The sequence below is a fragment of the Blastococcus sp. SYSU DS0753 genome (assembly GCF_054051175.1).
In genome coordinates, this window is record NZ_JBJHAT010000011.1 from 55,393 (window position 1) to 110,055 (window position 54,663).

62 protein-coding genes (2 of these 62 cut by a window edge) are annotated in these 54,663 nt (G+C 74.0%); 35 read left to right on the plus strand and 27 right to left on the minus strand.

Annotated elements, in window-relative coordinates:
• From ACI799_RS10830 to ACI799_RS10850, 5 genes are all read right to left on the minus strand, one after another.
• On the minus strand, window positions 1–43 hold the 5' end (the start) of the coding sequence (locus tag ACI799_RS10830) for a carboxymuconolactone decarboxylase family protein (protein ID WP_456613063.1). Its footprint begins 551 nt before the window's first position; 43 of the gene's 594 nt are visible here — the first part of the coding sequence; its start codon is at window positions 41–43; its stop codon lies beyond the left edge, outside the window.
• An 81-nt stretch (window positions 44–124) separates the two neighbouring features.
• The gene (locus ACI799_RS10835; RefSeq protein ID WP_456613064.1) at window positions 125–400 is read right to left on the minus strand and encodes a hypothetical protein; all 276 of its coding nucleotides are present in this window, start codon (window positions 398–400) and stop codon (window positions 125–127) included.
• Window positions 401–566: 166 nt separating this feature from the next.
• Entirely contained in the window at window positions 567–1,067 is a 501-nt protein-coding gene (locus ACI799_RS10840; protein WP_456613065.1) for a hypothetical protein, read from the minus strand.
• Between the two features lie 124 nt (window positions 1,068–1,191).
• On the minus strand, window positions 1,192–1,428 hold the full coding sequence (locus ACI799_RS10845) for a hypothetical protein (RefSeq protein ID WP_456590916.1): 237 nt from the start codon (window positions 1,426–1,428) through the stop codon (window positions 1,192–1,194).
• A gap of 71 nt (window positions 1,429–1,499) precedes the next feature.
• Entirely contained in the window at window positions 1,500–2,039 is a 540-nt protein-coding gene (locus tag ACI799_RS10850) for a dihydrofolate reductase family protein (protein ID WP_456613066.1), read from the minus strand.
• 149 nt (window positions 2,040–2,188) lie between these two features.
• On the opposite strand from ACI799_RS10850, the gene ACI799_RS10855 reads away from it, so the two are divergent.
• The 6 genes from ACI799_RS10855 to ACI799_RS10880 all read left to right on the plus strand — a co-directional run bounded on the left by ACI799_RS10855 (window position 2,189) and on the right by ACI799_RS10880 (window position 8,269).
• A complete protein-coding gene (locus ACI799_RS10855) occupies window positions 2,189–2,641 on the plus strand; it encodes a nuclear transport factor 2 family protein (RefSeq protein ID WP_456613067.1) in 453 nt (150 codons plus the stop codon).
• Window positions 2,642–2,735: 94 nt separating this feature from the next.
• Window positions 2,736–3,077 (plus strand): PspC domain-containing protein, encoded by a 342-nt coding sequence (locus ACI799_RS10860; protein ID WP_456613068.1) that lies wholly within the window; start codon window positions 2,736–2,738, stop codon window positions 3,075–3,077.
• A gap of 109 nt (window positions 3,078–3,186) precedes the next feature.
• Complete coding sequence (locus ACI799_RS10865) at window positions 3,187–3,804, plus strand: hypothetical protein (protein WP_456590912.1); 618 nt, start codon at window positions 3,187–3,189, stop codon at window positions 3,802–3,804.
• A 142-nt stretch (window positions 3,805–3,946) separates the two neighbouring features.
• Entirely contained in the window at window positions 3,947–4,936 is a 990-nt protein-coding gene (locus ACI799_RS10870) for an LLM class flavin-dependent oxidoreductase (RefSeq protein WP_456590911.1), read from the plus strand.
• Window positions 4,937–4,982: 46 nt separating this feature from the next.
• Entirely contained in the window at window positions 4,983–5,888 is a 906-nt protein-coding gene (locus ACI799_RS10875) for a DUF1028 domain-containing protein (RefSeq protein WP_456590910.1), read from the plus strand.
• A 92-nt stretch (window positions 5,889–5,980) separates the two neighbouring features.
• On the plus strand, window positions 5,981–8,269 hold the full coding sequence (locus ACI799_RS10880) for a putative bifunctional diguanylate cyclase/phosphodiesterase (RefSeq protein ID WP_456613069.1): 2,289 nt from the start codon (window positions 5,981–5,983) through the stop codon (window positions 8,267–8,269).
• On the opposite strand, the gene ACI799_RS10885 is transcribed toward ACI799_RS10880, so the two are convergent.
• The 4 genes from ACI799_RS10885 to ACI799_RS10900 form a co-directional block, all read right to left on the minus strand.
• On the minus strand, window positions 8,253–9,212 hold the full coding sequence (locus ACI799_RS10885) for a hypothetical protein (RefSeq protein WP_456599716.1): 960 nt from the start codon (window positions 9,210–9,212) through the stop codon (window positions 8,253–8,255). The genes ACI799_RS10880 and ACI799_RS10885 overlap by 17 nt on opposite strands.
• Before the next feature lie 107 nt (window positions 9,213–9,319).
• Window positions 9,320–10,117: a succinate dehydrogenase/fumarate reductase iron-sulfur subunit gene (locus tag ACI799_RS10890; protein WP_456590907.1), complete on the minus strand. Its 798-nt coding sequence runs from the start codon at window positions 10,115–10,117 to the stop codon at window positions 9,320–9,322.
• 20 nt (window positions 10,118–10,137) lie between these two features.
• Entirely contained in the window at window positions 10,138–12,084 is a 1,947-nt protein-coding gene (locus tag ACI799_RS10895; RefSeq protein WP_456590906.1) for a fumarate reductase/succinate dehydrogenase flavoprotein subunit, read from the minus strand.
• A gap of 13 nt (window positions 12,085–12,097) precedes the next feature.
• Window positions 12,098–12,760: a succinate dehydrogenase cytochrome b subunit gene (locus ACI799_RS10900; protein WP_456590905.1), complete on the minus strand. Its 663-nt coding sequence runs from the start codon at window positions 12,758–12,760 to the stop codon at window positions 12,098–12,100.
• 207 nt (window positions 12,761–12,967) lie between these two features.
• On the opposite strand from ACI799_RS10900, the gene ACI799_RS10905 reads away from it, so the two are divergent.
• Together ACI799_RS10905 and ACI799_RS10910 are read left to right on the plus strand one after the other, a co-directional pair.
• Complete coding sequence (locus ACI799_RS10905) at window positions 12,968–13,576, plus strand: sulfite oxidase-like oxidoreductase (RefSeq protein WP_456590904.1); 609 nt, start codon at window positions 12,968–12,970, stop codon at window positions 13,574–13,576.
• On the plus strand, window positions 13,569–14,306 hold the full coding sequence (locus ACI799_RS10910; protein ID WP_456613070.1) for an FAD-binding oxidoreductase: 738 nt from the start codon (window positions 13,569–13,571) through the stop codon (window positions 14,304–14,306). The genes ACI799_RS10905 and ACI799_RS10910 overlap by 8 nt, the downstream gene beginning before the upstream one ends.
• A gap of 34 nt (window positions 14,307–14,340) precedes the next feature.
• Here ACI799_RS10910 and ACI799_RS10915 read toward each other — a convergent pair whose 3' ends face one another.
• On the minus strand, window positions 14,341–15,798 hold the full coding sequence (locus ACI799_RS10915) for a M1 family metallopeptidase (protein WP_456613071.1): 1,458 nt from the start codon (window positions 15,796–15,798) through the stop codon (window positions 14,341–14,343).
• Window positions 15,799–16,001: 203 nt separating this feature from the next.
• On the opposite strand from ACI799_RS10915, the gene ACI799_RS10920 reads away from it, so the two are divergent.
• A complete protein-coding gene (locus ACI799_RS10920; protein WP_456613072.1) occupies window positions 16,002–16,217 on the plus strand; it encodes a hypothetical protein in 216 nt (71 codons plus the stop codon).
• An 18-nt stretch (window positions 16,218–16,235) separates the two neighbouring features.
• Here the strand turns inward: ACI799_RS10920 and ACI799_RS10925 are convergent, their stop codons facing one another.
• The 4 genes from ACI799_RS10925 to ACI799_RS10940 are packed head-to-tail and all read right to left on the minus strand — an operon-like array spanning window position 16,236 to window position 19,892.
• Window positions 16,236–16,841, minus strand: a complete 606-nt coding sequence (locus ACI799_RS10925) for a response regulator (protein ID WP_456587270.1) — start codon at window positions 16,839–16,841, stop codon at window positions 16,236–16,238.
• Entirely contained in the window at window positions 16,838–18,040 is a 1,203-nt protein-coding gene (locus tag ACI799_RS10930) for a sensor histidine kinase (RefSeq protein ID WP_456613073.1), read from the minus strand. Before ACI799_RS10930 ends, ACI799_RS10925 begins: the two co-directional genes overlap by 4 nt.
• A gap of 38 nt (window positions 18,041–18,078) precedes the next feature.
• Window positions 18,079–18,906, minus strand: a complete 828-nt coding sequence (locus ACI799_RS10935; RefSeq protein WP_456587272.1) for an ABC transporter permease — start codon at window positions 18,904–18,906, stop codon at window positions 18,079–18,081.
• Window positions 18,906–19,892: an ABC transporter ATP-binding protein gene (locus ACI799_RS10940; protein WP_456587273.1), complete on the minus strand. Its 987-nt coding sequence runs from the start codon at window positions 19,890–19,892 to the stop codon at window positions 18,906–18,908. Before ACI799_RS10940 ends, ACI799_RS10935 begins: the two co-directional genes overlap by 1 nt.
• A gap of 245 nt (window positions 19,893–20,137) precedes the next feature.
• On the opposite strand from ACI799_RS10940, the gene ACI799_RS10945 reads away from it, so the two are divergent.
• Window positions 20,138–20,551: a DoxX family protein gene (locus ACI799_RS10945; RefSeq protein WP_456587274.1), complete on the plus strand. Its 414-nt coding sequence runs from the start codon at window positions 20,138–20,140 to the stop codon at window positions 20,549–20,551.
• On the opposite strand, the gene ACI799_RS10950 is transcribed toward ACI799_RS10945, so the two are convergent.
• Window positions 20,460–21,041, minus strand: coding sequence for a DUF6817 domain-containing protein (locus ACI799_RS10950; RefSeq protein ID WP_456613074.1), 582 nt, complete (start codon window positions 21,039–21,041; stop codon window positions 20,460–20,462). The genes ACI799_RS10945 and ACI799_RS10950 overlap by 92 nt on opposite strands.
• A 133-nt stretch (window positions 21,042–21,174) precedes the next feature.
• Here ACI799_RS10950 and ACI799_RS10955 point away from each other — a divergent pair, with 133 nt between their 5' ends.
• Genes ACI799_RS10955 through ACI799_RS10965 form a run of 3 tightly spaced genes read left to right on the plus strand, consistent with a single transcriptional unit; the run spans window position 21,175 to window position 23,702 of the window.
• Window positions 21,175–22,005 (plus strand): formate/nitrite transporter family protein, encoded by an 831-nt coding sequence (locus ACI799_RS10955; protein ID WP_456587276.1) that lies wholly within the window; start codon window positions 21,175–21,177, stop codon window positions 22,003–22,005.
• Window positions 22,006–22,053: 48 nt separating this feature from the next.
• Window positions 22,054–22,956, plus strand: a complete 903-nt coding sequence (locus tag ACI799_RS10960; protein ID WP_456613075.1) for an ABC transporter ATP-binding protein — start codon at window positions 22,054–22,056, stop codon at window positions 22,954–22,956.
• Window positions 22,953–23,702, plus strand: coding sequence for an ABC transporter permease (locus ACI799_RS10965; protein WP_456587278.1), 750 nt, complete (start codon window positions 22,953–22,955; stop codon window positions 23,700–23,702). Before ACI799_RS10960 ends, ACI799_RS10965 begins: the two co-directional genes overlap by 4 nt.
• On the opposite strand, the gene ACI799_RS10970 is transcribed toward ACI799_RS10965, so the two are convergent.
• Window positions 23,699–24,244, minus strand: coding sequence for a DUF1990 family protein (locus ACI799_RS10970; protein WP_456613076.1), 546 nt, complete (start codon window positions 24,242–24,244; stop codon window positions 23,699–23,701). The two genes, ACI799_RS10965 and ACI799_RS10970, sit on opposite strands and share 4 nt — an antisense overlap.
• A 151-nt stretch (window positions 24,245–24,395) precedes the next feature.
• On the opposite strand from ACI799_RS10970, the gene ACI799_RS10975 reads away from it, so the two are divergent.
• Both ACI799_RS10975 and ACI799_RS10980 read left to right on the plus strand, forming a co-directional pair.
• Entirely contained in the window at window positions 24,396–25,253 is an 858-nt protein-coding gene (locus ACI799_RS10975; protein WP_456587280.1) for a HipA family kinase, read from the plus strand.
• Window positions 25,250–25,639: a DUF3037 domain-containing protein gene (locus tag ACI799_RS10980; protein WP_456587281.1), complete on the plus strand. Its 390-nt coding sequence runs from the start codon at window positions 25,250–25,252 to the stop codon at window positions 25,637–25,639. Before ACI799_RS10975 ends, ACI799_RS10980 begins: the two co-directional genes overlap by 4 nt.
• Window positions 25,640–25,648: 9 nt before the next feature.
• Here the strand turns inward: ACI799_RS10980 and ACI799_RS10985 are convergent, their stop codons facing one another.
• A complete protein-coding gene (locus ACI799_RS10985) occupies window positions 25,649–26,278 on the minus strand; it encodes a hypothetical protein (RefSeq protein ID WP_456587282.1) in 630 nt (209 codons plus the stop codon).
• 201 nt (window positions 26,279–26,479) lie between these two features.
• On the opposite strand from ACI799_RS10985, the gene ACI799_RS10990 reads away from it, so the two are divergent.
• Window positions 26,480–28,738, plus strand: coding sequence for a PhoX family protein (locus ACI799_RS10990; RefSeq protein WP_456587283.1), 2,259 nt, complete (start codon window positions 26,480–26,482; stop codon window positions 28,736–28,738).
• Window positions 28,739–28,784: 46 nt separating this feature from the next.
• Here ACI799_RS10990 and ACI799_RS10995 read toward each other — a convergent pair whose 3' ends face one another.
• From ACI799_RS10995 to ACI799_RS11015, 5 genes are all read right to left on the minus strand, one after another.
• A complete protein-coding gene (locus ACI799_RS10995) occupies window positions 28,785–29,075 on the minus strand; it encodes a 4a-hydroxytetrahydrobiopterin dehydratase (RefSeq protein ID WP_456613077.1) in 291 nt (96 codons plus the stop codon).
• A 102-nt stretch (window positions 29,076–29,177) separates the two neighbouring features.
• Window positions 29,178–29,888: a phosphoadenylyl-sulfate reductase gene (locus ACI799_RS11000; protein ID WP_456613078.1), complete on the minus strand. Its 711-nt coding sequence runs from the start codon at window positions 29,886–29,888 to the stop codon at window positions 29,178–29,180.
• Window positions 29,885–30,058, minus strand: coding sequence for a hypothetical protein (locus ACI799_RS11005; RefSeq protein ID WP_456587286.1), 174 nt, complete (start codon window positions 30,056–30,058; stop codon window positions 29,885–29,887). The genes ACI799_RS11000 and ACI799_RS11005 overlap by 4 nt, the downstream gene beginning before the upstream one ends.
• The gene (locus ACI799_RS11010) at window positions 30,055–31,728 is read right to left on the minus strand and encodes a nitrite/sulfite reductase (protein WP_456587287.1); all 1,674 of its coding nucleotides are present in this window, start codon (window positions 31,726–31,728) and stop codon (window positions 30,055–30,057) included. The genes ACI799_RS11005 and ACI799_RS11010 overlap by 4 nt, the downstream gene beginning before the upstream one ends.
• Before the next feature lie 230 nt (window positions 31,729–31,958).
• Window positions 31,959–32,495, minus strand: coding sequence for an RrF2 family transcriptional regulator (locus ACI799_RS11015; protein ID WP_456587288.1), 537 nt, complete (start codon window positions 32,493–32,495; stop codon window positions 31,959–31,961).
• A gap of 27 nt (window positions 32,496–32,522) precedes the next feature.
• On the opposite strand from ACI799_RS11015, the gene ACI799_RS11020 reads away from it, so the two are divergent.
• Window positions 32,523–33,281, plus strand: a complete 759-nt coding sequence (locus tag ACI799_RS11020) for a (deoxy)nucleoside triphosphate pyrophosphohydrolase (RefSeq protein ID WP_456613079.1) — start codon at window positions 32,523–32,525, stop codon at window positions 33,279–33,281.
• A 114-nt stretch (window positions 33,282–33,395) separates the two neighbouring features.
• On the opposite strand, the gene ACI799_RS11025 is transcribed toward ACI799_RS11020, so the two are convergent.
• Window positions 33,396–33,566, minus strand: coding sequence for a CsbD family protein (locus ACI799_RS11025; protein WP_456587290.1), 171 nt, complete (start codon window positions 33,564–33,566; stop codon window positions 33,396–33,398).
• Window positions 33,567–33,912: 346 nt separating this feature from the next.
• On the opposite strand from ACI799_RS11025, the gene ACI799_RS11030 reads away from it, so the two are divergent.
• The 7 genes from ACI799_RS11030 (at window position 33,913) to ACI799_RS11060 (ending at window position 41,216) form a co-directional block, all read left to right on the plus strand.
• Entirely contained in the window at window positions 33,913–35,568 is a 1,656-nt protein-coding gene (locus tag ACI799_RS11030; RefSeq protein ID WP_456587291.1) for a peptide ABC transporter substrate-binding protein, read from the plus strand.
• 148 nt (window positions 35,569–35,716) lie between these two features.
• Entirely contained in the window at window positions 35,717–36,640 is a 924-nt protein-coding gene (locus ACI799_RS11035; RefSeq protein ID WP_456587292.1) for an ABC transporter permease, read from the plus strand.
• Complete coding sequence (locus ACI799_RS11040; RefSeq protein WP_456587293.1) at window positions 36,633–37,574, plus strand: ABC transporter permease; 942 nt, start codon at window positions 36,633–36,635, stop codon at window positions 37,572–37,574. The genes ACI799_RS11035 and ACI799_RS11040 overlap by 8 nt, the downstream gene beginning before the upstream one ends.
• A complete protein-coding gene (locus ACI799_RS11045; RefSeq protein WP_456587294.1) occupies window positions 37,571–38,623 on the plus strand; it encodes an ABC transporter ATP-binding protein in 1,053 nt (350 codons plus the stop codon). The genes ACI799_RS11040 and ACI799_RS11045 overlap by 4 nt, the downstream gene beginning before the upstream one ends.
• Complete coding sequence (locus ACI799_RS11050) at window positions 38,616–39,731, plus strand: ABC transporter ATP-binding protein (RefSeq protein WP_456587295.1); 1,116 nt, start codon at window positions 38,616–38,618, stop codon at window positions 39,729–39,731. Before ACI799_RS11045 ends, ACI799_RS11050 begins: the two co-directional genes overlap by 8 nt.
• A gap of 148 nt (window positions 39,732–39,879) precedes the next feature.
• Entirely contained in the window at window positions 39,880–40,773 is an 894-nt protein-coding gene (gene mshB, locus ACI799_RS11055) for an N-acetyl-1-D-myo-inositol-2-amino-2-deoxy-alpha-D-glucopyranoside deacetylase (RefSeq protein WP_456587296.1), read from the plus strand.
• Window positions 40,770–41,216, plus strand: a complete 447-nt coding sequence (locus ACI799_RS11060) for a hypothetical protein (RefSeq protein WP_456587297.1) — start codon at window positions 40,770–40,772, stop codon at window positions 41,214–41,216. The genes mshB and ACI799_RS11060 overlap by 4 nt, the downstream gene beginning before the upstream one ends.
• Before the next feature lie 41 nt (window positions 41,217–41,257).
• Here the strand turns inward: ACI799_RS11060 and ACI799_RS11065 are convergent, their stop codons facing one another.
• Window positions 41,258–44,119, minus strand: a complete 2,862-nt coding sequence (locus ACI799_RS11065) for a bifunctional diguanylate cyclase/phosphodiesterase (protein WP_456613080.1) — start codon at window positions 44,117–44,119, stop codon at window positions 41,258–41,260.
• A 219-nt stretch (window positions 44,120–44,338) separates the two neighbouring features.
• On the opposite strand from ACI799_RS11065, the gene fdxA reads away from it, so the two are divergent.
• The 4 genes from fdxA (at window position 44,339) to ACI799_RS11085 (ending at window position 46,511) form a co-directional block, all read left to right on the plus strand.
• Window positions 44,339–44,665 carry a ferredoxin gene (gene fdxA / locus ACI799_RS11070; RefSeq protein WP_012947287.1) on the plus strand — a complete coding sequence of 109 codons (327 nt, stop codon included), beginning with the start codon at window positions 44,339–44,341 and terminating at the stop codon, window positions 44,663–44,665.
• On the plus strand, window positions 44,662–45,798 hold the full coding sequence (gene dapC, locus ACI799_RS11075) for a succinyldiaminopimelate transaminase (RefSeq protein ID WP_456599743.1): 1,137 nt from the start codon (window positions 44,662–44,664) through the stop codon (window positions 45,796–45,798). Before fdxA ends, dapC begins: the two co-directional genes overlap by 4 nt.
• Window positions 45,799–45,927: 129 nt before the next feature.
• The gene (locus ACI799_RS11080) at window positions 45,928–46,062 is read left to right on the plus strand and encodes a hypothetical protein (RefSeq protein WP_456599705.1); all 135 of its coding nucleotides are present in this window, start codon (window positions 45,928–45,930) and stop codon (window positions 46,060–46,062) included.
• Window positions 46,059–46,511: an anthrone oxygenase family protein gene (locus ACI799_RS11085; protein WP_456613081.1), complete on the plus strand. Its 453-nt coding sequence runs from the start codon at window positions 46,059–46,061 to the stop codon at window positions 46,509–46,511. Before ACI799_RS11080 ends, ACI799_RS11085 begins: the two co-directional genes overlap by 4 nt.
• 13 nt (window positions 46,512–46,524) lie before the next feature.
• On the opposite strand, the gene ACI799_RS11090 is transcribed toward ACI799_RS11085, so the two are convergent.
• Together ACI799_RS11090 and ACI799_RS11095 are read right to left on the minus strand one after the other, a co-directional pair.
• The gene (locus ACI799_RS11090; RefSeq protein WP_456613082.1) at window positions 46,525–47,073 is read right to left on the minus strand and encodes a hypothetical protein; all 549 of its coding nucleotides are present in this window, start codon (window positions 47,071–47,073) and stop codon (window positions 46,525–46,527) included.
• 53 nt (window positions 47,074–47,126) lie between these two features.
• Window positions 47,127–47,840: a hypothetical protein gene (locus ACI799_RS11095; RefSeq protein WP_456613083.1), complete on the minus strand. Its 714-nt coding sequence runs from the start codon at window positions 47,838–47,840 to the stop codon at window positions 47,127–47,129.
• A gap of 162 nt (window positions 47,841–48,002) precedes the next feature.
• On the opposite strand from ACI799_RS11095, the gene ACI799_RS11100 reads away from it, so the two are divergent.
• The gene (locus ACI799_RS11100) at window positions 48,003–49,112 is read left to right on the plus strand and encodes an alpha/beta fold hydrolase (RefSeq protein WP_456597431.1); all 1,110 of its coding nucleotides are present in this window, start codon (window positions 48,003–48,005) and stop codon (window positions 49,110–49,112) included.
• Window positions 49,113–49,238: 126 nt separating this feature from the next.
• Here ACI799_RS11100 and dapD read toward each other — a convergent pair whose 3' ends face one another.
• Window positions 49,239–50,222 carry a 2,3,4,5-tetrahydropyridine-2,6-dicarboxylate N-succinyltransferase gene (dapD, locus tag ACI799_RS11105; protein WP_456599702.1) on the minus strand — a complete coding sequence of 328 codons (984 nt, stop codon included), beginning with the start codon at window positions 50,220–50,222 and terminating at the stop codon, window positions 49,239–49,241.
• Between the two features lie 138 nt (window positions 50,223–50,360).
• Between dapD and dapE the strand changes: the two genes are divergently transcribed.
• From dapE to ACI799_RS11135, 6 genes are all read left to right on the plus strand, one after another.
• The gene (gene dapE / locus ACI799_RS11110; RefSeq protein WP_456613084.1) at window positions 50,361–51,473 is read left to right on the plus strand and encodes a succinyl-diaminopimelate desuccinylase; all 1,113 of its coding nucleotides are present in this window, start codon (window positions 50,361–50,363) and stop codon (window positions 51,471–51,473) included.
• On the plus strand, window positions 51,470–52,303 hold the full coding sequence (locus ACI799_RS11115; protein WP_456587305.1) for an LOG family protein: 834 nt from the start codon (window positions 51,470–51,472) through the stop codon (window positions 52,301–52,303). Before dapE ends, ACI799_RS11115 begins: the two co-directional genes overlap by 4 nt.
• Before the next feature lies 1 nt (window position 52,304).
• Window positions 52,305–52,673, plus strand: coding sequence for a DivIVA domain-containing protein (locus tag ACI799_RS11120; RefSeq protein ID WP_456613085.1), 369 nt, complete (start codon window positions 52,305–52,307; stop codon window positions 52,671–52,673).
• The gene (locus ACI799_RS11125) at window positions 52,666–53,118 is read left to right on the plus strand and encodes an SRPBCC family protein (protein WP_456587307.1); all 453 of its coding nucleotides are present in this window, start codon (window positions 52,666–52,668) and stop codon (window positions 53,116–53,118) included. The genes ACI799_RS11120 and ACI799_RS11125 overlap by 8 nt, the downstream gene beginning before the upstream one ends.
• Window positions 53,119–53,188: 70 nt before the next feature.
• Window positions 53,189–54,091 (plus strand): DMT family transporter, encoded by a 903-nt coding sequence (locus ACI799_RS11130; RefSeq protein ID WP_456613086.1) that lies wholly within the window; start codon window positions 53,189–53,191, stop codon window positions 54,089–54,091.
• 60 nt (window positions 54,092–54,151) lie between these two features.
• Window positions 54,152–54,663 carry the 5' portion of a DNA-3-methyladenine glycosylase I gene (locus ACI799_RS11135; RefSeq protein WP_456597425.1) on the plus strand. The gene runs 52 nt beyond the window's last position, so the window shows 512 of its 564 coding nt (coding positions 1–512); the start codon lies at window positions 54,152–54,154; the stop codon falls past the right edge of the window.

Genomic DNA, 54,663 nt, shown 5'->3' on the forward strand with positions numbered 1-54,663 from the left:
TGCCGGTGACCTCGGTCGCGGGGACCCGCGTGCTGCTCGCCATGTCTCCTCCAGGTGTGTCGATCCGACGACATGGAGACACCGGCCGCGCCGCCGGTGTGACAGGGCGAGGAAGTCCACGGAGTCACACGGCGACGGCGAGACCGGCGGCGGTCGCGAGCAGCGCCAGGCCGCCCAGCCACGCCGACCGGACCCCGGTGCGCCGGCCGGCGGCGCTCCCTCGCCCGGCCAGCACGGCGCCGCCGACCACCGCGGCCGCCCCGGCTGCCACCGCCGCGAGCTCCATGACCAGCCACGGCGACGCGGTCGGGTGGACCCACCGGGTGGGCGGCGTCCACCCGAGGAGCCAGCTGTAGGAGGCGGCCCAGCACACGACGGCGAGGACCGCCAGGGTGCGCACGGGCCACCGCCACCGGTCGGCCCGGACCGGTCGTGAGCTCTCGCGGGCATCGAGCACGCCGGGAGAGCAGGGGAGGAGGCCACCCAGCGGCGGTGGACCGGACGCCGTGCGTCGGCGAGGGGCGCCGGGGGGGACCCGGCGGCCCTCGCCGACGGAGCGCGCCCCGTCAGGTCGTGACGAGCCCGCGCACGCTCTCGGTCAGGGTCAGCGCCAGCCGGCGGGTCACGCGCAGCCCCTGGTCGGCCAGGGCGTAGGTGGTCTCGATGACCTCCTCCGGCCGGACGAGCACGGCGGGCACGAAGCTGCGCACGATCGTCGTCACCCCCTGCACGAGGCCGACGACGGCGTCCTCGCTGCTGTCCGCCGCCGCGGCGAGCTGCCGGCGGGCCTGCTCCTGCTCCTGCTCGCGCAGCTCCACGAGGAGGTCGCGGCGGACGGCGAGGACCAGCTGGCGGGCCCGCTCGTCGTGGGATCCGTTGCGGGCCTCCTGCAGGACCTGGGCGGCCAGCAGCTCCCGGGCCCGGTCCTCGGCCTCCTCGCGGGTACGGGCCAGCTCGTCGAGCTCCGGCGTCGTCGGCTCGGTGCCGGCCGCGTCCTCGTCGGACTGCTTGCGGTTCTTCGGCTCGGTGGTGGACGTGGCCGGCGGCTTGGCTGCGGGCGTGGTCATGGCTTCCTCCTGGATCGTCTCCGTCCGGACAGCACCAGGCTCCGGCCGGAAGGTGACCCGTGGGGGAGCAGCGCGCGCACGGCAGGGGAGCGACCCGGTAACAGTCGTACCGCGGCCGCCGGGATCAGCCGGCGAGGCGGGCGCACTCCCCGCACCGCGCCGTGCCGTGCTGCGTGGGCCAGTCCTGCGCGGCGGTCGCCCGCACCAGCTGCCCGCACAGCGACGCCTCCAGCCCGTCCACCACCGGCTTGGCGACCGCGTGCACGACGTCGTCCGCGCGACCGGCCCCGGCGTCGTCCGACCGGACGTCACGCCCGATCCAGCCGACCCGGATCCCGATCACGAAGAGGCTCGCCGTCATGGCGCCAGCGTGGGCACCGAAGGTGTCCGCCCGGTGACGCGGTCCGGAACACCTGGCGGCGACCGGGCGTCTCAACCCTCCCGGGCGGGCCGGTAGACCAGGTGCAGGACGCCGGTCGGGAAGGCCTCCGAGGACAGCAGCTCCAGCGGGGTGCGGCCCAGCTCGTCGGTCCAGCGGCGCTCCCCGGCGACCACGACCGGGTCCACCAGCAGCACCAGCTCGTCGAGCAGGCCGGCCTCCAGCAGCGACCGCACGGTCGTCAGGCTGCCGGACATGCCGATGGTGCCGGCGGTGCGCTCCTTCAGCGCCCGCACCTCGTCGAGGGAGCGCAGCACCGTCGTCCCGGCCCAGTCGGAGCCCTGGAGCGTCGTCGACAGCACGTACTTGGTGGCCGGGTTGATGAACTCGGCGAACTCGTCGCTGTCGTTGCCGGGCCAGTACCGGGCCCACTGGTCGTGCAGGACGCGGCCCATCAGGTAGGCCTCGCACCGGCCCAGGTGCCGGTCCATGGCCGCGCCCATCGCCTCGTCGAAGTACGGCCCGTGCCACTGGTCCGGGCGCTCGGCCGAACCGTCGACGGTGGTGAACAGGGCGGCGGCGATGCGTCCCACGGGATCTCCTTCGGTGAACCGGTCGTCGAGAACCTAGACGGGCCGGCCGCGGCGAACTCATCGGCCGGCGTGCGAGGGGGCCCGCACCCCCGGCAGGCTGGCACCCGGTGGCCGGCAGGCGGCCGCCGCTGCGCCCGAGGAGGCACCGCGTGTCCCGACCACCGTTCCCGCCGTTCACCCTGGAGACCGCCCAGCAGAAGGTGCGCGCCGCGGAGGACGCGTGGAACACCCGCGACCCGGTCCGGGTGGCGCAGGCCTACACGGAGGACACCGTCTGGCGGAACCGCGCCGAGTTCCTGCGGGGCCGTGACCAGGTGGTGGACTTCCTGACCCGCAAGTGGCAGCGCGAGCTGGACTACGCGCTGCGCAAGGAGCTGTGGGCCTTCACCGACGACCGCATCGCGGTGCGCTTCCAGTACGAGTGGCAGGACGCCGAGGGCCGCACGTGGCGCTCCTACGGCAACGAGAACTGGGAGTTCGCCGCCGACGGCCTGATGCGCCGGCGGGAGGCCAGCATCAACGACGTGCCCATCGCCCTCGAGGAGCGCTGGATCCTCGGCCCGCGGGAGGCCGGCGACACGACGCCGCTCCCGCTGCGGTGAGGTCCGGCCGGGGGAGACCCCGAGCGCCGTTCTCGGGGACGGATCCGGGTGTCACCGGATGTCGCGCCGGCGGCGCCGCGCGCAGGCTCGTGGCATGACGAACTCAGTTCCCCTCCCTCCGCCCGCGGACGCCCCCGACGGCGGGCAGCAGCGCCCGCCGCGGCGACCGGAGCTCCGGCGCAGCACCACCGACCGCATGGCCGGCGGGGTGTGCGGCGGGCTCGCCGAGTACACCGGCATCGACGCCGTGCTGTGGCGGGTCGGCTTCGTCGGCCTGACCGTCGCCGGTGGTGCCGGCATCCTCGTCTACCTGCTGCTGTGGGTGCTGATGCCCGCGGGGCCGATGCGGGACGACGAGAATCCCAGCCCTCTGGAGCGGCAGGTGCAGCGGCTGCACGACGTCCTCACCGGTGGGCGGGCGGCGTCCCCGCGGTGAGCCCGGTCGCCCTCCCGCGGGCCGGCCGACGGTCGGCACCGGCCCGCGAGGGGCGCCGATCCGACAGGATGGGCCGACCCCAGCCGTCGACCACTGTTGGAGCACCGTCGTGACCGTTCCCCCCGCGCCCCAGCCGGCCCCTGTGGTCGTGCCGAAGTTCTTCGTCCGGCAGCGAGTCACGATGATGGTCAACCGCTACGAGGTGCGCTCGGCGAACCCCGACGGCAGCGAAGGGCAGCTCCTCGCCCTCGCCGAGCAGAAGCGGATGAAGCTGCGGGAGGAGGTCACCTTCTTCGCCGACGAGTCCAAGAGCCGGCGGGTGTTCTCCTTCAAGGCCCGCCAGCGGCTGGACGTCGGCGCCGAGCACGACGTCCTCGACGAGCACGGGCAGCCCGTCGGCTACTTCCGGAAGGCGTTCGGCGCCAGCCTGCTGCGCTCCACCTGGCATCTGTCGGCGCCCGGCATCGACGCCGTCGGCCAGGAGCGCAACCGGTTCATCGCGCTGCTGCGCCGGGTGTGGGGCCTCATCCCGTTCCTCGACAGCATCCCGGTGCCGTTCCTCTTCCACTTCGACTTCACCGACAGCCGGACCGGGGCGCTGGTGATGAGCAGCGAGAAGCGGATCGCGCTGCGCGACCAGTACACGGTGACCGTTCCCGACGACCGCCTGGACTTCCGGGTGGCGGCGGCGATGGCTGTCGCGCTGGACGCGCTGCAGAGCCGCTGACCCACGCTCTGGGGGTGTTCGCGGCGCTCCACGGCCACTGCAGGACCCGCGGAGCGGTCGGAACGCTCCCAGGGCGCAGGGGAAGGTGCGGCGGGCAGGCGGCGTTGCGCCAGGCAACCGACGTGAAAGGCCCGTACCGCACATGAGCATCACCCTGTCCGTCCTCGACCTGGCACCCATCCCGCGCGGGGAGACCGCGAACAGCGCCATCGCCGCGAGCGTGGCCCTCGCCCAGCGCGCGGAGGAGCACGGTTACGCGCGCGTCTGGTACGCCGAGCACCACAACATGCCCTCGATCGCCTCGTCGGCCACCAGCGTGCTGATCGCGCACGTCGGCGCGCAGACCAGCAGCATCCGGCTGGGTGCCGGCGGGGTCATGCTGCCCAACCACTCGCCGCTGACGATCGCCGAGCAGTTCGGCACGCTCGACGCGATGTACCCCGGCCGCATCGACCTGGGGCTGGGCCGTGCCCCGGGCAGCGACCAGAACACCATGTACGCGCTGCGCCGCGACCCGCGTTCGGCCGACAGCTTCCCGCAGGACATCCTCGAGCTGCAGGCCTACCTGGCCGGTGAGAGCCGGGTGCCCGGTGTCGACGCGATCCCCGGCAAGGGCTCGCGGGTGCCGCTGTACGTGCTCGGGTCGTCGATGTTCGGCGCCACGCTCGCCGCGGCGCTCGGGCTGCCCTACGCGTTCGCCTCGCACTTCGCGCCGGCCATGCTCGAGCCGGCCGTCGCCGCCTACCGCCGGGAGTTCAAGCCCTCCGAGCAGCTGGCGGAGCCCTACGTCATCGCCGGGGTCAACGTCGTCGCCGCCGACAGCACCGCGGCCGCGCAGGAGCAGCTGCAGGCCGTCCGGCGGAACCTGGCCGTCGGCCTGTTCGGCCGTGGCCGGGCGCTCACCGACGAGCAGGCCGACCAGCTGCTCGCGCAGGGAGCCGGTCAGCACGTCTCCACCATGCTGACCCACACCGCCGTCGGCACCCCGGCCGAGGTGCGCGAGCACCTCGAGGGGTTCGCGAAGCTGGCCGACGCCGACGAGCTGATCGTCGCCCACCAGTCGGCGTCCCTCGACGGACGGCTGCGGTCGGTGGAGCTCCTGGCCCAGGCCATGGGGGACCGCGCACTGTGACGCACCGGGGTTTCGGGTCCCGGGGAGCCGCGGGTAGGCCGCCGCGGTGACCTACTCGATCGTGGCCCGCGACCCCGAGACGGGGGAGATGGGCGTCGCCACCCAGTCCCAGGCCTTCGCGGTCGGCAACAGCGTCCCCTTCGCCCTCCCGGGGCACGGGGTCATCGCCACGCAGTCGATGGCCGAGCCCATGTACGGCTCCGTCGGTCTCGACCTCCTGCGCGGCGGGTTCACCGCGCAGGAGGTGCTGACGGCGCTCAGCAGCGTCGACCCCCAGCCCGAGCGCCGGCAGGTCGCCGTCCTCGGTCTCGCCGGCGACTTCGCCGTGTACACGGGCACCAGCTGCGTCGACGCCGCCGGTCACCTCGTCGGCGACAACTGCGTCGCGCTGGCCAACATGGCGAGCTCGCCCGCGGTGTGGGAAGCGATGGTGGAGCGGTTCGAGGGCTCCGCCGGTCTGCTCGCGCAGCGCCTGCTCAGCGCGCTGGTGGCGGGGGAGGAGGCCGGCGGTGACTTCCGGGGACGCCGGTCGGCCGCGATCATGGTCGTCCGCGCGACCACGACCGGGCGTCCCTGGCACGACATGGTGGTCGACCTGCGGGTCGACGACTCCCCGGACCCGCTGGGCGCCCTGGCCGAGCTGACCGTGACCCGCGCCCGCTACCAGGACGTCGTCCGCGCCTTCCAGCAGGCCATCGACGGGGACCCCGTCACGGCCGACCGGGAGCTGGAGCTGCTGCGCCCCATGGACCCGGTCACCGAACCCGACCAGCTGATGTGGCGGGCCGTCGTCGCGGCCCTCGCGGGCCGGGAGGACGACGCCCGGGCGATGCTCGTCGAGCTTGCCGCCTCCGCGCCGCAGTTCATCGAAGCGGCCAGCCGCTTCGGCAAGGCCGGGCTGATGCCGGCCGACGTCGTCGACCGGATCATCCCGCCGGTGCCTCCCGCCTGACGCTCCCGGCGCGGCCCCGGCCTCCCCCCGGCGGGGGAGGAGGGACGTGAGCTGCGTTTCAGCCGATCTCGTACCGCGCCGATCGTCCGGTCATGGATGAGCGGCGCACCGGGAGCACGCGGGGGCGCGACGCGGACCGGGCGCTGCGTGCCGTGCGGGTCACGGCCGCCGTCGCGTCCGCCGCCTGGGTGCTCTGCCTGGTGATGGCCGCCCTCGGGATCCCGTACGTCGGGGAGTACCTGGCCGCGGGCGGGAAGCTGGTCTTCCTCGCCGCCCTCACGGTCGTGCTCGTGCTGCGGGCACGCGTGACCTCGGTCGCACGCCGGGCGTGGCTCTGCTTCGCCGGCGCGGTCGGGGCCTACCTGCTCGGTGGCGCGGTCTACGAGCTGCACTACCGCGGGCTGGAGACGGTGGCCCGGCCGTCGTGGGCCGACGCCCTCCAGCTGGGGTTCTACCCGCTGGCCTTCCTCGCGCTGCTGCTCATGATCCGCGGCCGGGTGCGGCGGCTCACGGCCGACCTCTGGCTCGACTGCCTGGTCACCGGGCTCACCGCCGGGGCCCTGGCCGCGTCCCTGGCCCTCGGGGACCTGCTCCGCACCGCGGCGGACGGGCACGGCGCCGCCTTCGTCGGCATCGCCTACCCGGTGGGTGACCTGCTGCTGCTCAGCCTGCTGGCCGCCGGCCTGGTCGTCATCGGGCGGCGCGGCGGGGGCGGCTGGTGGTGGGTCGTCACCGGGCTCCTGCTGTTCGTCACCGGCGACACCGTGTACGCCTACCAGGTCGCCCACGACACGTACTCCGTGGGCAGCGCGCTCGACGTGGTCTGGGGTCTGGCGTTCCTGTGCTTCGGGTTCTCGGCCTGCCACGCCCCCGCCGGGGGCATCTCCGACCCCGCCGCGGTCCGCGCGCCGCTGCTCGTCCCCGCGGTGTGCACCCTGACCGCGGTCGGGCTGCTCGTCCACGGGTACTTCCGTGGCGGCGACCCGATGACGGGGGCGCTCGCCTTCGGCGCGGTCCTCGCCGCCCTGGCGCGGACCGCGCTCACCTTCCGCGCCGTCCGCGCGCTGGCCGACAGCCGCCGCCAGGCGCGCACCGACGAGCTGACCGGGCTGCCCAACCGGCGCTGCGTCTTCGAGGCGCTCGACGCCCTGGACACGCGGCTCCTCGCCGGTGAGGAGCTCGCCGTCCTCGTCCTCGACCTCGACCGGTTCAAGGAGATCAACGACTCGCTGGGCCACGGTGTCGGCGACGCGCTGCTGCGGGAGGTCGGCACCCGGCTGCGGGCGCAGGTGCGCGACGGTGACCTGCTGGCCCGGCTGGGCGGGGACGAGTTCGTCGTCCTGGCCCAGGACCTGGACGTCGACGGCGCCCTCGTCCTGGCCGACCGCCTCCGCGACCACCTGCGGCGCCCGTTCCGGCTCGCCGGCATGGAGCTCGGCCTGGACGCCGCCGTCGGTGTCGCCGTGGGCCCCGAGCACTCGCGCAGCGCCGTGGAGCTGCTGCAGCTGGCCGACCTGGCGATGTACTCGGCGAAGTCCGGCCGCCTCGGCGCCGCCGTGTACGACGAGGACCGGGACGGGCACGGTCGGCACCGGCTGGAGGACGTCTCGGCGCTGCGGCGGGCCCTCGAGACCGGTGAGCTGGTGCTGCACTACCAGCCGAAGCTCGATCTCCCCACGGGCACGGTGGCAGGCGTCGAGGCGCTCGTCCGCTGGCAGCACCCGACGCGGGGGCTGCTCTACCCGGACGCGTTCATCGACCTGGCGGAGTCGGCCGGGCTCATGGGCCAACTGACCGCCCGGGTGGTCGACATGGCCCTGGCCCAGTGCCGCCGCTGGGCCGACCAGGGCCGGTCGCTCACCATGGCGGTCAACGTCAGCCCCTCGAACCTGGTCGACCAGTCCTTCCCGGACGACGTCGCCCGCCTGCTCGCCGCGCACGGGCTGACCGCGGGCAGCCTGGTCCTCGAGGTCACCGAGAGCCTGCTGATGGAGGACCGGGAGCGCGCCGTCGGGGTGCTCGGCCGGCTGCGGGACGACGGCGTCGGCGTGGCCATCGACGACTACGGCACCGGCCACTCCAGCCTGGCCTACCTCGCCGCGCTGCCGGTCACGGAGCTGAAGCTGGACCGCACGTTCATCGCGGCGATGACCGGGAGCGCCCGAGCGGCTTCGATCGTCACCTCCACCCTGCAGCTGGCGCACGCGCTGGGCCTGGTGCTGGTGGCGGAGGGCGCGGAGGACGCGGCGACGGTCGCGGCCCTCGCGGAGCTGGGCTGCGACGTCGTCCAGGGGTACCACCTGAGCCGGCCGCTACCGCCGGACGAGCTGTGGAGCTGGCTGGACGAGCGGGAGCAGGCGCCGCTCACCAGCCGGGCGTGAGCCCTTCGTCGAGCCAGGTCTCGTACTCGTCCTCGGTCATCGGGCGAGCCGCGGCCAGCGCCGCCTCGAGCACCGGCAGCGCGACGACCGGGTCGGCCGTCACGCCGATCCGGACGTCGGGGTCGAAGCGGACCAGCTCCTGCCAGTACCCGGACGAGCGCAGCCAGCGCCCGTCGCCGAGGGCGGTGCAGGAGGTCATCGGCTGGTCGCCGCCCGGCGTCCAGAGCGAGGTCGCTGCGCACGGGTCGGCCGCCGCGGGATCCACCGGCTGGGCGCGGAACAGCCAGAGCACCGCGTCGGCCCGGTGGTCGGCGCGTTCCAGCCGCGTCCAGATCAGCGGGCTGCCGGTCGCCTGGGACGCGGAGACCCGGTAGCCGTCGACCGCGGTGACCCACGGGTGGTCAGTGGTGCCCACCTCCGTGAGGATCCGCTGCTGCTGGGCGTCCTGGGCCGCCTCCGTCCCGCGCGGCACGAGGACCGCCGCGGCGCATCCCGCGAGGAGCACCGCCGTGACGATCCGGACCACGCCGGGCCACTGCAGGCCGGCGACCGCGGCGAACGGCAGACCGGCGGCCGCGTAGCGGAGCAGCACGGGCACGCCGTCGCCGACGTCCAGGCGCAGCGCCACCCCCGCGAGCACGACGACGGCACCGGACGCGACCACGCCCAGGGTGACGCCCCGCAGCACCGAGCCGGGCCGGCCGCAGCCACCCGGTCCCGCGGTGCGGTCCACGGCGACGGCGAGCCCGCAGGCGACGGCGGTGAGCACGGCGACCGCGATGCCCACGGCGGTCCAGCCGCCGAAGAGCGAGGCGATGACGACGGGCGCGCCCACGACCGCCATCAGGATGCCGAGCCCACCGGCCAGCAGGACGTGCAGCAGCGCGCGGACCGGGGACGCCGTCGGGGGTGCCACGCGGTCTTCGGCGGTCGTGGGCGGCACGCGCGCAGTGTGCCAGCCGGCGTGCGGCCTCGGAGTGCACGACAGCCCCCCTCCGGTGTCCGGAGGGGGGCTCTCGTGCAGTTCCGCGCCAGGGGGGCGCGGTGAGGTCAGCTCTTCGGCCGCGCCCCGGCGCGCAGGGCGCCGAGCAGGTCGTGGTTCAGCCGGGAGATCGTCTCCATCGAGATGCCCTTCGGGCAGGAGGCGGAGCACTCGCCGATGTTCGTGCAGCCGCCGAAGCCCTCGCGGTCCTGCTGCGCCACCATGTTGACCACGCGGTCGTTGCGCTCGGGCTGGCCCTGGGGCAGCAGCCCCAGGTGCGTCACCTTGGCGGCGGTGAACAGCATCGAGGAGGCGTTCGGGCAGGCCGCCACGCAGGCACCGCAGCCGATGCAGGTGGCGGCGTCGAACGCGGCGTCCGAGTCGGCCTTCGGCACCGGGGTCGCGTGCGCCTCGGGCGCGGTGCCGGTGGGCACGCTGATGTAGCCGCCGGCCTGGATGATCCGGTCGAACGCCCGTCGGTCGACGGCGAGGTCCTTGATCACCGGGAACGCGGTGGCGCGCCACGGCTCGATGTCGATCGAGTCGCCGTCCTTGAAGGAACGCATGTGCAGCTGGCACGTGGTCGTCTGCTGCGGGCCGTGCGCCTGACCGTTGATCATGACGCCGCACATGCCGCAGATGCCCTCGCGGCAGTCGTGGTCGAAGGCGACCGGGTCGTCGCCCTGCATGATCAGCTGCTCGTTGAGCACGTCGAGCATCTCGAGGAACGACATGTCGGGGGAGATGTCGGTGATCTTGTAGGTCACCATCTTGCCCTTGGCCGTCGGCCCCTGCTGGCGCCAGATGCGCAGCGTCAGGTTCATCCCGCGCTTCTCGGCCGCGGGGTTGCCGACGCTGGAGCGCATCGGGCCTTCGTGTGTGGCTGTCACTTGTAGCTCCGCTGGGCGAGGTGGACGTACTCGTACTCGAGGTCTTCCCGGTGCAGGACCGGGGGCTGGCCCTCCGGCGTCCACTCCCAGGCGGCGACGTAGGCGAAGTTCTCGTCGTCGCGCAGCGCCTCCCCGTCGGGCGTCTGGCTCTCCGCGCGGAAGTGGCCACCGCAGCTCTCGCGGCGGTGCAGGGCGTCGATGCACATCAGCTCGGCGAGCTCGATGAAGTCGGCGACCCGGCCGGCGTGCTCCAGCGTCTGGTTGAAAGAGTGCCAGTCGCCGGTCACCTTCAGGTTGGTCCAGAACTCCTTGCGGATCTCCTGGATGCGGTCGATGGCCTTGCGCAGGCCCTCGTCCGTGCGCTCCATGCCGCAGAGGTCCCACATCAGCTGGCCGACCTCGCGGTGGAAGGACGCCGGGGTGCGGTTGCCGTTGATGCTCAGCAGCTTCTGCACCTGCTCCTGCACGCCGGTGAGCGCCTCGACGGCGGCGGGGTGGCTCTCGTCGACCTTCTCGAACGGCCCGTCGGCGAGGTAGCTGCTGATCGTCGACGGGAGCACGAAGTAGCCGTCGGCCAGCCCCTGCATCAGCGCGGAGGCGCCGAGCCGGTTCGCGCCGTGGTCGGAGAAGTTGGCCTCCCCGATCACGAACATGCCCGGGATCGTCGACTGCAGGTCGTAGTCGACCCACAGCCCGCCCATCGTGTAGTGCACGGCGGGGTAGATCCGCATCGGGACCTCGTAGGGGTCCTCGCCCGTGATCTGGGCGTACATGTCGAAGAGGTTCCCGTACTTGGCCTCGACGGCCGGACGCCCGAGGCGCTCGATCGCCTCGGCGAAGTCCAGGTAGACGCCGAGCCCACCCGGGCCCACGCCGCGGCCCTCGTCGCAGACGTTCTTGGCCTGGCGCGAGGCGATGTCGCGGGGCACCAGGTTGCCGAACGAGGGGTAGAGGCGCTCGAGGTAGTAGTCGCGGTCGGACTCGGGGATGTCCCGCGGGTCGCGGTCGTCGCCGCGCTCCTTGGGCACCCACACGCGGCCGTCGTTGCGCAGCGACTCCGACATCAGGGTCAGCTTCGACTGGTAGTCGCCCTTGACCGGGATGCAGGTGGGGTGGATCTGCGTGTAGCAGGGGTTGGCGAAGTACGCGCCCCGCTTGTGCGCCCGCCAGATCGCCGTGGTGTTGGAGCCCTTGGCGTTGGTGGAGAGGTAGAAGACGTTGCCGTAGCCACCGCTGGCGATGACCACCGCGTCGGCGAAGTGCGTGCTGATCTCGCCGCTGACGAGGTCGCGGGCGACGATGCCGCGGGCGCGGCCGTCGACGACGATCAGGTCGAGCATCTCGGTGCGCGAGTGCTCCTCGACGGTCCCGGCCGCGATCTGCCGCTCCAGCGCCTGGTAGGCGCCGTAGAGCAGCTGCTGGCCCGTCTGGCCGCGGGCGTAGAAGGTGCGCGAGACCTGGGTGCCACCGAAGGAGCGGTTGTCGAGCAGGCCGCCGTACTCGCGGGCGAAGGGGACGCCCTGGGCGACGCACTGGTCGATGATGTTGACGCTGACCTCGGCGAGGCGGTGCACGTTGTTCTCGCGCGAGCGGAAGTCGCCGCCCTTGACCGTGTCGTAGAACAGCCGGTGCACGCTGTCGCCGTCGTTGCGGTAGTTCTTGGCGGCGTTGATCCCGCCCTGCGCGGCGACGCTGTGCGCGCGGCGCGGGCTGTCCTGGTACCAGAACGACTTCACGTTGTAGCCGGCCTCGCCCAGCGTGGCGGCGGCGGAGCCACCGGCCAGGCCCGTGCCGACGACGATGATCGTCATCTTGCGGCGGTTGGCGGGGTTGACCAGGCGGCCGCGGAACTTGCGCTCGCTCCAGCGCTCGCCGATCGGGACGTCGGTGGGGGCCTTGGTGTCGGCGATGGGCTCGCCGACGGTGAACAGCTCGAGAGGCATCTGGGGGAGCTCCTTAGTCGATGAGCCCGAAGAGGACGGAGAACGGCACCAGCAGGAATCCGAGGGTCAGGACGGTCGAGAACCCGAGGGCGAACAGGCTGACCGTCTTCTCGCGGCGCCGGTTGCTCTGGCCCAAGGTCTGCGTGGCGCTCCAGATGCCGTGCCGCAGGTGCATGCCCAGCAGGATCACCGAGATGGCGTAGAAGATCGTGACGAACGGGTTCTGGAAACTGGCGACGAGCCGGTCGTACGGCGTGCTGTCGAAGCCCTCGGCGTTCACCGCACCCAGGGTGAGGTCGAGGACGTGGTAGATGATGAAGGCGCCGACGATCACGCCGCCCCAGCGCATCGTCCGCGAGGCGTAGCTCTGGGCGGTGGCCTTCTTGGTCACGTAGCCCGACGGGCGCGCACGCTTGGCCTGGCGCCACAGCGAGACGGCGGCCCAGAAGTGCGCCACGACGGCGACCAGCAGCACGATCCGGATGACCCAGAGCGTGGTCTGCCCGGGCAGCGCCGGGTTGCCGACCGTGCGGATCCAGCCCGAGTACGAGTTGAACGCCTCGGCGCCGGAGAAGGCCTTCAGGTTCCCGATCACGTGCGCGATCAGGTACAGCACCATGATGATGCCGCTGACGGCCATCACGGCCTTCTTGAAGACCGAGTTGGTCTTCGCCACCTTCGGGGTCCTGCGCTGAGTGTGCTCCACCGTCACCACAAGTCCCCACGCTAGGACTACACGGTGCTTGCCACCAAGCCAACACGAGGTGACACGGCTCATGTAAGGCGACCCTCACCGCTGGTCGGAGGGGAGGCTCCCGGCATCCGTGCACGTCGGGGGCGCGCGGTGGTGGTCCAGGCGCCTCCGGTGGGGGATCGTGTCCTCGTGCCCACCCCCACCCGTGGATTCCTCGGCCGCCGCCGCGAGCGCGACCCGCGGCTGCCGCCCGGCCAGTACGACGTCGGCGCCGACTGGCCGGTGCTGACCGCCGAGCCGACCCCGCGCATCTCACCCGAGACCTGGAGCATCACCGTCGACGGGAAGGTGGAGTCGCCGACGACGTGGTCGTGGGAGGAGGCGCACCGGCTGCCGCCGTCGGAGTACCGCGGCGACATCCACTGCGTCACGACCTGGTCGAAGTTCGACACCCGGTTCTCCGGCGTCAGCGTCGACACGCTGCTCGATGCCGCCCGGCCGACCGCCGAGGCGCACTTCGTCATGGCGACGTCGAAGACCGGCTACACGACCAACCTGCCGCTGGCCGACGTCACCGGCGGCAAGGCGTGGTTGGTCTGGGACTTCGACGGTCGCCCGCTGACCCCGGAGCACGGTGGTCCCGTCCGGCTGCTGGTGCCGCACCTGTACTTCTGGAAGAGCGCCAAGTGGATCAGCAAGCTGACCCTGCTGGCCCGTGACCAGCCGGGCTTCTGGGAGCAGAACGGCTACCACGACCGCGGGGACCCGTGGCGGCAGCAGCGGTACCAGGGTGACTGAGGCCCCGGACCCGGTCGTGCTCGGCGCCGGGGTCCCCGGTGCCCCTGCCGGTGGCTGGCGGACGGCCACCGTCGCCGGCGTCCGTCGGCCGGTGCCGCGCTCGGTGCAGCTGCGGCTGGACGTCGCCGACCGGGTCGACCACCTGCCCGGGCAGCACTACGTGGTCCGGCTCACCGCCCTCGACGGGTACACCGCGCAGCGCTCCTACTCGGTCGCCTCCGCGCCCGGCGATCCGCTGGTGGAGCTGTTCGTGGAACGGCTGGACGACGGCGAGGTCTCCACCCACCTGGCCGACGTCGTGGAGCCGGGCGACGTGCTGGAGGTGCGCGGCCCCATCGGTGGCTGGTTCGTGTGGGACACGGAGAGCCCGGCGCTGCTGGTCGCCGGCGGCACCGGCGTCGTCCCGTTCGTGTCGATGCTGCGCACCGCCCGGGCGCTGGGACGCGCCGACCGGCTCCGGATCGCCGTCTCGGTCCGGACGCTGGAGCTGCTGCCCTACGCCGACGAGCTGCTCGCCGCCGGCGCGCTGGTCGTCACCACGCGGGAGCCGCACGGCATCCGGCCCGCCGGCCGGCTCACCGCCGCGGACCTCGTGCCGCTGTGGGAGCCGGGTCAGACGGCCTTCGTCTGCGGCTCGGCCGCGTTCGCCGGCGCGGCCACCCGGCTGCTGGAGACCCTGGGCATCCCGGCGGCGGACATCCGGGTGGAGCAGTTCGGGCCGAGCGGCTGAGGGGCCCGGCCGGGCCCCTCAGCCGCTCGGGTCGTCAGCCGGCCGCGGTCGGGTTCCCGGGGGTGAACAGCCACTGGTGGAACAGCTCGTCCAGCTGCTGCCCGGACACCTTCTCCGCGAGCGCGACGAACTCCTCGGTGGTGACCGTGCCGCCGGCCTGGGACGCCACCCACTCCCGGACGATCGCGAAGAACGCCTCGTCGCCCACCTCGGTGCGCAGCGCCTGCAGGGTCATCGCGCCGCGGTAGTAGACGGCGATGTCGAAGAGGTTCTCCGTGGCCGGCCCCGGGTCGCCGATGGTGAGCTCCCAGAACTCCGGCGGGGCGCCCGCGGCGATGGCGTCGAACTCCTGCTGCGGGCTGGACAGCCCTTCGCGCTCGAGCCAGAGCCACTCGGCGTACGTGGCGAACCCCTCGTTGAGCCAGATGTGCCGCCACTCGTCGATGCGCAGGAGGTCGCCGGTCCACTGGTGGGCCAGCTCGTGCACCACCACGAGGTCGCCGCTCACGGCGTCGGAGAAGAACGCCGACGCGTAGATCGGACGGGTCTGCGTCTCCAGCGCGAACTGGAACTCCGGGTGGTCGTCGACGATGCCGCCGGAAGCACGGAACGGGTACGGCCCGAAGACGCCGGAGAGGAAGTCGGTGATCTCCGGCTGCCGGGCCAGCGACCCCTCGGCCACCTCACCGACGGAGGCGCCCCCGGACCCCGGGTCGAGCTCCATGGTGAACAGGTCGGGGTCCAGCGCGTCCCAGTACCGGATGCCGTCGGCCCGGTACTCGCGCAGGTCGAACTCGCCGATCGCCAGCGTGACCAGGTAGGTGGCCATCGGCTCCTGCGCGCGCCAGTCCCAGGTGGTCCACCCGTGTGCGGTGCGGGTGCCGCGCAGGATGCCGTTGGAGACGGCCTCCAGCCCCTCCGGGACCGTGGCGCGGACGGTGACCGAGGCGGCGTCCCGGGGGTGGTCGTTCGCCGGGAACCAGGTGGCCGCGACGTCGGGCTGGCCGGCCACGATCGCGCCGTCGTCGGTGTGCATGAAGCCGGAGGTGCCGAACGCGTCGGTGATGGTCTGCGGAACGCCGTCGTAGGTCACCGTGGTGGCGAACCTCTGCCCCGCGCGGGGCGCCTTGGCGGGGGTGACGGTGAGCTCGCCGCCCTCGCGCGCCCAGGCCGCGTCGCTGGAGCCCACCCGCACGGACCGGACCTCCATGCCCTCGAGGTCGAGGTTGAAGCTGGAGAGGTCCTGCAGCGCCCGGGCGGTGATCGTCGCGACCCCGTGGAGCACGTCGGTCGCCGGGTCGTACCGGACGTCCAGGTCGTAGTGGACGACGTCGTACCCGCCGTTCCCGTCGAGCGGGAAGTAGGGATCCCCGAGGCCGGGGGCGCCGGGGGACCCCGTGCGGGGCGGGTCGTCGCCGGCGGACGCGGTCCCGGCACCGAGGCCGAGCGCCACCACCGTCGTCATGGTCAGGATCGAGAGTTTCCGGGACATGGCTGCTCCTCCGAGCCGTCGCGGGTCTCCTGTGCGCGGAGACGGCGACGGTAACGGCTCGGTGCGGGCGCGATTCTCCGCGCCGACCCGCCGTGGCACCTCCGCCGCGTGGGACCACCGGGCGGTCACACGCGGTCGCTCGCTGCTACCGGCGGCCCGGCTCAGCGGTCGTCGGTGCCCGGCCGGCCGGGTAGAAGTGGGGGATGACGACGACCGCACCGCACGCGACCCTGGACCCGGACTCGGGCGTCGGTCGGCGGCACGGCCGGGAGGGCATCCTCAAGTACACCGAGAGCCAGACCGTCGCCGTCCAGCGCGGGCTGCCGGTGGGGCCGGTGCCGGGGCTGCCGCTGGAGCGCTGCGCGACGGTGATGACCGCTGGGCTCCGGGCGCTCAAGCGGCTGCCGTTCCGCAGGTGAGCCCCTCGCCGCCCGGTGTCAGATCCAGCCGTGCCGGCGGGCCTCGGCGACGGCGGCGTGCCGGTTCGGCGCCCGCAGCTTCGCGGCGGCGGCGGAGAGGTGGTTGCGAACCGTGCCGGGGGAGAGGTGGGCGCGCGCGGCGATCTCCTCCACCGGCGCGCCGCCGGCGGCGAGCTCCAGGATGTCGGCCTCGCGCGGGGTCAGCGGGCTGTCCCCGGCGCTGATCGCCTCGGCGGCGAGCTCGGGGTCGACGTACCGGCCGCCGGAGTGCACCGTGCGGACGACGGTGGTCAGCACCCCGGCGTTCACCGTCTTCGGGAGGAACCCGCGCACCCCCGCCTCGAGCGCGCGCTTGAGGTGGCCCGGTCGGCCGTGCCCGGTGACGATCACCAGGCCGCAGCCGGGAAGGAACGCGGCCAGGTCGGCGGCGAGCGAGATGCCGTCGCGGTCGGGGAGCTGCAGGTCGAGGACGGCGACGTCGGGGGAGTGCGCCCGCGCCATGGCCAGCGCCTCGGCCGCGGAGGCCGCCTCCGCGACGACGTCGAGGTCGTCCTCCAGGGCCAGTAACGCGGCCAGCGCCGAGCGGATCAGGTTCTCGTCGTCGGCGAGCAGCACGCGGATCACCGGCGCACCGCCACCGGCACCGTGGCCTCCAGCGCGAAGCCGCCGTCCGCCGGCCGCGCCCGGAGTCGGCCGCCGAGGGCGGTAAGCCGTTCGGCGAGCCCGGTGAGGCCGTTGCCCCACTCCGTCCCGGGCGCGTCCGCACCGTCGTTGACCACGGTCAGTCCTGCCTCCCGCTCGGTGACGGTCACGGTGATCGTGCACCGCGACGCACGGCTGTGCCGCAGGACGTTGGTCACCGCCTCGCGCACCACCCAGGCGAGCGCGCTCTGCAGGTGCTCGGGCAGCGCCGTCCCCGCGTCCTCGCCCGAGACGCTGCAGGCGACGCCGGCCGCGCGGAGCACCGAGCGGGCGCCCGCCAGCTCGCCGCCGAGGTCCGCCGAGCGGTAGCCGCGGACGACCTCCCGCACCTCCCGCAGCGACCCCTCGGCGATGCGGCTGATGTCGTCGAGCTCCTCGGCGGCCCCGGGCTGACCGCGCCGGACGAGTGCGCCGGCCAGCTGGCTCTTCACCGCGATGGTCGAGAGGTCCCGGCCCATGACGTCGTGCAGGTCGCGGGCGAACCGCAGCCGCTCCTCGGCCACCGCCAGCTGCAGCTGGACCTCCCGGCTGCGGGCCATCTCCTGCACGACGTCGAGCACCCAGACGGAGAACCGGAAGGCGAGCACCACCCCGATGACCGCCAGGGTGAGCGCGGTCCCCTGCGCCACCGCCGCGGGGGCCGGCGTCCCGTCGAGGTAGGCGGCGAAGCCGCTGAGCACCCCGATGGTGAGCGTGTGCGGCAGCAGCTGCCGGGTGGTCCAGACCGTCGCGCACGCGGTCAGCACCGTGCCCAGGGGCAGCGCCACCGACCACGGCACGGCGGGCGACGGCTCCCCGGTGCCGAACGCCCAGGCTCCCGCCGCCGCCATCAGCCCCGCGGCGGCGAAGGCGCCGAGGACCGTGCGCCGGGGCAGCGGCTCGCCGCGGCCGTGCGCGGCCAGACCGCGGCGGGTCACCACCACCCCGCCGACCGCCGTGGCGACGGACCCGGCGAAGAACAGGCCGACGGCGAGATCCGGGACCGGCTCGGCGGCCGCGCCGAGCACCGCGACGGCGAAGAGCGGGATCGCGCCGAGGAACGTGTAGAACGACCACCGCGTGTAGAGCTCGATGCGCTCGGGGTCGGAGCGGCTGCCCCACCAGCGGGTCACGGTCGGCACGGCGCCCATGCTGCCCGACCGGCGCGCCGTCGCCGGGCTCACCGCCGTGGCGCCCAGCGGAACCCCCGCCGGGCGAGCACGCCGGCGACGACGAGCCAGCCCGCGAGCACCGCCAGCGGCAGCGTCGCCGCGCTCCACGCGCCGGCCCAGTCCACCGCCTCGCCGCTCCAGGTCTGCCCCGCCAGACCGAGCTGGCTCAGCTCGACGGCCGGGGTGAGCGGCAGGAACCGGGCCGCGGTGGCGAGCGGGTCGGGCAGCACGGAGAGCGGGAAGAACAGCCCGGACAGCGTGGTGGAGACCAGCAGCAGCGGGAGCGCGGTGATCTGCGCGCTCTCGGGCGTGCGGGTGAACGCGGTGCTCGCGGCCGCCAGCAGCAGCATCAGCGCGCCGCCGCCGATCAGTGCCACCAGCGGCAGGACGACGTCCACCGGCATCGCCCACTCGCCGAGGACGGCGATCCCGGCGCCGACGAGGACCACCTGGCCCACCGTGATCAGCAGGGTCGGTGTGGCGGTCCCGAGGATCACCTCCGCGCCGGTGAGCTCGCCGGTGCGCATCCGCTGCAGGACCAGGTCCTCCCGGCGGGCGACGAACGTGGTGAGCAGGTTGGTGTAGGTCAGGAAGACCAGCATCACGCCGATCGCGCTGACCAGCAGCCGGGGGCCGACCGGGACCGCGCCGTCACCGAAGCCGAGCAGCGGGACGGCAGCGACCAGCAGCAGCGGCAGCACCGCCGAGTTCACCACGGCGGTGCGGTTGCGCAGGTAGAGCCGGGTCTCGGCGCCGGCGAGGGCGAGGGTGCGCCGGAGCCGGCTCGGCCCGGCGGGCGACGTCGTGGACGGGGCGGTGGACGTGGGGGCGGGCATCAGGCGCTCCTGCTCTCGGGGGCGGATCGGTCGGTGATCGGGGAGGCGCCGTCGGCGACGGCCAGGAAGGCCTGCTCCAGGGAGGCCGACCGCGCCTGCAGGCCCGCCAGCTGGACGTCGTGGTCGGCGGCCCAGGCCAGCAGCGTGGTCAGCGCCGCCTGGAGGTCGCGGGTGTGCAGCTCGACCCGGGGAGCGGGGGCGACGAGCCGGGTACCGGGCAGCGGCGGCAGCGGGGGAACGTCCCGGTCGAGGGTGAAGCGGACGGTGGCCGGCTGGGCCGCGGTGATCTCGACCGGGGTGCCTTCCAGCTCGATCCGGCCGGCGCGCAGGATGGCGATCCGGTCGGCCAGCTCCTCGGCCTCCTCGAGGTGGTGGGTGGTGAGCACGACCGCCGTCCCGCCCCGCACCATCTCCTGCACCAGCGACCACACCGTCCGCCGGCTCTCCGGGTCCAGGCCGGTGGTGGGCTCGTCGAGCACCAGGACGCGCGGCCGGCCCAGGAGGGCGAGGGCGAGGTCCAGGCGGCGGCGCTCGCCGCCGGAGAGGCTGCGCACGCGGACGTCCGTCCGGCCGGTCATGCCGACCTGCGCGAGCGCCTCGTCCACCGGGCGCGGGGACGTCAGGGTCCGCGCCCAGGTGGACACCGTCTCGCCGACGGTGAGATCGCCGGGCAGGCCGCTGCTCTGCAGCAGCACCCCCAGGTGCGGGCGGACGGCGGCGGGCTCGCGGTGGGGATCGGCGCCCAGGATCCGCACGGTGCCCCCGTCGGGCCGGGCCAGCCCCTCCAGCACCTCCAGCGCGGACGTCTTGCCGGCGCCGTTGACGCCGAGCAGCGCGAACACCTCGCCGGGGTGCACCTCGAAGGAGATGCCCCGGACGGCTTCGAAGTCGCCGTAGCGCCGGCACAGGTCCACGACCTCGACCGCCGGTGGCGCGTCCGGCCGCGGTCCTGGCCGGGCGCGGGGGGAGTGGTCGACGGTGGTCATGCAGAACCTCCTCGGCGCGCCCCGCCGGCCGCCGTCGGGCCGGTTCTCCGGGTCGCACCCCCCACGTTGCCGCCCGGTCGGGCGCTGCACAGGTGCCGTCGTTCACGACCTGCGCCGCCGTCCGCACGCCCGACCCGTGACGCGTGTCATGGTCTGGCACGACGGCGGGCCGTCGTGCACGGTGACGGTCGGGGTGCCGGGCGGCGGTCGCAGCCGCCGTGACCGGCGAGGGCCGAGGAGGCGATGTGGAGGATCTGGCCGCCAGGGCCCTGGCGGGGCTCATGATCGGGTCGGGTGCCGGCCGCACCGTCGTCCCCGGGTACTTCCGGGGGCTCGTGCCGCCGTGGGTGCCGGCGCCGAGTGCGGCGGTCGCGGTCAGCGGCGCCGCCGACGTGCTCGCGGGGGTGCTGCTCACCCGTCCCGCCACCCGCCGGGCGGGAGCCTGGCTGGCCGCCGCCCTCGTCACCGCGTACCTGCCGGCCCACCTCGACCCGTTGCGCCGCGCGTCGACGGCGACCCGGCTGTTCGACCGGCGGCCGGGCATCGCCGCGCGGCTGCTGGTGAACGTCAGCTACATCGGCTGGGCGGTGGCTGTCGCCCGCGGTGCGGAAGGCCGCAGTCGAGGACGCGGCGCGCCTCGGTCAGCACCGCGGGGCTGAGCACCGGCGCCCAGGCCTCGGCGAGGCGGCGGAAGTACGCGCCGTGCTGCTCGACGAACCCGGGGGCGTGCTCGGCGACGTCGAGCTCGTTGACCAGGCTGAGGTCGGCGAAGGCGCGCAGCTGCGCGCCGTCCAGCCGCTCGACCTCGCGGGTCCGGCGATCGTGCAGGAGACCGGTCGACGCCAGGTCCTCCCACGTCCGGTCGCGGTCGCAGCTGCCGTACCGATGGACCAATGCCTCCGCGGCCGCACCGATGATCGCCGCCAGCAGCGGCCGCTCGTCGTCGGCGAGCAGCCGGACGTCGAACCCGTCGGTGCCGTACACCGCGTGCGCCCGGCCGGCGAGCTGCACGTCGGGGGTGGCGCCCAGCCGGGCGAGCGTTCGCTGCACCCGCTCCAGGTGCGCGGCCAGCGTGCCGCCGGGATGGCCGATCTCCTCGGCGCCGCGTGCGCGGAGCAGCGCAGCCAGGCGCTCGTCGGGAATGGTCATCACCGGACCGTAGCCACGCCGCCGATGACCGGCGATGAGCACGATCACGTGTGGGGGCGGGACCGCTCCGGGTAGGGCCGCGCCAACGCGCCGCCCGGTCCCCGGTCCCGGTGTCGACGATCGGAGGAGCACCGTGGAGGACCAGGAGCAGGACCGGAAGCGCGCGGAGCTGGGCGAGACCGACGTCCCCGCCGAGGACGAGGTCGCCGAGGCGTTCGAGAAGATCGTCAGCGAGGGTGCGCAGCGCCTGCACCGCCGGTGGCGGGAGGTGCTGGCAACGGGGCTGGCCGGCGGGCTGGAGATCGCCGTCGGCGTGCTCGCCCTGCTGGCGGTCCTGGAGGCCACGGGCAGCGAGCTGCTCGCCGGCCTGGCGTTCAGCATCGGCCTGATCGCGCTGATGCTCGGGCGCAGCGAGCTGTTCACCGAGGGCTTCCTGGTCCCGGTCACCGCGGTGTTCGCCGGGCGGGCGAGCACCGCCCAGCTGGCGAAGCTGTGGGCCGGGACGCTGGTCGCCAACCTCGTCGGCGGCTGGCTGGTCATGTGGGTGGTCGTCCTCGCCTTCCCCGAGCTGGCGGACACCGCCGTCGAGTCGGCGGCGCACTTCGTCGAGGCGCCGCTGGACGTCCAGGCGGTCTCCCTGGCCTTCCTGGCCGGCAGCGTGATCACGCTGATGACGCGCATGCAGCACGGCGCGCACTCCGAGACGGGGAAGATCGTCGCCTCGGTGATCGGCGGCTTCCTGCTCGCCGGGCTGGTGCTGTTCCACTCGATCCTGGACTCGCTGCTGATCTTCGGCGCGCTGCACGCCGGCGCCCCGTTCGGCTACATCGACTGGCTGGGCTGGTTCTGGTACACCGTGCTGCTCAACATGGCGGGGGGGCTGTTCGTGGTCACCCTGATTCGCCTGGTGCGGAGCAAGGAGCTGATCGAGCGGGAGCGCGCGGCCGTCGCCTCCGGCCACTGAGCAGCGCGCCTCCGGCCGGTCGCGGCGGGCTCCCGCCATCCTGGCGGCGTGATCGAGCTCGACGGTCTGACCAAGCGCTACCGCGCCCGGGTCGCCGTCGACCGGCTGACGGTCACGGTGCAGCCCGGCCGGGTCACCGGCTTCCTCGGGCCCAACGGCTCGGGCAAGACGACGACGATGCGCTGCGTGCTGGACCTGGCCCGGCCCACGGCAGGGACGGCGACGGTGCTGGGCCGGCCGTACCGCGAGCTGGCTCACCCGGTGCGGGAGGTCGGTGCGCTGATCGACCCGCGCGCCCGCCACCCGGGGCGCACCGCCCACGCCCACCTGCTCGCGCTGGCGCGGAGCAACGCGCTGCCGCGGCGCCGGGTGGACGACGTGATCGGGCTGGTCGGGCTGGAGCCGGTCGCCCACGAGCGGGTGCGGGGCTTCTCCCTCGGCATGGCGCAACGACTCGGCATCGCCGCCGCCCTGCTCGGTGACCCGCAGGTCCTGCTGCTCGACGAGCCGGTCAACGGGCTCGATCCGGAGGGGATCCGGTGGGTGCGCGAGCTGCTGCGCGATCTCGCCCACGAAGGGCGGACCGTGCTGGTCTCGAGCCACCTGATGAGCGAGATGCAGGACACCGCCGACCACCTCGTCGTCCTCGGCCGTGGCCGGCTGCTCGCCGACGTCCCGATGGGCGAGCTGCTCGGCGCGCACGTCGCCGTCCGGGTGCGCAGCCCGCAGGCCCCGCTCCTGGCGTCGGCGGTGCAGCGCGCCGGCGGCTCGGTCGAGCTGGAGATCGACGGGTCCCTGCGGGTCGACGGGCTGGCGGCCGCCGAGGTCGGGGACCTCGCGCACGACCTCGGCGTGCGGCTGCACGAGCTCAGCCCGGTCGCCACCTCCCTCGAGGAGGCGTACCAGGAGCTGACCGGCGACGACGTCGAGTACCGGGCGGTCACCCCGTGAGCCGCGGCGTGCCGTTCTCCGCGGTCGTGGGCAGCGAGTGGACCAAGCTGCGGTCGACGCGCTCCACCTGGTGGTGCTCGGCGCTGTTCGTGCTGCTGGCCGGCGGCGCGGGCTGGCTCGCCGCGGCCACCACGCAGGCGGCTCCGCGCGCGGACCTCGCGGTGAGCTCGGCGCTCACCGGGTTCGGCTTCGGCCCCGTGCCGCTGGTGGTCCTCGGCGTGCTGGTGGTCAGCAGCGAGTTCCGCACCGGGCTGGCGCTGGCCACCTTCACCGCGGTGCCGCGCCGAGGTCGGCTGCTGCTCGCAAAGACCGTCGTCGTCGTCGCCTGGAGCGTGCTCCTCACCGCGGTCGTGGCCGCCTTCTGCCTGCTGGCCGCCACCCGGCTCACCGCCGTCCCCGGCGGCATCCCGCCCACCGATGCCGATGTGCTGCGCCAGCTGTGGCTGCAGGTCGCCGGGGCGGCGCTCACCGGGGTGCTCGCCGTCGGCCTGGGGGCGGTCCTGCGCTCGAGCGCCGGCGCCCTCGGCGCCGCGCTCGCCCTGGTGCTGGTGCTCCCGCCGGTGCTCGCGATCGCCGGCACGGAGCTCAGCGTGCGGGTCTCGCGCTGGCTGCCGGCGTTCCGGGTGGGGGAGGACGCCTTCCTCGCGGCGGCGACCTCGTGGCAGACCGGCCTGCTCGTGGCCGGCGCCTGGGCGGCGGCGGCCTGGCTGCTGGGTGCGGCGCTGCTGGTGCGCCGCGACGTCTAGCTCCGCACGGCCTGGCGGATCGCCGACACGTACCGGGCAGTGGCCACCCGCTGGAGCGCCAGGCTCAGCGGACCCGCCAGCCGGGCGGCGGGCGAGGCCAGGCGGAAGAAGACCCGGATCGTGTAGACGACGTCCCCGTCGTCGGTGAGCCGGACGGTGAACCGCTCCTCGCCGGTCTCCGGGTGGCCGGGCAGCGTGCCGTAGGCGAAGCCCCGCTCGTTCCCCTCGGTGGCGGCCCACACGACGCGGCAGGGGATGTCGTACCCCAGCCGCGGCAGCCCCGCGGTCAGGACCACGACGGTGCCCGGTACGCCGGCCGGCCCCGAGGCGCGGATCCGCAGGCCGGCACCGCGCTGCGCCCGCCAGCCGAGCACCGCGGCGGCCGCCCGCTCGAAGGCCGCCGGCCCGGTGCCCACGACCGCGGAGTGCTCCGCGTGGTGGTAGCCGGCCGGCAGCGCCTCGCCCCCCGTGGCGCCCACCTCGGCGTAGGTGAACGGCGCCTCGGCGAGCAGTGCCGGATCGGTCGCGCGCAGGAGGCCCACGTCCCCAGTGTCCCGTCCACCCGCTCCCGCTGCCGGGTGCGGTCAAGGGGCCCGCGGTGCCGCGAGCGCCGCTGCGGCTCGGCGACGCGGACGGGTACCTCCGCGTCGGGCACGACGCGGGCAGCCGCACCGGGCGTAGGTTGACCCCACTGTGCTGCCCGCTGTCACCGCCACCCGCTACGTCACCCCGCTGCGCGAGGGTGGGTCGCTGCCCGGGCTCATGGAGGCCGACGACCTGGGCACCTACGTGGTGAAGTGGCGCGCGGCGGGGCAGGGCGTGAAGGTGCTGGTCGCCGAGGTCGTCTGCGCCGAGCTCGCCCGGGCGCTGGGGCTGCCGGTGCCGGCGCTGGTCACCGTCGACGTCGTCCCCGAGCTGGCCGTGGGCGAGCCCGACCACGAGGTGCAGGAGCTGCTGCAGCGGTCGGCCGGTCGCAACCTCGGGCTGGACTACCTCCCCGGCGCGCTGGACTTCGAGGCCGGCGCCGACGGGGTCGACCCGGAGCTCGCCGGCCGGGTGCTGTGGTTCGACGCGCTGATCGGCAACGTCGACCGCTCCTGGCGGAACCCGAACATGCTGTTCTGGCACGGTCGGCTGCAGCTGATCGACCACGGAGCCGCGCTCACCTTCCACCACCACTGGCCGGGGGCGGCAGCGGCAGTGGCCCGGCCCTACGACGCGTCCGCGCACGCCCTGGTCGAGTGCGCCCCCGACGTGCCCGCGGCCGACACGGCGCTGGCCCGCCGGGTCACCCGGGAGCTGCTGGACCGCGTGCTGGCGCAGGTGCCCGACGAGTGGCTCGACGACCCGCAGGCCGGTGCCGCGCCCGACGCCGTACGGTCCCGGTACGTCGAGCAGCTGCTCGCCCGGCTGGACGCCCGCGCGGCCTGGCTGCCCGGGGTGGTCGCCGCGGCCGCCGCCGGGGGAGCGGGCCGCCGGCGGGCGCCGCGCGGGGAGAACCGGCCCGCGTGGCTGGGGCCGCCGCCGCCGGAGGGGATCAGCCAGCGATGAAGGACACCTTCGAGTACGCGGTGCTGCGGGTGGTCCCGCGCGTCGAGCGGGGGGAGTTCCTCAACGCCGGCGTCCTCGTCTACTGCCGGCAGCGCGACTACCTGGGCTCGCGGCTGCACCTCGACGTCGACCGGTTGCGCGCGCTGGACCCCACCGCCGACCCGGTGGCCATCGGCCGGGCGCTCCAGGCGGCCGCGGACGTCTGCTCGGCCGATCCGGGCGTCGGTGCGGCCGGTCGGGAGGCGCTCGGGGCCCGGTTCCGCTGGCTCACCGCGCCCCGCAGCACCGTCGTCCAGCCGGGACCGGTGCACACCGGCTTGACGGCCGACCCCGACGCCGAGGCCGAGCGGTTGCTGCGCCTGCTGGTGCTCCCGGTCGAGGGCTGACCTCCGACCTCAGCGGCCGTCGGGCCGTCGCAGCACGACGAGCACCGGCACGGTGAGCCAGGTCAGGGCGCCGAGCAGCTTCGCCCCGTCCTCGAGCAGGTGCCGGCCCTCCGCGAACTGGTCCAGGGCGACCGAGGCGCCCAGCAGCGCCGCGCCGAGGACGAAGACGGCGCAGACGAGGTCGCGTGGTGGCCGCAGGAAGGCGATGAGCAGCACGGCGGTCAGCGCGGCGTAGCCGGCGAGGATCAGCTCCTGGGGCACCCCGAGCAACGGGCCGATCGTCTCGTGCAGCAGCAGGGCGTCGTCGGCGGCCAGCACCAGGACCAGGGTGCCCAGCCCCACCAGCCGGCCGCGCTGCGCGGGCGCGAGCCAGGCCGCGAGGAACGACAGCCCGGCGGTCGTCGCCCACACCATGCCGTTGAGGATGCTGACGGCGCCGACGTACCAGGCGGCGTCGGCGGTGACCTGCCAGTCGCGGGTGAAGGTGGAGATCGGCTGGTCGACCACGTCGGCCAGCACCGTGGTGAGGGCAAGCACCGCCGCACCCGCGGCCAGCGCGGCCACCGGCAGCCACCGGCCGGGATGGCGGCGCGGCTCCCCGGCCGCGGCGGTGGGAGCGGCGGCGTCCCGTGTCTCCATGACGACGACCCTAGGCGGTTCCGGTTCCACCGTCGCGGCCCTGCCGGCGAGCCGGGCGACGGGGCCGTGAGCGGCCATCCACCGCGCGCGACGAGAACGGTGGCCAGGAGGTCAGCGCTCGTTCACTGCTCGGTCACGTCGTGGTGGCCGGAGCCGGTTTGGCTTCGCGCGCCCGACTTCCTCTCGACCCAGAGGGTTCTGATGACCGACATCCTCGAGCCGCGCAAGCGCGCGCTGCTGCCCCTGTTCTCCGGCATCCGGCACGGCAGCCGCAGCCACACGACCTGCTTCTACAAATGCGGCAACGCCTGCGACAGCGCCATCCCCAACCCGACGGACAACCCGACCTTCGCGGCTGTGGTCCAGCAGTCGTTCAGCCGGCGCAACCTGCTGAAGGCGGCCGGCGTCAGCGCCCTGGTCGTCGCGGCCGGACCGGCTCTCCCGGCCGCGGCCCAGACCTCGTCGTCCCGCCGCGGTGGTGCCGCCGACGGGGCCCTGACGTTCCAGCCGGTCCAGCAGAACTTCCTCGACGAGCTGGTCGTCCCCACCGGGTACGCCTCCAGCGTGGTCATGCGCTGGGGTGACCCGGTGCTGCCCGGGGCGCCGCCGTTCCGCATCGACCGGCAGACGCCCGAGGCCCAGGCCAAGCAGTTCGGCTACAACTGCGACTTCATCGGGTGGCTGCCCCTGGACGACCGCAACGCGCTGCTGGTGGTGAACCACGAGTACACCGACGAGCAGCTGATGTTCGCCGGTGTCGCCGACGAGGAGGGCGCGGGCGACATCCCCGACGAGTACAAGCGCGTCGCGATGATGGCGCACGGCATCTCGGTGGTGAAGGTCCGCCGGGAGGGTCCGGCCGGTCAGTGGCGGGCCACGCGGGAGCGCGACCGCAACCGCCGGATCACGACGGACACCCCCTTCCAGCTGACCGGGCCGGCCGCCGGGTCCGAGTACCTGCGGACCAGCGCCGACCCCGAGGGGCGCACCGTCCTGGGCACCCTGAACAACTGCGCGGGGGGCGTCACGCCGTGGGGCACGACGCTGCACGGCGAGGAGAACTTCAACCAGTACTTCGGGACGACGGCGCCGATCAGCGAGGCCACCCAGATGGCGGCGCTGCGCCGGTACGGCGTCAGCGCCGAGGACGTCCCGACCCGCAAGTGGCACACCGTCGACCCGCGGTTCGACCTCAGCCAGGAGCCCAACGAGGTCAACCGCTTCGGCTGGGTGGTCGAGCTCGACCCGTACGACCCCACCTCGACGCCCAAGAAGCACACCGCCCTGGGGCGCTTCAAGCACGAGGGTGCCGATGTGCGGATCGCCGAGGACGGCCGGGTGGTCGCGTACTCGGGCGACGACGAGCGCTTCGACTACATCTACAAGTTCGTGTCGAAGAAGAAGTACCGGGAGGGCACCGACCGGGCGACGCGGCAGCACAACATGACCCTGCTGGAGGAGGGCGACCTCTACGTCGCCCGCTTCACCGGCGACTCGCCGGCCGCCGAGATCGACGGCAGCGGGCAGCTGCCCGCCGACGGGGAGTTCGACGGGGTCGGGCACTGGATCCCGCTGGTCAAGGACGGCCGGTCGATGATCCCGGGCAAGGACGTCGCGTGGGTCCTGGTCTTCACCCGCCAGGCCGCCGACCGGCTGGGCAAGCTGCTCGACGAGAACGGTGACTTCCCGGACCCGGACAACGTCCAGGTCATCGATCCCTCGAAGGTGCCGACCAAGATGGACCGGCCCGAGGACATCCAGACCAACCCGGTCAACGGCCGGGTGTACGCGGCGCTGACCAACAACTCGAACCGGACCGGTCAGAACGGCCGGCCGGGGGCGGACGAGGCGAATCCGCTCACCCGCTCCTGGGCGTTCGTGCCCGCCGACGACGAGGCCGGCACGCCGGCGAGGTTCGAGGAGCGGCCGGGCAACCGCAACGGGCACGTCATCGAGTGGGAAGAGGTCGGGTCGGCCACCGGGGAGACCTTCAACTGGCGGATCTTCCTCCTCTGCGGCGACCCGGAGTACCCCGGCACGTACTTCGCCGGGTACGACAAGTCGCAGGTCAGCGCCATCTCGTGCCCGGACAACCTGGAGTTCGACCCGGCCGGCAACCTGTGGATCTCCACCGACGGGAACGTGCTCTCCACGCGGAACCAGGAGGCGGGCACCATCGGGGGCACGAACGACGGGCTCTTCGCCGTTCCCACCCAGGGCCCGGAGCGCGGCCACCTCAAGGCGTTCCTCACCGTGCCCATCGGCGCCGAGTGCAGCGGGCCGATGATCCCGTCGGACGGCCGGTCGGTGTTCGTCTCCGTGCAGCACCCCGGTGAGACGACCGGCTCCACGGTGGAGAACCCGTCGAGCCGGTGGCCCGACATGCAGGCGTACCGGCCGTTCCCGCGGCCGAGCGTCGCCGTCGTCTACCGCCCGGACGGTGGCCGCATCGGCAGCTGAGAGGAGCGCGAGCCCCGCACCGGTCCGGTGCGGGGCTCGCGTCGTCTCAGGGCAGGAGGGCGTCGATGCGGCGGGCCAGCTCCAGGTCCAGCTCGCTCACCCCGCTGGCGGAGTGGCTGACCAGCGTCAGGTGCAGGCGCCGGAACCGCAGGTCGACGTCCGGGTGGTGGTCCAGCTCCTCCGCGACGTCCGCGATCGCGACGATCGCGGCGACGGCGGCGCGGAAGCTCGGCAGCTCGACGGTGCGGCGGATGCCGTCGACGTCCCCCGACCACAGCGGGAGGGCGCGGAGCGCGGCGGCGAGCTCGTCAGGGGAGAGGCGGGGTGGGCGCGGCATCCGCCCATGGTGACGTGAGGGAACGGCGGCGACGTACTGGAACGGCCTCGTCCCCGGGGCCCGCGGCGCGGGGAGGGACGAGGCCCTTCCAGGGGTGGTTCCTCAGAGGTGCAGGCCGCACTCGGTCTTGGTGGAGCCGGCCCAGCGCCCGGCCCGCGGGTCCTCGCCCGGCGCGACCGGCCGGGTGCAGGGCGCGCAGCCGATCGAGCCGTAGCCGATCTCGAACAGCGGGTTCACCGGGACCTGGTGCTCGGTCGTGTAGGCGTCGACGACGTCCTGGGTCCAGGCCGCCATCGGGTTGACCTTCACCATGCCGCGCTTGGCGTCCCAGTCGACGAGCCGGGTGCCAGCGCGCGTCGGCGACTCGTCGCGCCGCACGCCCGAGCCCCAGGCCGTGAACCCGGCCAGCGCCTGCGCCAGCGGCTTCACCTTGCGCAGCTCGCAGCAGAGGTCCGGATCCCGGTCGTGCAGCTTCGGCCCGAAGGCGAGGTCCTGCTCCGCCACTGTCTGCGGCGGGGTGACGTTGTGCAGCGTGATCGGCAGCACGCTGCTGACCCAGTCGCGGGTCCCGATCGTCTCGGCGAAGTGGTAGCCGGTGTCGAGGAAGACCACGTTGACGCCGGGGATCACCCGGGAGGCCAGGTGCGACAGCAGCCCGTCGGCCATGGACGACGTGATCGCGAACTGGTCGCCGAAGGTCTCCCCGGCCCAGCGCAGCACGGCCAGCGCCTGGTCCACCGGGTCGGCGATGCCCTCGAAGCGGGCATCGGCGCCGGCGGCGAGTTCCGGTGTCGGTGCGATCGCAGTGGTCATTCCGGCACCCCCGTGGCGAGCAGTCGGACGGTGAACGCACGGAGGCAGGCGCCGCAGCGCCAGCCACCGGCCGACTCCCCGTCGTAGGGGGTCAGCTCCTCGTCCCCGCAGTACGGGCAGTGGAACACCGGCAGCTGCCGGGTCCTTCCCGGCTCCGGCTCCTCGGTCACAGCAGCCAGGCCTCCTCGGCGCGGGAGACGTAGTGGGCGAAGGACTCGCCCGGCGTCCGGCGGTCGAGGAAGCCGCGCAGCACGCGCTCGCAGTAGTCGGCGGTCTCCGCCTTCGTCACCTTGTGCCCGCGGAACTTGCGACCGAAGGTGGCCTCCACCCCGAGGTGGCCGCCGAGGTGGACCTGGAAGCCCTCGACCATCTCGCCGGTGTCGTCGCGCACCATCGAGCCCTTGAAGCCGATGTCGGCGGTCTGGAAGCGGGCGCAGCTGTTCGGGCACCCGTTGACGTTGATGCCGATCGGCACGTCGAAGTCCGGCAGCCGCCGCTCCAGCTCGGCGTAGAGCTCCTGCGCGTGCTGCTTGGTCTCCACGATCGCCAGCTTGCAGAACTCCAGGCCGGTGCAGGCCATCGTGCCGCGGCGGAACGCGCTCGGGCGCACCTGCAGGTCGTGCTCGGCCAGGGCCTCGACCAGCGCCTCCACCCGCTCGTCGGGGACGTCGAGGATGACCAGCTTCTGCTGCGTCGTCGTCCGGATGCGCCCCTGCCCGTACTCGTCGGCGAGGTTCGCGATCGTGGTGAGCAGCGAGCCGGTGATCCGGCCGGTGCGCAGCGCGAAGCCGACGGCGTTGTTGCCGTCCTTCTGCTTGGCGACGCCGACGTGGTCGCGCTGGTCGTGCTTCGCGGGGGCGGGCGCCGGGCCGTCGGGCAGCGCCTCCTCCAGGTACTCGTCCTGCAGCACCTGGCGGAACTTCTCCGGGCCCCAGTCGGCCATGAGGAACTTGATCCGGGCCCGGTTGCGCTGCCGGCGGTAGCCGTAGTCGCGGAAGACCGACGTGCAGGCGGCCCAGACGTCGGTGACCTGGTCGGGCCGGACGAAGACGCCGATCCGCTGGGCGAACATCGGGTTGGTGGACAGCCCGCCACCGACCCACAGGTCGTAGCCGGCCTCGCCCGCCTCGTTCACGACGCCGACGAACGAGACGTCGTCGATCTCGGGCTCGGTGCAGTGGTCGACGCAGCCGGACATCGACGTCTTCCACTTGCGGGGCAGGTTGCTGAACTCGGGGCTGCCCACGTACTTGGCGACGGTCTCGGCGATGACGTCGGTGGCGTCGATGACCTCGTCCTCGAGGATCCCGGCCAGCGGGCAGCCGAGCATCACGCGCGGCACGTCGCCGCAGGCCTCCATCGTGGAGAGGCCCACCGACTCCAGCCGCCGCCAGATCTCGGGCACGTCCTCGATGCGGATCCAGTGGTACTGCACGTTCTGCCGGTCGGTGACGTCGGCGACGTCGCGGCCGAACTCGGTGCTGATGCCGCCGAGGACACGCAGCGCGTCGCTGGTCAGCTGCCCGCCGTCGATGCGCGCGCGCATCATGAAGTAGGAGTCCTCGAGCTCCTCGGGCTCCAGCACGGCGGTCTTGCCGCCGGGGATGCCCTGGGCGCGCTGGGTGTAGAGGCCCATCCAGCGCATGCGACCCCGCAGGTCCCCGGGGTCGATGCCGTCGAAGCCGGTCTTCGAGTAGATGTCGAGGATCCGCTGGCGCACCTCGAGGCCGTCGGAGTCCTTCTTCATCCGCTCGTTGGGGTTGAGCGGTTCGCGGTAGCCCAGCGCCCACTGGCCCTGACCGCGTTGCGGCCGGTTGCTGCTCCGGGTGGGGGTGCTCACGTGGCGTACTTCTTCCTGCGCTCGCCGACCGCCCGGCAGCCGGCCGGGGTGGGAGGCGCTGCTGGTTCGGGACGCAGCGGGACAGCTGCGCGAGGGACCTGGGTCAGCGCGCGGCGCGACAGGCGGCGCTGGAGACGAGCGCCAGGTCGATGTGCAGACGCGCGACGAGGAGACTGCCGCGGTCGGTCATGTCGCGATCCTCCCACATTCCGGGCGGCCCGGTGCAGGGCTCACCCGACGGGGCGGGGAGGCCGCGCCCCGTCGGCCGGTGCGTCGTGGCCGCCCTCGGTCGGCACGGGCTCGCTGAAGGACCGCCACGCGGCGTCGAGCGCGACCAGCTCGGCTGCGTGCGGGGGGAGCTGCCCGGCGACGACGTCGGCCACGGTCACCCCCTCGAGCACCCGGCGGTAGGCCTCGCGGGCGGCGACCCACACCTCGGCCAGGCCGGTGGCGGCGCCGGGGTAGCTGACGTCCTCCGGCCGCTGGCCGTGCACCTCGGCGAGGAAACCCTGCTCCACCCGCATCACGCGGGCGATCGAGATCTCCGACGCGGGCAGGGCCAGCCGGTACCCGCCGTCCCGGCCGCGCTGGCTGGTGACCAGGCGGGCGTGCTGCAGGTCGGCGAGGATGGCCTGCAGGAAGCGGTTGGGGATGTCCTGGGCGGTCGCGATCCGATCGCAGGTCAGCGCCTCCGGGGCCGCCGCGGCGAGCTCCACGACGGCTCGGACGGCGTAGTCGACCCGGGCGTTGATGCGCACGCTGCCCATACTGCCGTGATCTGGGAGAGTGCCCGGGTGTTCCAGCTGCGTTTCACCACCTCGGTGGAGGCGCCGCTGACCGTGGCGTTCGACGTCGCCCGTGTCCTGGGCCGGCCCTGGCCGTTCCCGCTGGCGGAGGTCGTCGCGGTGCGGCCGGAGCGGGACGTGTTCACCGCTGCGGTCGGGTCGGGCGGCTGGGTCACCCACTCGCGCCGCTTTTCCGCCACCGGCGCCGGCACGCTGGTCGAGGAGCAGGTCGCCTGGGAGACCGGGCTGCCCGGCGCGGTGGGAGCCGTCGTCGACCGGGTCGTGCTGCGGCGCCGGGTCGCCCGTGCCATGCGGGCGCACCTGGACGCGTACGCCGCGGCGGCCGCGCTGCGGGCGCGCGAGGTCGTGCAGGTCGTCGGTGCCGCGCTGGTCGAGGGGGACCGGGTACTGGTGGCGCAGCGCTCGGGCGGGCCCTTCGACGGCTGCTGGGAGTTCCCCGGCGGCAAGGTCGACCCGGGGGAGACCGACCGGGCGGCGCTCGTGCGGGAGTGCGCCGAGGAGCTCGGGGTGGCGGTCGTGCCCGAGTCCTTCCTGGGGGAGGTGCTCCTGGACGGTGTGGTCGGCGGCGGTGCGCCCGGGGCCTCGACGATGCGGGTGTGGGAGGCGCGGAGCGCCTCCGGCCGGCCGGAGGCGCGGGAGCACACCGAACTGCGCTGGGTCGGCGCCGCCGACCTCGACGCGCTCGACTGGATCCCCGCCGACCGCCCCCTGCTCCCCGCCGTCCGGGCACTGCTCGCCCGCCACTGAGCGCCGGCGGGGCCGTGGAGCCGTCTCGCCACCGTCGGAACGGGAACGGGCGCCGCTCCCGGTGGGAGCGGCGCCCGTCGTCGCCGTAGCCCCTGTGCGAGGGGTGCGGAGGCCTTACTTGAAGGCGTCCTTCACCTTCTCGCCGGCCTGCTTGAGGCTGCCCTTGGACTCTTCCTTCTTGCCCTCGGCCTGGAGGTCGCGGTCGTCGGTGGCGTTCCCGAGCGCCTGCTTCCCCTTGCCGGACAGCTCCTCGATCTTGCTCGTCGTCTTGTCCGTGCCGCTCATCGCAGTACCTCCGGTCGTCGGTTGCTCGGAGCGGTCGTACCCGCCCCGACGTTCCCCGACACGCGCACCGGAAAGCCTCCGGTCCACCTGCGCCCGTGGCGGGAGGACCGCCCGCCGGATGCCCTGCGAGGCGTGGAAGTTACGGTCAGCGCGCGGATCGTGAGCCCAGGTCACAACTCGATGACGTCCGTGGACACCCTCTCCGGGGCGTGCCTAGGGTCCACCCGTCGCAGTCCCGGTCCTCCCCGGTCCGGCTGCGTCCGGCTCGAGACCATCCAGTCGCCCGCGGGTCGTGGGTCGACCTGTCCGTTCCCCCCGCTCGCGCGGGTCGAGGGAGGCATTGCACGTGAAGTTGAGCAAGCGCAGAGGTGGGCTCGTCGCGGCCGGCGTCGCCGCCGCGATGATGCTGTCCGCCTGTGGTGGCAGCGACGACAACGGCGGCGGCGGCGGCACCTCCGCCGACGGCGGCGGCACCTACAGCATCTACGTCGGCGAGCCGGAGAACGCCCTCATCCCGGGTAACACCACCGAGAGCGAGGGCCACCAGATCATCTCCGGTCTGTGGACCGGCCTGGTGGAGTACGCCACGGACGGCGAGGTGCAGTACACCGGCGTCGCGGAGTCGATCGAGTCCGAGGACAACACCACCTGGACCGTCGAGCTCAAGGAGGGCTGGACCTTCCACGACGGCACCCCGGTGACCGCGCAGTCGTTCGTCGACGCGTGGAACTACACGGCCTACAGCCCGAACGCGCAGGGTGCCTCGTACTTCTTCTCGAACATCCTGGGCTACGACGACCTGCAGGCCCCCACCGACGACGAGGGCAACGTCACCGGTGACCCGGCCGCCGAGGAGATGAGCGGCCTCGAGGTCATCGACGAGAACACCTTCGAGGTGACCCTCGCGACCCCGTTCGCCCAGTTCCCGGTGACCGTCGGCTACAACGCCTTCTGGCCCATGCCCGAGGCGTTCTTCGAGGACCCGGAGGGCTTCGGCAGCCAGCCGATCGGCAACGGCCCGTTCGAGGCGACCGAGGAGTTCGTCCCCGGCCAGGGCTTCACCGTGACCCGGTACGAGGACTACGCCGGCGAGGAGGAGGCCCAGGCCGAGCAGGTGGAGTTCCGGGTCTACGCCGACCTGAACACCGGCTACAACGACCTGCAGGCCGGCAACCTCGACGTCCTGCCGGACCTGCCGCCGGACGCCATCGCCTCGGCCGAGGACGTGCTCGGCGACCGGTACCTGGAGGCCCCGTCCTCCGGGTTCACCTACCTCGGCTACCCGACCTACGACGAGCGCTTCTCCGACCCGCAGGTGCGGCAGGCGCTGTCGATGGCCGTCGACCGGCAGGCGATCTCCGACGCCATCTTCGCCGGCAGCCGCGAGCCCGCCGACGCCTACGTCGCGCCCGTCGTCGACGGCTACCGCGAGGGTGCCTGCGAGTACTGCGAGCTGGACGTCGACCAGGCCAACGCGCTGCTCGACGAGGCCGGCTTCGACCGCAGCCAGCCGATCGAGCTGTGGTTCAACGCGGGCGCCGGCCACGACGCGTGGGTGCAGGCCGTGGGCAACCAGCTGCGCGAGAACGTCGGTGTCGACTACGTCCTGCGGGGCGAGCTCGACTTCGCCGAGTACCTCCCGCTGCTGGACGAGCAGGGTGTGACCGGTCCCTTCCGCCTCGGCTGGAGCATGGACTACCCGAGCCCGCAGAACTACCTGGAGCCGCTGTACTCCACCGCGGCCCTGCCGCCGGCGGGTTCCAACGCCACGTTCTACTCGAACCCGGAGTTCGACGCGCTGATCCAGCAGGGCAACAGCGCCGAGAGCAACGAGGAGGCCATCGAGTACTACAACCAGGCCGAGGACATCCTGCTCCAGGACATGCCGATCATCCCGATGTTCTTCGACGTGGAGCAGGCCGCCCACTCGGAGAACGTCAGCGACGTGGTGATCGACGTGTTCGGCGACATCGACCTCACGCGGGTCACGCCGCAGGGCTGAGCTAGCCGCACCGCACGGCCGCCGCCGGGGACCCCCGCCCAGACCGGGTCGGGCTCCCCGGCGGTCGGCCGCTCGGGCTCGTCCCGCATCATGGACGACGCCTCCGCGCCCGCGACATGGGCGTGGCGCGTCTTGACCGAGGAGCGACATGGGCCGCTACATCGCGCGCCGCTTTCTACTCACGATCCCCGTCCTGGTCGGGGCCTCGTTCCTGATCTTCGCGTTGGTCTACGCACTGCCGGGCGACCCGATCCGGGCCCTGGGCGGCGATCGCCCGCTCGCCCCCGCCGTGGTCGCCCAGTTGACCGCGGAGTTCAACCTCAACGACCCGCTGTGGCTGCAGTACGTCAAGTACGTCGGCGACCTGCTGCAGGGCGACTTCGGCACCGACTTCCGCGGCCGCGAGGTGCTGGACACGATCTCCCAGCGGATGCCGGTCACGGTGAAGCTGGCGCTGGTCGCCATCGCCTTCGAGATCGTCATCGGCATCGTCGCCGGCGTGCTGGCCGGCATCCGCAAGAACGGCTTCTTCGACAACGTGGTCCTGGTGAGCACCACGCTGATCGTCTCGATCCCGATCCTGGTGCTCGCGTTCGTCGCGCAGTTCACCTTCGGGCTCCAGCTGGGCCTGTTCCCGATCGCCGGCATCAACGAGGGCTGGTACAGCTACCTGCTGCCCGGCCTCGTCCTCGCCGCCGGGTCGCTGGCCTACGTCGCCCGCCTCACGCGGACCAGCATCGCCGAGAACATGCGCGCCGACTACGTGCGCACCGCGCGCGCCAAGGGCCTGCCGCGCCGCGACGTCATCGTCCGGCACACGCTGCGCAACAGCCTGATCCCCGTCGTCACCTTCATCGGCGCCGACATCGGCACCCTCATGGGCGGTGCGATCGTCACCGAGACGGTGTTCAACCTGCCGGGCATCGGCCGAGCCGTCTTCGACGCCGTGCGGGCCCAGGAGGGCGCCGTCGTGGTCGGCATCGTGACGCTCCTGGTCTTCGTCTTCATCTTCTTCAACCTGGTCGTCGACGTGCTCTACGCCGTCCTCGACCCGAGGATCCGCTATGAGTGACCCGAAGTTGACGGCCGTCGGTCACGACGAGGCCGGGGCCGGTGCCGTGACCGGCGCGCACGACGAGGAGGCGCAGGCCCGGCAGAACAGCCTCTGGAGCGACGCCTGGCGGCAGCTGAGGCGCAACTTCCTCTTCTGGATCGGCGCCGTGCTCGGCCTGCTGTTCGTCGGCATGGCGCTGCTGCCGACGGTCTTCGCCCGTGGGGTCGACCCGCGGTCGTGCAACCTGTCCAACTCCAACGCCGAGCCGTCGGCGGAGCACTGGTTCGGCTTCGACCAGCAGGGCTGCGACTACCTGGCCAACGTCGTCTACGGCGCCCGGAACTCGCTGATCATCGGCCTGCTGGCGGTCGTGGTGATCCTGGTGCTCGGGGTCCTGGTCGGCGCCATCTCCGGCTTCTACGGCGGCGTCACCGACAGCATCCTGAGCCGGATCGCCGACATCTTCTACGCGCTGCCGCTGATCCTGGGCGCGCTGGTGGTCCTGCGCAGCGGCATCCTCGGCCGGGGCGTGATCGCGGTGGCGATCGCGCTGGCGCTCTTCGGCTGGATGACCGCGATGCGGCTGGTCCGCTCGCAGGTGATCGCGATCAAGAGCTCGGACTACGTCGCCGCCGCCCGGGCGATGGGGGCCTCGGACATCCGGATCCTGATGCGGCACATCCTGCCCAACGCCGTCGCCCCGGTGCTCGTCTACGCCACCATCACGATCGGCATCCTCATCGCCGCGGAGGCGACGCTGACCTTCCTCGGGGTCGGGCTCCAGCCGCCGGCGATCTCGTGGGGTCTGCAGATCAACACCGGGCAGAGCCTGCTGCGCACCGCGCCGCACGCCGTCCTCTTCCCGAGCCTCATCCTCACCCTGACGGTGATGGCCTTCGTCCTCATGGGTGACGCGCTGCGCGACGCCCTCGACCCGAAGCAGCGTTCATGAGCACCGCGTCCACGTCCGTTTCCCCCGGCCCCGCCCGCGGCGCCGGGACACCCGTCCTCGAGGTCGACGACCTGCGGGTCGAGTTCCGCACCGAGTCCGGGGTGGTCAACGCCGTCAACGGCGTGAGCTACACCGTCTCGGAGGGCGAGACCCTCGCCATCCTGGGTGAGTCGGGCTCCGGCAAGTCCGTCTCCGCGCAGGCGATCATGGGGATCCTCGACTCCCCGCCGGCGGAGGTCACCAGCGGCCGGATCGTCTTCCAGGGGCGTGACCTGCTCACGCTGCCGGAGGAGGAGCAGCGCAAGGTCCGCGGGCCGGGGATCTCGATGATCTTCCAGGACGCGCTCTCCTCGCTGAACCCCGTGTACAGCGTCGGCTTCCAGATCGGCGAGATGTTCCGGGCGCACCGGGGCACCTCGCGCAAGGAGGCCAAGGAGCACGCGGTCGAGTTGATGGAGCGCGTCCGGATCCCGGCCGCCAGGCAGCGGGTGAACGACTACCCCCACCAGTTCTCCGGCGGTATGCGGCAGCGCGTCATGATCGCCATGGCGCTCGCGCTGGACCCGCGCATCCTCATCGCCGACGAGCCGACCACCGCGCTCGACGTCACGGTGCAGGCACAGGTGATGGACCTGCTCAAGGACCTGCAGCGGGACACCGGGATGGGGCTGATCCTCATCACCCACGACCTCGGCGTCGTGAACGAGGTCGCCGACAACGTGGCCGTCATGTACGCGGGCCGCATCGTCGAGCGGGGCACCGTCGACGAGGTGTTCGGCAACCCGGCCCACCCGTACACCGACGGGCTGATGCGCTCCATCCCGCAGGTGGAGGTCAAGGGCGGCCGGCTCCAGCCCATCGGCGGGCAGCCGCCCAACCTGGCCGCCATCCCGTCGGGCTGCCCGTTCCACCCGCGCTGCCCGAAGCGCCGCACCGGTGCGGAGGCCGCCGCGGGTCGCGACTGCGTCGCCGACGCCCCGCCGCTGCGGCTGGTCGTCCCGGGCCGTGAGGCCGCCTGCCACTACAGCGAGGAGGTCCTCGGTGTCTGACGCCAGCTCCGGGAGCAGCGCAGCGGACCTGTCCGCGGAGGCCGACCGGCAGAGGCTGTCCGACGCGGCCGACGCGGCGGCGACCCGCCCGGCGCACCGGCCCGGTGAGGTGCTTCTCGAGGTCAAGGACCTCAAGAAGCACTTCCCGCTCACCCAGGGCATCGTCCTCAGGCGCACGGTCGGCCACGTCCGCGCCGTCGACGGGGTCAACCTGCAACTGCGCCGCGGGGAGACGGTCGGCCTGGTGGGCGAGTCCGGCTGCGGCAAGTCGACGGTCACCAAGATGCTCGTGTCCCTCGAGAAGCCGACCGACGGGCAGATCCTCTACAAGGGTGACGACGTCACGAAGATGAGCGGCCGCGCGCTCAAGCAGTACCGGCGCGAGGTCCAGATCATCTTCCAGGACCCCTACGCCTCGCTGAACCCGCGGATGACCGTCGGGGACATCGTGGCCGAGGGCTGGTCGGTGCACGCCGACGTCGCGCCGAAGAAGGGGCGGCTGCAGCGCACCCAGGAGCTGATGGAGCGGGTCGGGCTCAACCCCGACTTCGTCAACCGCTACCCGCACCAGTTCTCCGGTGGGCAGCGGCAGCGCATCGGCATCGCCCGGGCCCTCGCCCTGCAGCCCGAGGTCATCGTCTGCGACGAGCCGGTGAGCGCCCTGGACGTCTCGGTCCAGGCGCAGGTCGTCAACCTGCTGGAGGACCTGCAGAACGACTTCGGGCTCTCCTACCTGTTCATCGCCCACGACCTCTCCGTGGTGCGGCACATCTCCGACCGGGTCGCGGTGATGTACCTGGGCAGCATCGTGGAGGAGGGCACCGACGCCCAGGTCTACGGCTCGCCCGCCCACCCGTACACGCAGGCGCTGCTCTCCTCCGTCCCGGTGCACGAGCCGCACCTGCGCGGGCTCAAGGAGCGGATCCTGCTGCAGGGCGACGTGCCGAGCCCGGCCAACCCCCCGTCGGGCTGCCGGTTCCGGACCCGCTGCTGGAAGGCCCAGGACATCTGCGCCACCGAGCCGCCGGCCCTGGTCGACCGGGGGCAGGGCCACCCGTCGGCGTGCCACTTCGCCGAGGCGCGCGCGGTCGTCCCCACGGAGGGCTGAGCACCTCGCGCTGGGATCAGGTGACCTGATCCCAGCGCGTCCTCCCTCGCGGTGCACGGTGGGGGAGGACGCCGCACGGTGGGGGAGGACGGCGCTGCGGCCCCCGGCCCCCTCGATGCGGCGACGGCCTCAGGGAGAATGGTCGACCGTGACCGCTGACCGACGACTGCTCCTCGTGCATGCGCATCCCGACGACGAGACGATCAACAACGGCGCCACGATGGCCCGCTACGTCGCCGAGGGCGCCGGCGTCACCCTGCTCACCTGCACGCTGGGGGAGGAGGGGGAGGTCCTCGTGCCGGAGCTGGCCCAACTCGCCGCGGACCAGGCCGACCAGCTCGGCGGGTACCGCATCTGGGAGCTGCGCGGGGCGATGGCGGCGCTCGGGGTCGTGGACGTCCGCTTCCTGGGCGGACCGGGGCGGTACCGCGACTCGGGGATGATGGGCACGCCGGCCAACGACCACCCGCGCGCGTTCTGGAACGCAGACCTCGACGAGGCGGTGGCGCACGCCGTCGCCGTCGTCCGCGAGGTCCGGCCGCAGGTCCTGGTCACCTACGACGAGTTCGGTGGCTACGGCCACCCGGACCACATCCAGGCCCATCGGGTGGCGATGCGGGCGGTCGAGGCCGCGGCCGACCCCGGCTACCGCCCCGATCTCGGCCCGGTCTGGGACGTGGCGAAGGTGTACTGGTCGGCCATGCCGCGCTCGGTGGTGCGGGAGGGCATCGAGGCACTCGCCGCGCTCGGTGAGGCCTCGCCCTTCGAGGGGCTGGGGGACGTCGACGACGTGCCCTTCGTGGTCCCCGACGAGGTGGTCGACTGCGCCGTCGACGCCCGTGCGTACGCCGACCGCAAGGACGCCGCCATGCGCGCCCACCCGACCCAGATCACCGTCGACGGGCCGTTCTTCGCCCTGTCGAACAACCTCGGCCAGGAGGTGCTCGGCGTCGAGTACTACCGGCTGGTCAAGGGCGAGCGCGGGCCCGGCGCCGGGCCGGACGGCCGGGAGGACGACCTCTTCGCCGGTCTGCCCGGGTGAGCCGACGAGGGCCGGTCGCGCGCGCCGGTCTGGGGGTCGCGGCGGTCGTGGTCGCGGCGTGGCTGGCGATCGTGGAGGTGTTCTGGCTGCCGCTGCGGGTCGGTGGCGTGCTGGTGCCCGTGTCGGTGGTCGCGGCGGTGGTGGGCAACCTGCTGCTGGTCCGCGCGGCGCTGTGGCTGAGCGGGTCGAAGGTCGTCGCCGCGCTCCCCGCGGTCACCTGGCTGGTCGTCGCGCTGGCGGCGATGCAGCGCCGCCCGGAGGGCGACCTGCTGCTGGTCTCCGGGGGTGCGCTGGGCGCGGCGAGCAGCGCGTTCCTGCTGCTGGGTGTGCTGGCCGCGGCCCTCGCCGTCGGCCTGGCCCTCGGCACGCCGGTCCGGCGGACCACGCCCGCGGGACCCGGTCGACGGGTCACGTCCGCGGAGCCCACCGGTGGTGCTCGGTGAATCCCGGCCGCGTGTAGCGGGCCGGCGCCGGGCGCAGCGCCTCAGTCCCGCCGAGGAGGCGTCACCGCACCGTGCGCGGCCGGCAGCGGGCGGGCGTTCAGCCAGCCCAGCACCCGCTCGGCCGGCATGGGCCGGGAGATGTGGTAGCCCTGGGCGACGTCGCAGCCCCACTCGCGCAGGGCGGCGAGCGCATCGGCGTCCTCGACGCCCTCGACCACCATGCTCATCCCGAGGTCGCGGCTCAGCTGCAGCGTGCTGCGCACGATCGCCGCCGCCCGCGGGTCGGAGGTCAGGTGCGTGACGAAGCTGCGGTCGAGCTTGAGCTCGTCCACCGGCAGCGCCCGCAGGTAGGACAGCGACGAGTACCCGGTGCCGTAGTCGTCCACCGAGAGCCGCACGCCGAGCCGCCGCAGCCCCGCCATGACCTGCTGGCTGCGGGCGGCGTCGGCCATGAGCACGTCCTCGGTGATCTCCAGGACCAGGGCGCCGGCGGGCACCGAGCAGGCGTCCAGCAGCATCGCCACCTGCTCGGGCAGGGCGACGTCCTGCAGGTTGGACACCGACAGGTTCACCGCGACCGACAGGTCGTGGCCGTGGGTCCGCCAGGTGTGCAGGTCCCGCAGCGAGCGCTCCAGCACGCGCAGCGCCAGCCGGCGCATCAGACCGGCCTGCTCGGCCAGCGGCAGGAAGACGTCGGGGTAGAGCAGGCCGCGCTCCGGGTGGTTCCAGCGGACCAGCGCCTCCACCCCGACGACGCTGTCGGTCCGCAGGTCCAGCTGGGGCTGGTAGTGGTTGTCCAGCTGCTCGCCGTCGAGGGCGGACCGCAGCTGCTCCAGGGTCTCCAGCCGGTCGCGGGAGGCCGGGGTGCCGTCGGGTGCCCACACCTCGTAGCCGTGGCGCCCGCGCTTGGCCGCGTACATGGCGGTGTCGGCCCGGGCCAGCAGCAGCGAACGGTCCCGGCCGTGGTCCGGGCAGAGGGCGATGCCGATGCTGGCGTCCACGTGCAGGGACGTCCCGTCGAGGACGAAGGCGTCGCGCAGCGCTGCGCCCAGGTCCTCGGCCACCTCGCGGGCCCGTGCGGCATCGGCGTCGGGCAGCAGGACGGCGAACTCGTCACCGCCCATGCGGGCCAGCAGGTCCGCGGGACTCAGGGTCCGCTCCAGACGGGGACCCACCAGGCACAGCAGGTCGTCGCCGACGCTGTGCCCGAAGCTGTCGTTGATCTCCTTGAACCGGTCGAGATCGATCATGAGCAGGGCGCAGCGCCGGTCGCGGTCGCCGTAGACGGTGGTCTCGACCGTCTCGATGAACTTGCGGCGGTTGGCCAGCCCGGTGAGCGGGTCGTGGTGCGCCTCGGTGGCCAGCTGCGCCAGGCGTTCCTGCTCGGCGGCGCGCAGCTCGGCGTTCTCCACCACCAGCGCTCCCTCGAGGGTGACCTGCCGGACGGCGTCGCGCACCGACGAGCTCCAGGTGCGGGTGGCACCGACCGATCCGGTGACCACCAGGCCCAGGAGCCGGTCGCCGGACATCAGCGGCACGCTGATGTAGGAGTTGACCTCCAGCGCCCGCACGAGCTCCGGATCGAGCAGGTCGGTGGCGGCGGCGTCCTCGACGAAGACGGCCGACTTCTCCTCGCTCGTGAGCCGCCACAGGGGGACGCCGCTCGCCGGGCGGCCGACCAGGCGGGTCTGCACCACGTGCTTGTGCTCCTCCGGCCAGTCGACGTGCCGGACCTCGCTGATCCGCCCGTCGCCGTCGACCAGGTAGGCCGCGCTCCGGTCGGTGCCGGCCAGTCGCTGGACGGCGCGGGCCAGCACCTCGGCGGCCGCGGCAGCCCCGGTCACCGCCGAGCCGTCCACCAGGAGCTGCCGGACGACGCGGGCGGTCGTGAGCGACGCCGCACGGGCCTGGCTGGTGCGGGCCTGCTCGATGACGCCGCCGAGGTGCGCACCGGCGGCGGCGGCCAGCCGGCGGACGTCCTCGGAGAAGGGGCGGACCTGCGTGCTGTCCAGCGTGAGGACGCCGGCCAGGTCGGGGCCCCGGCCGAGCGGGACCGCCAGCGCGGAGGCGATGTGGAACGAGTCGGCCCACCACCCCGAGATCGACCCCGACTCGCGGTCGGCGGTCATGGGTGTGCCGGTGCGCAGCACGGTCTCGGCCAGCTCGGGGGCGACGGGCGCGTTGCGGAACTGCCGCCAGGTGGCGAGGTCCTGCCGGCCGTCGGCGTAGGCGGCCATGCGGGGGACGAGCCGGCCGTCCTCCAGCAGGAAGACGCAGGCGCGCTCGACCTCGCCGAGCTCGGCGAGCTGGCGGCAGGCCGAGCCGAGCAGGTGGTCCATCGACTGGGCCTGCGCGGCCGACTCGATCAGCTCCAGGAGTACGGCGGCCTGGGCCAGCCGGCGCTGCTGGGTGCGCCGGCTCCACGCCTCGGCCAGCGCCGCGGCGATCCGCGGGGCCACCTGGCGCAGCAGGTGGGGGGCTGCGGCCGCGGCGGGCTCCACGGTCAGGACGCCGACGACCTCGCCGTCGAGCACCAGCGGCTCGCCGTGCGCCGATCGGATGCCGACCTCGGCCAGGTGGCGGTCCTCGACGCGCCGCCCGTCGGCGTGGGCGACGATGCCCCGGCGACCGGTGACGACGGCGGAGAGGAAGGGGGAGTCGGCCAGCACGGCGGGGGTGCGCAGAGCCGGGTGCAGGGGGAGCGCGTCCCGGGTGGCGCAGCCGGACTGCCGGTACGGGACGACGAGGCCGGTCGAGGCCTCGTGCACCCACACCGACACCCGTGTCGCGCCGGAGGAGGCGCGCAGCCGGGAGAGCAGGTGCACCAGGGCGGCGTGCGCGTCGAAGGGGGACGCCGACGGCTCGGGCCGCGACGTCCCCTCCTCCTGCGTCGTCCGGGACACGTGATCGAGATCGGCGCCCCGGCCGGCTGCTTGAGCGGGGGCCGGTGACCCACCCCGATGGGGGGAGACCGCCCGGAGCTGCCTCTCCCGTGCCCCGGCCGGGGGACGCGGCGGGTGGCCCGTGGCACGTCGACCGGCGCGGGAGGTGATACTAGGGGTGCATCTGACGCGACCGGCCCCGGCCGGCGCGCCGCCCGAGAGTCCCCGGGAGGGAACCCCTTGACCTACGTCATCACCCAGGCCTGCGTCGACGTTCTCGACAAGGCGTGCATCGACGAGTGTCCGGTGGACTGCATCTACGAGGGCGACCGGATGCTGTACATCCACCCCGACGAGTGCGTCGACTGCGGGGCGTGCGAGCCGGTCTGCCCGGTGGAGGCCATCTACTACGAGGACGACGTCCCGGACAAGTGGAAGGACTTCTACAACGCCAACGTGGAGTTCTTCTCCGACCTGGGCAGCCCCGGTGGCGCCGCCAAGACCGGGAAGATCGGCAAGGACCACCCGCTGGTGGCCGCGCTCCCGCCCCAGGGCGAAGGCCACTGACCGCTCCGGTCCCCGGCGCGCCCCGGGCGCTTCCGGACTTCCCCTGGGACTCCCTGGCGGGTGCACGGGCGCGGGCCGCCCAGCATCCGGGCGGTGTGGTCGACCTGTCGATCGGCACGCCCGTCGACAGCACACCCGCGGTGCTGCGCGAGGCGCTCGCCGGGGCGGCCGACGCTCCCGGCTACCCGACCGCGCTGGGCACCGCGCAGCTGCGCACGGCCGCCGCGGACTGGCTCCGCCGGCGGCTGGGTGTGCACGTGGGCGACCCGCTGGGCGCCGAGCCCTCGCTCATCCCGACGGTCGGCTCCAAGGAGCTCGTCGCGCTGCTCCCCACCCTGCTGGGGCTGTCCGGCGCCGCCGGCACCGTGGTCGTCCCGGAGGTCGCCTACCCGACCTACGAGGTCGGCGCCGTGCTCGCCGGCCTGGCCGTGCACCGGAGCGACACCCCGCCGGCCGACGCGGTGACGCCTGCCCACCCACCCGTCTCGCTGGTCTGGCTCAACTCGCCGGGCAACCCCCACGGGCGGGTGCTGACCGACGACGAGCTGCGGCGATGGGTCGCCTGGGGGCGAGCGCACGGGGTGCCCGTCGTGGCCGACGAGTGCTACATCACGCTGGGCTGGGACGTGGCGCCCCGGTCGATCCTGCACCCGGAGATCGCCGGCGCGGACCACACCGGCCTGCTGGCCGTGCACTCGCTGTCCAAGCAGTCGACGGCCGCCGGTTACCGGGGCGGCCTGCTCTCGGGTGACCCGGCGCTGGTGCGCCGTGCCTGGGAGGTGCGCCGCCACCTCGGCCTGCTGGTGCCGGGGCCGGTGCAGGCCGCCATGGCCGCCGCCCTGGACGACGACGCGCACGTCGACGCGCAGCGCGAGCGGTACCGCCGGCGGCGGGACCGGCTGGCCGCGGCGGTGCGCGCGGCCGGGATGCGGATCGACCACTCCGAGGCGGGCCTCTACCTCTGGGCCACCCGGGACGAGGACTGCTGGCTCACCATCGACCGGCTGGCCACCCTCGGGATCGTCGCCGCCCCGGGCAGCTTCTACGGCCCGGCCGGGGCGCGGCACGTCCGGCTGGCGCTGACCGCGACCGACGAGCGGATCGACGCCGCGGCGGAGCGCCTGGCCGCCTGACGAGGTCAGCCGGCCGTGGCCAGGGGCGGGGCCGGGACGGGGTCCGTCTCCGGAACCGTGGACGACCGCGCATGTGAAGCGGCGTCGCGGCAATGGACCGTCTCGTCCGGCGTCGCCTGTACTCGGGTCATGACATCGGAGGCCATCCTCGTGACCGGTGGTACCCGGACCACCGGGAGCCCCGTGGTGGGCGGCCGCCGCTCCCGGGTGGAGCCCGCCGGGGAGCACGTGGCGGCGCACGTGCGACCGGCAGTGCTCCGGTGACCGGGGTGCTGGTGCACGCCGGCGCGCTGGGCGCCGGCCTCGTCTCCGGGGCCTTGAGCGTCTTCAGCCTGGTGGTGATGCCCGCCCTGGTGGCCGTCCCCTCCCCGGTGGGGGTGGCGGCGATGCAGTCGGTGAACCGGACGGCGATCCGCCCGGTCTTCCTCACCCTGCTGTTCGGCACGGCGGTGCTGTGCCTGGCCGCCGGGGGCGCGGAGCTGGCCGGCGCCCGCCGTCCGGGCGTCCTCGCCGCGGGACTGCTCTACCTGGTCGGCGTCGTCGGCGTCACGGTCGCGGCCAACGTCCCGCTCAACGAGGCGCTCGCCCGGTGGCGGCCGGACGCCGCGGCTCCGGGGGACTGGACCCGCTGGGTCCGCCGGTGGACCTGGTGGAACGGCGTCCGGGCGCTGGCTGCCGCCCTCGCCGCCGTCCTCCTCGTCGGCCCGGCGTGACCCCCCGGGGCGGTCAGACGGGCTCGCGGTACTGGATCACGGTGCCGGGGCCGACCCGCCGCGCGGCGGTGAGGCTCAGCGTGGCGCGGCGGAAGATCTCGCCGGCCCGGCTGGCGACGTCCACCGGCGCGATGCCCGCCGCCGCGGACACCCCCGGGATGCCCAGCGCGAGCACCGCCGAGACCAGCCGGGTGGCGGCGGTCTGCGCGGCCGGCACCGGACCGGCGAGCACGATGCCGAAGTCCGCGGGCCCGCAGGAGGCCACCCAGTCGTCCCCGCGGATGGAGCGGGCCAGGAGCGTGGTGACCTGCGCCAGCGTGTCCGGCGGGGTGGGCCACCCGTCGTCACGGCGCAGCAGGCCGAGCGCGATGAGGCTGGTGGGCTGCTGGCCCGCTGCCGGCAGCTCGTCGGCCAGTCGCTGGAGCAGCGCCTCCCGGGAGGGCAGGAGGGCGGTCACGTCGGTGGGTGCGGCGGGGACCGCGCGGGGGAGGTCGTCGGACGCGATCGTCATGGCGAGGACGTCGGTGCCGCCGAGGTGTTCGTTGAGCGTCGCGCCCGCCACGTCCCCCCGCCGGGGGACCCCCGAGCGCGCCGGGACCGGGCGCCCGGCCGTCGTCAGGCGCAGTCGAGCGTCTCCGCGGCCAGGGCGGCCGTGAGCTGCTGCGCCATGCCCTCCCACTGCTGGTACAGCTCCGGATACCCCGAGCGCTGCACGGCCTGGGCCATCTCGGTCAGCCGACCCGCCTCCCACCCGGGGATGGTCACCAGCCCGTCGTAGAACTTGCCGGCGGCGTACACCGGGTCGCGCACCTGCTCGGGCGTGCCCCACCCCTGGGAGGGCCGCTGCTGGAACAGCCCCAGGGAGTCGCGGTCGCCGTAGTCGAGGTTGCGCAGCCGCGACTCCTGCTGGGCGGTGGCCAGCGCGATGACGACGGCCCGGTCGGGCAGCCCGCGTTCCCGGCCGACCCGGGCGATGGTGGCCGCGTTGGCGGCCTGCTCGGCGGTGACCGTGACCGAGCCGTCGGGCACGGTGCAGGTGCCGGTCGCGGGGGGCTGCCAGTGCCGCTCGGCACCCCAGCCCGCGCCGGCGAGGAGGGCGGCGGTCACCAGCAGCGCCGGCCACCACCGGACCAGCCCGGTGGCGCCCCCGGACCGGCCGGGCCGCTGGGCCGCCGGGCGGCGGGCCGGAGGGCGCCGGCGGGGGCGGCGCGCGGTGCCGCGGCGTGCGCCGCCGTGCCCGGCGGCACGGCGGCGGGCGGCCGGCCGGGCACGGGTGGTGCTGCGCGCCCGGGCTGCGGCGTGGTGCGTCGCGGTGCGGGGGCTGGTCATCGTCCACCGACTGTAAGCGCCGTTCCCGGCCGTTCCTCGGACGCGGCCACGGTGCAGGGGCGCGAGGCGCGCCGGAGGTGGGACGCGCGGGCGAGCCCTCCGGGAGGGGCTGTTCCCAGCCGGACGGCGCCGATAGCGTGTGCCCGCCGTCGAGGAGGAGCCATGGTTGACGTCCTGCTGCCCGGGATCACCGCCACGCGGGTGCCCACCCCGCGACTGACCCAGAACGTCGTGCACCCGGCCGCCGTGGAGCCGGCGGAGCTCGGCGCCGCCGGCGGCGAGGTCGTGCTCTTCGTGCACGGCAACGTCAGCTCCGCGCTCTTCTGGCAGCAACCGCTGCTGGCCCTGGCCGAGGTGACGCGCGTGCGGCCGGTCGCGGTCGACCTGCGCGGCTACGGCGACACCGATCCGCTCCCGGTGGACGCGCGCCGGGGCGTGCGCGACTGGGCCGACGACGTCGCGGCGCTGGTGGAGACCCTCGGCGTCGAGCGGGTGCACCTGGTCGGCTGGAGCATGGGCGCGGGCGTCGTCCTGCAGTACCTGCTCGACGCGCCCGCGCGGGTCGCCTCGGTGACGCTGGTGGCCCCGGTATCGCCGTACGGCTTCGGCGGCACGGCTGGGCCGGAGGGGCGCCGCCTCGCCGAGGACGGCGCGGGCTCCGGGGGCGGTGCGGCCAACCCCGAGTTCGTCGCCGCGCTCGCTGCCGGCGACACGAGCGCCGACAGCCCGACCAGTCCGCGGTCGATCCTGCGGGCGTTCTACGTGGCTCCGGGGTCCCTGCCGCTGGACCCCGCGATGGAGGACGTCTTCGTCGCCTCGATGCTGTCCACCCGCACCGGTGCCGACCACTACCCGGGCGACTCCGTGCCCAGCCCGACGTGGCCGGGAGCGGCCCCCGGGGAGCGCGGCGTGCTGAACACGATGGCGCCGACGGTCATGGACGTGTCGGGTGTCGCCGAGCTGGCCGGCAAGCCCCCGGTGCTGTGGATCCGGGGGGATGCCGACGCGATCGTGTCGGACACCTCGGTGTTCGACCTGGCCCACCTCGGACAGCTGGGTGCGGTGCCGGGCTGGCCGGGTGAAGCGGTCTGCCCGCCGCAGCCGATGGTCGCCCAGACCCGCGCCGTGCTGGAGCGGTACGCCGCGGCCGGGGGCACCTACCGCGAGGTCGTCCTGCCCGGGGTCGGGCACTCCCCGCACGTCGAGCGGCCCCAGGAGTTCGTGGTGGCCCTGCTGGAGCACCTCGACGTCCCCGCGGAAACGTCGGCCTGAGCCCCCGCCGACATGGGCTCGTCGCACCGAGTGGGACCCGGAGGGTTCCGCGCAGGCACGACCCGATGGCCCCCTGCAGGGTCCCGCCGCGAGCGTGCGAGCGGTGGGGGGCAGGGGGTCCTTCTCCTATGTGTTCGCGTGCAGGTCGGCGTTGAGCGCGCCCCAGTTGCCGTCGCGCGGGAGCGCCTCGAGCGCGCCGCTGACGCTGTTGCGCCGGAAGAGCAGGCCGCTGCGCCCGGAGAGCTCCTTGGCCTTCACCTGGGAGCCGTCGGGCAGCGTGACCCGTGACCCGGCGGTGACGTAGCACCCGGCCTCGACGACGCAGCCGTCCCCGAGCGAGATGCCGATCCCCGCGTTGGCGCCGAGCAGGCAGCCGCTGCCGATCGAGATGACCTGGGTGCCGCCGCCCGACAGGGTGCCCATGATCGAGGCGCCACCGCCGATGTCGCTGTCGGCGCCGACGACCACACCGGCGCTGATCCGGCCCTCCACCATCGAGGGGCCCAGCGTGCCGGCGTTGAAGTTGACGAAGCCCTCGTGCATGACCGTGGTGCCCTCGGCCAGGTGGGCGCCGAGGCGGACCCGGTCGGCGTCGGCGATCCGCACGCCGGACGGGATGACGTAGTCGACCATCCGCGGGAACTTGTCGACGCCGAAGACGGTCACGTGGCCGAGGGCCGCCCGCAGCCGGTGGGCGTTGAACGTCGCCGCCTCCACCGGCCCGGCGCTGGTCCAGGCCACGTTCGTGAGGAGGCCGAACACGCCGGTCATGTTCGCCTCGTGCGGCTTGATCCGGCGGGTGGACAGCAGGTGCAGCCGGAGCCACACGTCGTGGGTGTCCACCGGCGGCTGGGAGAGGTCGGCGATCACCGTGCGGACGGCGATGACCTCCACCCCGCGCGCCTCGTCGCGGCGCACCAGGCCGCCGTAGTCGGGCCCCAGCTCACCGGAGAGCTCGAGCGCGCCCAGGCGGGTGGTCCCCGTGGCCGCGCCCGCGGGGGCCTCGAGCCGCGGCTCGGGGTACCAGGTGTCCAGCACGGTGCCCGACGGCGTGACCGTGGCCAGGCCGGCGGCGGATGCGGAGACGGGGGCGGACGCTGCGTCAGTCACGACGACGACGCTACCCAGCGCCTCCCCGTGCCGCCGCGGCCGGTGGTGAGGGGCAGGAGCGGCCTGGCTGCAGGGACCCGGGGCGAGCGTCAGCGAGTCCTGGGGGGCAGTCAGGTCCTTTCACTAGGCTTCCTCGTCGTGAGCACACCGCCGCCGCTCGACCTGTCCGCCGACGTCCTCGCGCTCACCCGCGCCCTGGTCGACGCCCCGTCGGTGTCGGGCAGCGAGGCGGCCCTGGCCGACGCGGTCGAGGCGGCGCTGCGGGCGCTGGGCGGGCTGGAGGTCGAGCGCATCGGCGACGCCGTGCTCGCCCGCACCAACCTCGGGCGGCCGACCCGGGTGGTCCTGGCCGGGCACCTGGACACGGTGCCGATCGCCGACAACGTGCCCAGCCGGCTGGACGAGGCCACCGGCCGCCTCTACGGCTGCGGCACCAGCGACATGAAGGCCGGTGACGCGGTGATGCTGCGGCTGGCCGCCGTCTTCGGCGTCCCCGGGGCGGAGCCGGCCCACGACCTCACGTTCGTCTTCTACGACAACGAGGAGGTCGAGGCGGTGAAGAACGGCCTGGGTCGGGTGGCGCGCGAGCGGCGCGGCTGGCTCTACGGCGACCTGGCGATCCTGCTGGAGCCGACCGACGGCGAGATCGAGGCCGGCTGCCAGGGCACCCTGCGGGCCGTGCTGGCGACCAAGGGCCGCCGGGCGCACAGCGCGCGCAGCTGGCTGGGGGAGAACGCCATCCACGGGCTGGCCGGCGCGCTCGCCGTGCTGGCCGCCTACCGGCCGCGCGAGGTGGAGATCGACGGCTGCACCTACCGCGAGGGGCTCAACGCGGTGGGCATCGCCGGTGGGGTCGCCGGCAACGTGGTCCCCGACGCGGCGTCCCTCACCGTGAACTTCCGCTACGCCCCCGACCGCGACGAGGACGCCGCCGAGGCGCACGTGCGCGAGGTCTTCGCCGACGCGATCGCCGCGGGCGCGACGCTGACCGTCGTCGACAACGCCGGTGGGGCGCTGCCCGGCCTCGCGGAGCCGGCCGCCGCCGCGTTCGTGGCCGCCGTGGGCCGCCCGGCGCGCGCCAAGCTGGGCTGGACCGACGTCGCCCGGTTCGCCGCCTTCGGCATCCCCGCGATCAACTACGGGCCGGGCGACCCCCAGCTCGCCCACACGCGCGAGGAGCACGTCCTGGTCGACCGGCTGCAGCCGACCGTCGACGCCCTCACCTCCTACCTCTCCGGGAGCACCGCATGACCGCCACCCCGCCGTCCGACGGCCGACGGCCGCGGCCCACCCGCCACCGCGGCCCGATCATGCTGCGCGGCGGCGAGCCCGACCCGCAGCGGCAGGGGTCGACCACCGACCAGCGGTTGCTCGACAAGCGGGGCCCCAGCGACTGGGTGCACACGGACCCGTGGCGGGTGCTGCGGATCCAGAGCGAGTTCGTCGAGGGCTTCGGGCTGCTGGCCGAGTTGCCGCGCGCGGTCAGCGTGTTCGGCAGCGCCCGGACGCCGCGGGACCACCCGCACTACGCCACCGGCGTCGAGCTCGGGGCCGCGCTGTCCCGGGCCGGGTACGCCGTCATCACCGGGGGCGGCCCCGGGGCCATGGAGGCGGCCAACAAGGGCGCCTCCGAGGCCGGGGGCATGTCGGTCGGGCTGGGCATCGAGCTGCCGTTCGAGCAGGAGCTCAACGAGTGGGTCGACGTCGGCATCTCGTTCCGCTACTTCTTCGTCCGCAAGACGATGTTCGTGAAGTACGCGCAGGCCTTCGTGATCCTGCCCGGGGGCTTCGGCACGCTCGACGAGCTGTTCGAGGCGCTCACCCTGGTGCAGACCCGCAAGGTCACCCGCTTCCCGGTCGTGCTCATGGGCAGCGAGTACTGGTCAGGCCTGATCGACTGGATCCGCGACACGATGATCGCCGAGGGCACGATCAGCCCCGGCGATCTCGACCTGGTCACCGTGACCGACGACGTCGCCGAGGCGGTGGCGGTCATCCAGGCGGCCGAGGCGGCGCGCCAGGCAGGGGACAGCGGCGGGGGGATGCGGGCGCCCGTCGACACCCGCCCGTCCGACGCCTGACGTGCTCTCCTTCGTCCTCTTCGTGCTCGCCGTCCTGCTGGTCGGTGGCGCACTCTTCCTCGTGGCCTCGCTGCTCATGGGGCGGGGCGAGAGCCAGCCGCCGGCGGACCCGGGACGGTCGCCGGTCGAGCTGCCCGACGACCGGCGCGTGGTGGCCGACGACGTCCGGGCGCTGCGGATCGCGGTCACCGCCCGCGGCTACCGGATGGTCGAGGTCGACTGGCTGCTCGACCAGCTGGCGCAGACCCTGGACGAGCGGGACGTGGAGATCGCGGCGCTCCGCGCCGAGCTGGCCGCACACGGCCGGCAGGAGGCGCCGACCGATCCCGGCGTCGAGCGGACCGACCGGGAGGGGACGCGGGATGCCTGAGCTGGTGGAGCGGGTGGCGGTCGAGGCGCCTGCGGAACGGGTGTGGGCCGCGCTGACCGACTGGTCGCGGCAGGGCGAGTGGATGCTCGCGACCGACGTGCGGACCGTCGACGGGCCCGCGCAGGGCGTCGGCGGCCGGCTGGCCGCGCGTACCGGGCTGCCGGCGCCCGGCGGGTTCCGGTTCGGGTTCCTCGACACCATGGTGATCACGGCGTGGGACCCGCCGCGCCGGGTCGAGGTGCAGCACACCGGCCGGCTGGTGCGAGGGCCGGGCATCTTCGAGATCGAGCCGCGGGGCGAGCAGAGCACCTTCGTCTGGACCGAGCGGCTCGACCTGCCCTACGGGGTGCTCGGCCGGGTCGGCTGGGTGCTGGTCAGGCCGTTCGCCCTCCTGGGGATCCGCTGGTCGCTGCGGCGCTTCGCCGCCTTCGCCCGCACGTACTGACCTGCCGCGGGGTGGGACCGGCGATCGGTGAGGATGTGCCGGTGCGCGACGGGACGACGGAGGCGGGTTCATGAGCCGGCGGGGCTGGGCCCTGTTCCTCACCATGTCGGTGATCTGGGGCGTGCCCTACCTGTTGATCAAGGTGGCCGTCGAGGAGGTGTCGCCGGTCGTGGTGGTCTTCGCTCGCTGCGCGATCGGAGCGGCCCTGCTGCTGCCCTGGACGGTCGCCCGCGGCCAGCTGCGCCCGGCGCTGCGGCACTGGAAGCCCCTGCTGCTGTTCACGGTGCTGGAGATGACCGGGCCGTGGCTGCTGCTCGCCTACGCCGAGCAGACCCTGTCCAGCTCGCTCACCGGTCTGCTGGTGGCCGCGGTGCCGTTCGTGGCGGCCCTGGCCGCCCGGCTCGCCGGGGAGGAGGAGCGGCTCACCCCGGTGCGGGTGCTGGGCATGGGCATCGGCGTGGTCGGGATCGCGGTCCTGCTCGGCCTGGACATCGATGGCGCGCAACTGCTGCCCCTCGTCGCCGTCGGGCTGGTGGTCGTGGGGTACGCCACGGCGCCGCTGGTGGTCAGCCGGGCCCTGCCCGAGGTGCCCGGCGTGGCCGCGAGCTCCCTCGCGCTGCTCGTGACCGCGGTGGTCTACGCGCCGTTCGCCGTCCCACGGCTCGGCCGGGTGGCCGATGCGTCGGGGGAGGCGCAGCTGTCGCTGCTCGCCCTCGGCCTGCTCTGCACCGCGGTGGCCCTGGCCCTGTTCTTCGCGCTGATCCGCGAGGTGGGGCCGCAGCGGGCGCTGGTCATCACGTTCGTCAACCCGGCCGTGGCGGTGCTGCTCGGGGTGCTGCTGCTCGGCGAGCCGTTCACCCTCGGTCTCGCCCTGGGGCTGCCGCTGGTGCTGGTCGGCTGCGTCCTGGCGACCCGACGCGGGAAGCAGGGCCCCGAGCCGAGCGTCGAGGCGGTGGACGCCGCGGCCCGCTGAGCGGTGCGGAGCCCGCTGCCCGGCGGAGGGTCGTCGGTGGGCAGGGCTAGCGTCCGGGACGTGCAGCGCTGCGCCTGGGCCACGAGCGCCCCCGAGTACATCGCCTACCACGACGAGGAGTGGGGGGTCCCGCTCCACGGTGACGACGCGCTGTTCGAGCGGTTGTGCCTGGAGGCGTTCCAGTCGGGGCTCTCCTGGATCACCATCCTGCGCAAGCGGCCCGCGTTCCGCGCTGCGTTCGCCGGCTTCGCGATCGACGCGGTGGCCGCCTTCACCGACGAGGACCGGGCGCGGCTGATGGCCGACGCGGGCATCGTCCGGAACCGCGCCAAGATCGCGGCGGCCGTCACGAACGCCCGGGCGGCGCAGCAGCTGCCCGAAGGGCTGTCCGAGCTGCTGTGGTCGTTCGCGCCCGACGGGCCGCGTCCTCGCCCCGCCACCCTCGCCGACGTGCCGGCGACGAGCCCGGAGTCGGTGGCCATGGCCAAGGAGCTCAAGCGACGCGGCTTCGTCTTCGTCGGCCCGACCACGGCCTACGCGCTCATGCAGGCGACCGGGATGGTCGACGACCA

What these genes read in the sequence shown, in the direction of transcription:
- ACI799_RS10840 (WP_456613065.1), bottom strand. Translation starts at nt 1,067, where the DNA reads ATGACCACGCCCGCAGCCAAGCCGCCGGCCACGTCCACCACCGAGCCG.
- ACI799_RS10845 (WP_456590916.1), bottom strand. Translation starts at nt 1,428, where the DNA reads ATGACGGCGAGCCTCTTCGTGATCGGGATCCGGGTCGGCTGGATCGGG.
- ACI799_RS10860 (WP_456613068.1), top strand. Translation starts at nt 2,736, where the DNA reads ATGACGAACTCAGTTCCCCTCCCTCCGCCCGCGGACGCCCCCGACGGC.
- ACI799_RS10870 (WP_456590911.1), top strand. Translation starts at nt 3,947, where the DNA reads ATGAGCATCACCCTGTCCGTCCTCGACCTGGCACCCATCCCGCGCGGG.
- ACI799_RS10880 (WP_456613069.1), top strand. Translation starts at nt 5,981, where the DNA reads ATGGATGAGCGGCGCACCGGGAGCACGCGGGGGCGCGACGCGGACCGG.
- ACI799_RS10890 (WP_456590907.1), bottom strand. Translation starts at nt 10,117, where the DNA reads ATGCGCTCCAGCGTCGGCAACCCCGCGGCCGAGAAGCGCGGGATGAAC.
- ACI799_RS10895 (WP_456590906.1), bottom strand. Translation starts at nt 12,084, where the DNA reads ATGCCTCTCGAGCTGTTCACCGTCGGCGAGCCCATCGCCGACACCAAG.
- ACI799_RS10915 (WP_456613071.1), bottom strand. Translation starts at nt 15,798, where the DNA reads ATGTCCCGGAAACTCTCGATCCTGACCATGACGACGGTGGTGGCGCTC.
- ACI799_RS10920 (WP_456613072.1), top strand. Translation starts at nt 16,002, where the DNA reads ATGACGACGACCGCACCGCACGCGACCCTGGACCCGGACTCGGGCGTC.
- ACI799_RS10935 (WP_456587272.1), bottom strand. Translation starts at nt 18,906, where the DNA reads ATGCCCGCCCCCACGTCCACCGCCCCGTCCACGACGTCGCCCGCCGGG.
- ACI799_RS10940 (WP_456587273.1), bottom strand. Translation starts at nt 19,892, where the DNA reads ATGACCACCGTCGACCACTCCCCCCGCGCCCGGCCAGGACCGCGGCCG.
- ACI799_RS10950 (WP_456613074.1), bottom strand. Translation starts at nt 21,041, where the DNA reads ATGACCATTCCCGACGAGCGCCTGGCTGCGCTGCTCCGCGCACGCGGC.
- ACI799_RS10980 (WP_456587281.1), top strand. Translation starts at nt 25,250, where the DNA reads ATGAAGGACACCTTCGAGTACGCGGTGCTGCGGGTGGTCCCGCGCGTC.
- ACI799_RS10985 (WP_456587282.1), bottom strand. Translation starts at nt 26,278, where the DNA reads ATGGAGACACGGGACGCCGCCGCTCCCACCGCCGCGGCCGGGGAGCCG.
- ACI799_RS10990 (WP_456587283.1), top strand. Translation starts at nt 26,480, where the DNA reads ATGACCGACATCCTCGAGCCGCGCAAGCGCGCGCTGCTGCCCCTGTTC.
- ACI799_RS10995 (WP_456613077.1), bottom strand. Translation starts at nt 29,075, where the DNA reads ATGCCGCGCCCACCCCGCCTCTCCCCTGACGAGCTCGCCGCCGCGCTC.
- ACI799_RS11000 (WP_456613078.1), bottom strand. Translation starts at nt 29,888, where the DNA reads ATGACCACTGCGATCGCACCGACACCGGAACTCGCCGCCGGCGCCGAT.
- ACI799_RS11015 (WP_456587288.1), bottom strand. Translation starts at nt 32,495, where the DNA reads ATGGGCAGCGTGCGCATCAACGCCCGGGTCGACTACGCCGTCCGAGCC.
- ACI799_RS11025 (WP_456587290.1), bottom strand. Translation starts at nt 33,566, where the DNA reads ATGAGCGGCACGGACAAGACGACGAGCAAGATCGAGGAGCTGTCCGGC.
- ACI799_RS11035 (WP_456587292.1), top strand. Translation starts at nt 35,717, where the DNA reads ATGGGCCGCTACATCGCGCGCCGCTTTCTACTCACGATCCCCGTCCTG.
- ACI799_RS11040 (WP_456587293.1), top strand. Translation starts at nt 36,633, where the DNA reads ATGAGTGACCCGAAGTTGACGGCCGTCGGTCACGACGAGGCCGGGGCC.
- ACI799_RS11045 (WP_456587294.1), top strand. Translation starts at nt 37,571, where the DNA reads ATGAGCACCGCGTCCACGTCCGTTTCCCCCGGCCCCGCCCGCGGCGCC.
- ACI799_RS11080 (WP_456599705.1), top strand. Translation starts at nt 45,928, where the DNA reads ATGACATCGGAGGCCATCCTCGTGACCGGTGGTACCCGGACCACCGGG.
- ACI799_RS11095 (WP_456613083.1), bottom strand. Translation starts at nt 47,840, where the DNA reads ATGACCAGCCCCCGCACCGCGACGCACCACGCCGCAGCCCGGGCGCGC.
- ACI799_RS11100 (WP_456597431.1), top strand. Translation starts at nt 48,003, where the DNA reads ATGGTTGACGTCCTGCTGCCCGGGATCACCGCCACGCGGGTGCCCACC.
- ACI799_RS11115 (WP_456587305.1), top strand. Translation starts at nt 51,470, where the DNA reads ATGACCGCCACCCCGCCGTCCGACGGCCGACGGCCGCGGCCCACCCGC.
- ACI799_RS11125 (WP_456587307.1), top strand. Translation starts at nt 52,666, where the DNA reads ATGCCTGAGCTGGTGGAGCGGGTGGCGGTCGAGGCGCCTGCGGAACGG.
- ACI799_RS11130 (WP_456613086.1), top strand. Translation starts at nt 53,189, where the DNA reads ATGAGCCGGCGGGGCTGGGCCCTGTTCCTCACCATGTCGGTGATCTGG.